At 69.6% G+C, this 42,376-nt stretch carries 28 protein-coding genes and 6 tRNA genes (1 of these 34 running past the window's edge); 10 read left to right on the top strand and 24 right to left on the bottom strand.

Annotated features, from left to right (window positions below; all coding sequences use genetic code 11):
* From gltB to VMR06_RS08945, 5 genes are all read left to right on the top strand, one after another.
* A protein-coding gene (gltB, locus tag VMR06_RS08925; RefSeq protein WP_325375334.1) for a glutamate synthase large subunit crosses the window boundary here: on the top strand, positions 1-4,020 show its 3' portion. It extends 447 nt beyond the left edge of the window; only the last 4,020 of its 4,467 coding nucleotides appear in the window; its start codon lies beyond the left edge, outside the window; its stop codon occupies positions 4,018-4,020.
* Complete coding sequence (locus VMR06_RS08930; protein ID WP_325375338.1) at positions 4,017-5,441, top strand: FAD-dependent oxidoreductase; 1,425 nt, start codon at positions 4,017-4,019, stop codon at positions 5,439-5,441. The genes gltB and VMR06_RS08930 overlap by 4 nt, the downstream gene beginning before the upstream one ends.
* 328 nt (positions 5,442-5,769) lie before the next feature.
* Positions 5,770-6,882 carry an S-(hydroxymethyl)glutathione dehydrogenase/class III alcohol dehydrogenase gene (locus VMR06_RS08935; protein ID WP_325375341.1) on the top strand — a complete coding sequence of 371 codons (1,113 nt, stop codon included), beginning with the start codon at positions 5,770-5,772 and terminating at the stop codon, positions 6,880-6,882.
* Between the two features lie 96 nt (positions 6,883-6,978).
* Entirely contained in the window at positions 6,979-7,377 is a 399-nt protein-coding gene (locus tag VMR06_RS08940) for a VOC family protein (protein ID WP_325375345.1), read from the top strand.
* 376 nt (positions 7,378-7,753) lie between these two features.
* Positions 7,754-8,407, top strand: coding sequence for a response regulator transcription factor (locus tag VMR06_RS08945; protein ID WP_325375349.1), 654 nt, complete (start codon positions 7,754-7,756; stop codon positions 8,405-8,407).
* A gap of 70 nt (positions 8,408-8,477) precedes the next feature.
* Here VMR06_RS08945 and VMR06_RS08950 read toward each other — a convergent pair whose 3' ends face one another.
* The gene (locus tag VMR06_RS08950) at positions 8,478-9,821 is read right to left on the bottom strand and encodes a sensor histidine kinase (RefSeq protein ID WP_325375353.1); all 1,344 of its coding nucleotides are present in this window, start codon (positions 9,819-9,821) and stop codon (positions 8,478-8,480) included.
* Between the two features lie 169 nt (positions 9,822-9,990).
* Here VMR06_RS08950 and VMR06_RS08955 point away from each other — a divergent pair, with 169 nt between their 5' ends.
* Positions 9,991-12,417: a TonB-dependent receptor gene (locus tag VMR06_RS08955; RefSeq protein WP_325375356.1), complete on the top strand. Its 2,427-nt coding sequence runs from the start codon at positions 9,991-9,993 to the stop codon at positions 12,415-12,417.
* A gap of 283 nt (positions 12,418-12,700) precedes the next feature.
* On the opposite strand, the gene dnaQ is transcribed toward VMR06_RS08955, so the two are convergent.
* From dnaQ to VMR06_RS08970, 3 genes are read right to left on the bottom strand one after another with little or no spacing between them, the layout of a single operon-like run.
* The gene (gene dnaQ / locus VMR06_RS08960; protein ID WP_325375358.1) at positions 12,701-13,405 is read right to left on the bottom strand and encodes a DNA polymerase III subunit epsilon; all 705 of its coding nucleotides are present in this window, start codon (positions 13,403-13,405) and stop codon (positions 12,701-12,703) included.
* Positions 13,402-13,872, bottom strand: a complete 471-nt coding sequence (gene rnhA / locus VMR06_RS08965; RefSeq protein WP_325375360.1) for a ribonuclease HI — start codon at positions 13,870-13,872, stop codon at positions 13,402-13,404. Before rnhA ends, dnaQ begins: the two co-directional genes overlap by 4 nt.
* The gene (locus VMR06_RS08970) at positions 13,869-14,561 is read right to left on the bottom strand and encodes a methyltransferase domain-containing protein (protein WP_325375362.1); all 693 of its coding nucleotides are present in this window, start codon (positions 14,559-14,561) and stop codon (positions 13,869-13,871) included. The genes rnhA and VMR06_RS08970 overlap by 4 nt, the downstream gene beginning before the upstream one ends.
* 127 nt (positions 14,562-14,688) lie before the next feature.
* On the opposite strand from VMR06_RS08970, the gene gloB reads away from it, so the two are divergent.
* Both gloB and VMR06_RS08980 read left to right on the top strand, forming a co-directional pair.
* On the top strand, positions 14,689-15,465 hold the full coding sequence (gene gloB / locus VMR06_RS08975) for a hydroxyacylglutathione hydrolase (protein WP_325375402.1): 777 nt from the start codon (positions 14,689-14,691) through the stop codon (positions 15,463-15,465).
* On the top strand, positions 15,462-16,805 hold the full coding sequence (locus VMR06_RS08980) for a LysM peptidoglycan-binding domain-containing protein (RefSeq protein WP_325375364.1): 1,344 nt from the start codon (positions 15,462-15,464) through the stop codon (positions 16,803-16,805). Before gloB ends, VMR06_RS08980 begins: the two co-directional genes overlap by 4 nt.
* A gap of 147 nt (positions 16,806-16,952) precedes the next feature.
* Here VMR06_RS08980 and VMR06_RS08985 read toward each other — a convergent pair whose 3' ends face one another.
* From VMR06_RS08985 to efp, 20 genes are all read right to left on the bottom strand, one after another.
* A complete protein-coding gene (locus VMR06_RS08985; RefSeq protein ID WP_325375366.1) occupies positions 16,953-19,865 on the bottom strand; it encodes a choice-of-anchor J domain-containing protein in 2,913 nt (970 codons plus the stop codon).
* Between the two features lie 373 nt (positions 19,866-20,238).
* Positions 20,239-22,629: a transcriptional regulator gene (locus VMR06_RS08990; protein WP_325375368.1), complete on the bottom strand. Its 2,391-nt coding sequence runs from the start codon at positions 22,627-22,629 to the stop codon at positions 20,239-20,241.
* A gap of 217 nt (positions 22,630-22,846) precedes the next feature.
* Complete coding sequence (locus VMR06_RS08995) at positions 22,847-24,760, bottom strand: SurA N-terminal domain-containing protein (protein WP_325375370.1); 1,914 nt, start codon at positions 24,758-24,760, stop codon at positions 22,847-22,849.
* 153 nt (positions 24,761-24,913) lie between these two features.
* Positions 24,914-24,988 (bottom strand) — tRNA-Val (locus tag VMR06_RS09000).
* Between the two features lie 12 nt (positions 24,989-25,000).
* Positions 25,001-25,273 carry an HU family DNA-binding protein gene (locus tag VMR06_RS09005; RefSeq protein WP_325375372.1) on the bottom strand — a complete coding sequence of 91 codons (273 nt, stop codon included), beginning with the start codon at positions 25,271-25,273 and terminating at the stop codon, positions 25,001-25,003.
* 446 nt (positions 25,274-25,719) lie between these two features.
* Complete coding sequence (lon, locus tag VMR06_RS09010) at positions 25,720-28,221, bottom strand: endopeptidase La (RefSeq protein ID WP_325375374.1); 2,502 nt, start codon at positions 28,219-28,221, stop codon at positions 25,720-25,722.
* Positions 28,222-28,340: 119 nt separating this feature from the next.
* Positions 28,341-29,618 (bottom strand): ATP-dependent Clp protease ATP-binding subunit ClpX, encoded by a 1,278-nt coding sequence (clpX, locus tag VMR06_RS09015; protein WP_325375376.1) that lies wholly within the window; start codon positions 29,616-29,618, stop codon positions 28,341-28,343.
* A 111-nt stretch (positions 29,619-29,729) separates the two neighbouring features.
* Complete coding sequence (clpP, locus tag VMR06_RS09020) at positions 29,730-30,359, bottom strand: ATP-dependent Clp endopeptidase proteolytic subunit ClpP (protein WP_325375378.1); 630 nt, start codon at positions 30,357-30,359, stop codon at positions 29,730-29,732.
* Between the two features lie 25 nt (positions 30,360-30,384).
* Complete coding sequence (gene tig / locus VMR06_RS09025; RefSeq protein ID WP_325375380.1) at positions 30,385-31,662, bottom strand: trigger factor; 1,278 nt, start codon at positions 31,660-31,662, stop codon at positions 30,385-30,387.
* 165 nt (positions 31,663-31,827) lie between these two features.
* A tRNA-Leu gene (locus VMR06_RS09030) sits at positions 31,828-31,912 on the bottom strand.
* Positions 31,913-31,940: 28 nt separating this feature from the next.
* Positions 31,941-32,016 (bottom strand) — tRNA-Lys (locus VMR06_RS09035).
* 71 nt (positions 32,017-32,087) lie between these two features.
* Positions 32,088-32,164 (bottom strand) — tRNA-His (locus VMR06_RS09040).
* A gap of 97 nt (positions 32,165-32,261) precedes the next feature.
* Positions 32,262-32,338 (bottom strand) — tRNA-Arg (locus VMR06_RS09045).
* A gap of 20 nt (positions 32,339-32,358) precedes the next feature.
* Positions 32,359-32,435: transfer RNA gene (locus VMR06_RS09050), tRNA-Pro, on the bottom strand.
* Between the two features lie 144 nt (positions 32,436-32,579).
* Positions 32,580-34,019 carry an FAD/NAD(P)-binding protein gene (locus VMR06_RS09055; protein ID WP_325375382.1) on the bottom strand — a complete coding sequence of 480 codons (1,440 nt, stop codon included), beginning with the start codon at positions 34,017-34,019 and terminating at the stop codon, positions 32,580-32,582.
* 203 nt (positions 34,020-34,222) lie between these two features.
* Entirely contained in the window at positions 34,223-35,041 is an 819-nt protein-coding gene (locus VMR06_RS09060) for a squalene/phytoene synthase family protein (RefSeq protein ID WP_325375384.1), read from the bottom strand.
* On the bottom strand, positions 35,041-35,700 hold the full coding sequence (gene gph / locus VMR06_RS09065; RefSeq protein WP_325375386.1) for a phosphoglycolate phosphatase: 660 nt from the start codon (positions 35,698-35,700) through the stop codon (positions 35,041-35,043). The genes VMR06_RS09060 and gph overlap by 1 nt, the downstream gene beginning before the upstream one ends.
* Positions 35,697-36,401, bottom strand: coding sequence for a bifunctional 2-polyprenyl-6-hydroxyphenol methylase/3-demethylubiquinol 3-O-methyltransferase UbiG (ubiG, locus tag VMR06_RS09070; protein ID WP_325375388.1), 705 nt, complete (start codon positions 36,399-36,401; stop codon positions 35,697-35,699). The genes gph and ubiG overlap by 4 nt, the downstream gene beginning before the upstream one ends.
* 64 nt (positions 36,402-36,465) lie before the next feature.
* Positions 36,466-37,785: a TRZ/ATZ family hydrolase gene (locus VMR06_RS09075; protein ID WP_325375390.1), complete on the bottom strand. Its 1,320-nt coding sequence runs from the start codon at positions 37,783-37,785 to the stop codon at positions 36,466-36,468.
* A 120-nt stretch (positions 37,786-37,905) separates the two neighbouring features.
* Positions 37,906-38,472 (bottom strand): elongation factor P, encoded by a 567-nt coding sequence (gene efp / locus VMR06_RS09080; RefSeq protein ID WP_325375392.1) that lies wholly within the window; start codon positions 38,470-38,472, stop codon positions 37,906-37,908.
* 102 nt (positions 38,473-38,574) lie between these two features.
* Here efp and epmB point away from each other — a divergent pair, with 102 nt between their 5' ends.
* Positions 38,575-39,579, top strand: a complete 1,005-nt coding sequence (gene epmB / locus VMR06_RS09085) for an EF-P beta-lysylation protein EpmB (RefSeq protein WP_325375395.1) — start codon at positions 38,575-38,577, stop codon at positions 39,577-39,579.
* 159 nt (positions 39,580-39,738) lie between these two features.
* Positions 39,739-41,811, top strand: a complete 2,073-nt coding sequence (locus VMR06_RS09090) for a bifunctional diguanylate cyclase/phosphodiesterase (RefSeq protein WP_325375398.1) — start codon at positions 39,739-39,741, stop codon at positions 41,809-41,811.
* Positions 41,812-42,376 lie beyond the last annotated feature (565 nt).

Consider the following 42,376-nt stretch of genomic DNA (forward strand, 5'->3'; position numbering starts at 1 on the left):
GACGCGCCGGACGATCTGGACGAGGCAGGTTTCGAACGCGCGCTGTTCCGCGCGCGGCGCCGCGCCGAGGTCGCGCTCGCCGGCCAGGGCACGTTCTACGTCGTCAGCCTGTCGGCCGCGACGATCGGCTACAAGGCGATGGCCGCGCCGGGCCGGCTCGATGCGGTGTTCCCGGATCTGCAGCGGCCCGACCTCGCGTCGACCTGCGTCGTGTTCCACCAGCGCTTCTCGACCAACACGATGCCGAACTGGACGCTCGCGCAGCCGTTCCGGCTGCTCGCCCACAACGGCGAGATCAACACGATCCGCGCCAACCGCAGCTGGGCCGCCGCACGCGAGGCGCGGCTGCGCTCGCCGCTGGTCGACTTCTCCGACCTGGGTCCGCTGGTCTCGACGAGCGGCTCGGACTCGCAGAGCCTGGACAACATGCTCGAGGTGCTGCTCGCCGGCGGCATCGACCTGCTCGCGGCGATGCGGATCCTGGTGCCGCCGGCGTGGAGCGCCAGCGACCGCATCGACGAGGATCTGGAAGCGTTCTACGAGTACTACGCGCTGCATTCCGAACCATGGGACGGCCCGGCCGGCCTGGTCATGTGCGACGGCCGCTACGCCGCCTGCACGCTCGACCGCAACGGCCTGCGGCCGGCGCGCTGGACGCTGGCCGACGACGGCCATCTGATCGTCGCCTCGGAAACCGGCCTGTGGGATCTGCCCGAATCGCGCGTCGTCGCCAAGGGCCGGATCGGGCCGGGCCAGATGCTTGCGGTCGACCTGGTCGAGCACCGCCTGCTCGACGATGCCGCGATCGACGCGATCAACCGCGCGCGCGCGCCGTTCAAGCAGTGGCTGCGCGACCGCGTGACGTACCTGGAGTCCTACCTGATCGATCCGGCACTGGCCGCCGAGCCGTTTGCGCCGGACATGCTGGCGCGCTTCCAGAAGCAGTTCGCGCTGACGCGCGAGGAGCGCGACGTGGTGCTGAGGACGCTGGCCGAGGACGAGGCCGAGGCGACCGGCTCGATGGGCGACGACACGCCGGCGGCGGTGCTGTCGCAGAAGTCGCGGCCGCTCTACGAGTACTTCCGCCAGGCATTCGCGCAGGTCACCAACCCGCCGATCGATCCGCTGCGCGAGCGGCTGGTGATGTCGCTGGTCACGCAGATCGGCCTGGAGCGCAACATCTTCGAGCCCTCGCCCGAGAATGCGCAGCAGGTGCTGCTGAACTCGCCGGTGCTGTCGCAGCGCAAGCTGCGCCAGATTCTGGCCCTGCCCCACATCGCCGAGCGCCAGGTCAGGCTGGACCTCTACTACGACGAGCAGACCGGCCTGAAGGCCGCGCTCGAACGGCTCTGCCGGGACGCCGAGGCGGCCGTGCGCGGCGGCGCGGTGCTGCTGTTGCTGTCGGACCGCTATCCGGCGCCGGGCCTGCTGCCGATCCATGCCCTGCTCGCGACCGGCGCGGTGCACGCGCATCTGATCCGCCTGCGCCTGCGCTGCGACTGCAACGTGCTGGTCGAGACCGGCACCGCGCGCGACGCGCATCATTTCGCGTGCCTGATCGGTTTCGGCGCGACCGCGGTCTATCCATACCTGGCCTACCAGACGCTGTTCGACATGAACCGGCGCGGCGAGCTCAAGGGCCTGGAAGGCGAAGCGCCGTCGGAGATCGGCCGCAGCTACCGGCGCGGCATTCGCAAGGGCCTGCTGAAGATCCTCTCGAAGATGGGCATCTCGACGATCGCCGGCTACCGCGGCGCGCAGCTGTTCGAGATCCTCGGCCTCGACCGCGAGGTCGTCGATCTGTGCTTTCCGGGCACGCCGGCACGGATCGGCGGCGCCGGCTTCGCCGAGATCGAGGCCGAGTACCGGATCCAGCTCGCGGCCGCGCGCGACCCCAACTACGCGCTGCCGCCGGGCGGCCTGCTCAAGGCGGTGCCGGACGGCGAGTACCACATGTACAACCCGGCCGTGATCGGCCATCTGCAGGCCGCCGTGCGCAGCGGCGACGCCGAGCTCTACCGGCGCTACGCCGATGCGGTCGATACGCGACCGCCGTCGGCGCTGCGCGACCTGCTCGCGTTCCGCGACGGCCTGACCGCGCTCGATTCGATCGACGAGGTCGAGCCGTCCGAACGCATCCTCAAGCGCTTCGATTCGGCCGGCATGTCGCTCGGCGCGCTGTCGCCGGAGGCGCACGAGGCGCTGGCGATCGCGATGAACCGGCTCGGCGCGCGCTCCAACTCCGGCGAGGGCGGCGAGGATCCGGCGCGCTACGGCACCGAGCGCATGTCCAGGATCAAGCAGGTCGCCTCGGGCCGCTTCGGCGTGACGCCGGCGTATCTGGTCAACGCCGAGGTGTTGCAGATCAAGATCGCGCAGGGCGCCAAGCCCGGCGAGGGCGGCCAGCTGCCCGGACACAAGGTCAATTCGCTGATCGCGCGCCTGCGCTACGCCAAGCCCGGCATCGGCCTGATCTCCCCACCGCCGCATCACGACATCTACTCGATCGAGGATCTGGCCGAGCTGATCCACGACCTGCGCGAGGTCAATCCGCGCGCGCTGGTGTCGGTCAAGCTGGTCTCGCACGCCGGCGTCGGCACGATCGCCGCCGGCGTCGTCAAGGCCGGTGCCGATCTGGTGACCGTGTCCGGCCACGACGGCGGCACCGGCGCCAGTCCGCTGACCTCGATCCGCTATGCCGGCGTGCCGTGGGAGCTCGGCCTGGCCGAGACGCACCAGACCCTGGTCGCCAACGGTCTGCGCGAACGGGTGATCGTGCAGACCGACGGCGGGCTCAAGACCGGCCTGGACGTGGTCAAGGCCGCGCTGCTCGGCGCCGACTCGTTCGGCTTCGGCACCGGTCCGATGGTCGCGCTCGGCTGCAAGTTCCTGCGCATCTGCCATCTCAACTCGTGCGCGACCGGCGTCGCGACGCAGAACGAGGTGCTGCGCCGCAAGCACTTCATCGGCCTGCCGGAAATGGTCGAACACTTCTTCCGCTTCGTCGCCGAGGACGTGCGCGCGATTCTCGCCTCGATCGGCGCGCGCTCGCTCGGCGAGATCGTCGGCCGCACCGATCTGCTGCGCCAGATCGAAGGCACCACCGCCAAGCAGCGCCGGCTCGATCTGTCGCCGCTGCTGGCGCGCTCGGCACTGGCCGAATCGATGCAGGGCGCCTGCGGCGCCGGCCCGCTGGTGCCGGGCCCCGGCGATCTGGTCGAGGCGATCGCGCGCGACAGCGCGGCGGCCGTCGCGGCGCGCTCGGGCGCGCGCCTGCGCTATGCCGTGCGCAATACCGACCGCGCGATCGGCGCGCGCCTGTCCGGCGAGGTCGCGCGCGCCTGGGGCGACAGCGGCATGGCCGATGCGCCGATCCTGATCGAACTGGACGGTGCGGCCGGCCAGAGCTTCGGCGCCTGGAACGCCGGCGGCGTGCATCTGCTGCTGCGCGGCGAGGCCAACGACGGCGTCGGCAAGGGCATGGCCGGCGGACGCATCGTGGTCCGGCCGCCGGCCGACGCGCGCTACGCGACCCAGGACACCAGCATCATCGGCAACACCTGCCTGTACGGCGCGACCGGCGGCGAGCTGTACGCGGCCGGCCGCGCCGGCGAGCGCTTCGCGGTGCGCAACTCCGGCGCGATCGCGGTCGTCGAGGGCATCGGCGACCACGGCTGCGAATACATGACCGGCGGCACCGTCGTCGTGCTCGGCCGCACCGGCCTCAACTTCGGCGCCGGCATGACCGGCGGCATCGCCTACGTGCTCGACCTGGAGCGCGATTTCGTCGACCGCTACAACCACGAGCTGGTCGACATCGTGCGCATCTCGCTGGAGGGCATGGAAAACCACATGCAGCACGTGCGCAATCTGATCGGTGTGCACGCCGAGGCCACCGGCAGCGCCTGGGCCGGGCGCCTGCGCGAGGATTTCCGCAACGTGCTGCACAAGGTCTGGCTGGTCAAGCCGAAGGCGGCCAGCCTCGACGCGCTGGCCGAAGAACTGAGGCGCGCGGCATGAGCGAGAAGACCTTTCCGTTCCTCAAGTTCCACCGCGAGCTGCCACGCGAGGTGCCGGTGCCGGTGCGCATCGTCGGCTTCGGCGAGATCAACGGCAGCTACGCCAACGGCGACGCGGCCGACCAGGCCTCGCGCTGCATCGACTGCGGCAACCCCTACTGCTCGTGGGCCTGTCCGCTCGGCAACCGCATTCCGCAGTGGCTCAAGCTGGTCAAGGAAGGCCGTGTCGAGGACGCCGCCGCGCTGATGCACGAGACCAATCCGCTGCCGGAGATCTGCGGGCGCGTCTGCCCGCAGGACCGTCTCTGCGAGGGCGACTGCACGCTCGAGGAAGGCTTCGGCGCGGTCACGATCGGCGCGATCGAGCGCGTGATCACCGACGAGGCGCTGCAGCGCGGCTGGCGTCCCGAGATCACCAATGCGCCGACCGGACGCCGCGTCGCGGTCGTCGGCGCCGGCCCGGCCGGCCTTTCCGCGGCGGACCGGCTGATCCGCGCCGGCGTCGCGGTCGACGTGTTCGACCGCTACGAGGAGATCGGCGGGCTGCTGACGTTCGGCATCCCGCCTTTCAAGCTCGAGAAGTCGGTGATCCGGCAGCGCCGCGACGTGCTCGAGGGACTCGGCGTGCAGTTCCATCTCGGCGTCGAGGTCGGGCGCGATCTCGGCTTCGAGACGCTGGTCGCCGATTACGACGCGGTGTTCCTCGGCACCGGCGCCTATCGCTACGTCGATGCCGGCCTGCCCGGCCAGGATCTGCCCGGCGTACACGCGGCGCTGGATTTTCTGATCGCCAATGCGCGCCGCCTGCTCGGCACCGACGGCGGCGCCACGACGCTGCCGGACCTGACCGGCAAGCGCGTCGTCGTGCTCGGCGGCGGCGACACTGCGATGGACTGCGTGCGTACCTCGGTCCGGCTCGGCGCCGCGCGCGTGGACTGCGTCTATCGCCGCGACGAGGCCAACATGCCCGGTTCGCGCAAGGAAGTGAAGAACGCGCGCGACGAAGGCGTGCAGTTCCGCTTCAACCGCCAGCCGCTGGCGATCCTCGGCGATGCCGACGGCGTCCGCGGCGTGCGCGTCGCCGAAACCCGCCTGCTGCCGGACCGCCACGGCCGGGCGCGCCCCGAGCGCGTGCCGGACAGCGAGGAAGACCTGTCCGCCGACGTCGTGATCCAGTCGTTCGGCTTCCTGCCGAGCCCGCCGGACTGGCTCGGCGACTTCGCGATCGCGACCGAGAGCGGCGGCCGGCTGATCGTCGGCGGCTCCGGCCTGCCGTACCAGACCAGCCACCCGAAGGTGTTCGCGGGCGGCGACAACGTGCGCGGCGCCGACCTGGTCGTACGTGCCGTGCTCGACGGCCGCGAGGCGGCGCGTTCGATCGTCGCCCTGCTCGGCATCAGCGTCCGCGACGCGCTGCTCTGACCGCCGCGGCCGGCCGCTGCCGGCCGTCCGTGCTCGTGCGGGAGCCCGCGCCGCTACGCCGCGACCGGCCTGCTGCACCGCAGCATCCGGCCCGGACAACCATGCCAGTGCTGGCGCAGTCGCGCCGCCGGAGTGTCGCGGATCGGAGACAACCTCCGCCCCGCGCGCGGAACGGGCCGCCGAAGATGCCGCTCAAGCCCTTGATCGATCGTATCTGCCGGCCGTCCGCGCCAGTTGGCACGGCCAGTGCTGTAGAGAAGGCCATAGCCGGATCGCCGGCTTGGTTGGGTGTGTTCACGCGTCAAGAATTTTCGGAGCCGAGAACGTAATGAAGACAAGAGCCGCGGTGGCCTGGGAAGCCGGTAAGGATCTCCAGATCGAGGAAATCGACCTGGCCGGCCCGCGCGCCGGCGAAGTGCTGGTGCAGATCGTCGCCACCGGCGTGTGTCATACCGACGCCTTCACGCTGTCCGGGGCCGACCCGGAAGGTCTGTTCCCGGTCGTCCTCGGCCACGAGGGCGGCGGCATCGTGCGCGAAGTCGGCGCCGGGGTGACCAGCGTCAAGCCGGGCGACCACGTGATTCCGCTGTACACGCCCGAATGCGGCGCCTGCAAGTTCTGCCTGTCCGGCAAGACCAACCTGTGCCAGGCGATCCGCGCCACCCAGGGCAAGGGTCTGATGCCCGACGGCACCTCGCGCTTCTCGTATCAGGGCAAGCCGATCCTGCACTACATGGGCACCAGCACGTTCTCCGAGTACACCGTGCTGCCGGAGATCGCGCTGGCCAAGATCAATCCGGCGGCGCCGCTCGACAAGGTCTGCCTGCTCGGCTGCGGCGTCACCACCGGCATCGGCGCCGTGCTCAACACCGCCAAGGTCAAGCCCGGCGACACCGTCGCGGTGTTCGGCCTCGGCGGCATCGGCCTGTCGTGCGTGCAGGGCGCGGTCATGGCCAAGGCCTCGCGGATCATCGCGGTCGACACCAATCCGTCGAAGTGGGAGATGGCCAAGGCGCTCGGCGCGACCGACTTCGTCAATCCGAAGGACTATCCCGACACGCCGATCCAGCAGGTCATCGTCGACCTGACCGACGGCGGCGTCGACTTCTCGTTCGAGTGCATCGGCAACGTCAACGTGATGCGCTCGGCGCTGGAGTGCTGCCACAAGGGCTGGGGCGAGTCGGTGATCATCGGCGTGGCCGGTGCCGGCCAGGAGATCTCGACGCGGCCGTTCCAGCTGGTGACCGGACGGGTCTGGCGCGGCTCGGCGTTCGGCGGCGTCAAGGGCCGCTCGCAGCTGCCCGGCTACGTCGACCGCTATCTCGCCGGCGAGATCAAGATCGACGAATTCGTCACCGAGGTTCTCCCGCTCGAGGAGATCAACGAAGCCTTCCACCTGATGCACGACGGCAAGGTCATCCGCTCGGTGATCAAGTACTGAGCTTTTCCCGGCGGTCTTCCGGCGAGGCGCGACGCGCGTGCCGCCGGAAACCGCGGTATCGCGATCACTTCACTCTACAACCCGAAGGAGTTCTCTATGGCAAACCCAGTCATCTCCGGCGACGGCGTCTTCTCTCACGTCTTCATCGGCGCCGCCGACATGAACAAGTCCACCGCGTTCTACGACGCGACCCTGGGTGCCCTGGGCATCAAGAATCTGGGTCCGTTCGGTAACGGCTGGATTCTCTACGGCCGCGACAAGCCGGCCTTCATCATCGCGCGTCCCGGCAACGGCGAGGCGGCCTCGAGCAACGGCGTGACGATCGGCTTCGCCGCGAAGAGCACGGCCGAGGTCGACGCATTCCATGCCGCCGGGATTGCCGCCGGCGGCAGCGACGAGGGCAAACCCGGTCCGCGCGGTCATCTGCCGGGCGCGTACGCGGCGTACCTGCGCGATCCGGCCGGCAACAAGGTCTGTTCGTACACGTTCGTCTGATGCACCCGATCGCAGCGCGCGGCGGCCGACGGCCGTACGCGCTTTGCGATCGTCCATGCGGCACCTGGCCCGCCCTGCATCGCAGGGCGGGTCTTTCACGCAGCGCTGCCGGGAAGTTTTCCCAAACGCGCGCGTAGCACTCAGGGAATCCATCCACCGGTTGTCAGGCCAGCCTTCGGAACGTGCACGAACCGCGACACATCGCCCGCGAAAACCGTAGCCCTTCCAGAGCCCGCCACCACGCCGCACCGATCCGGGAATTTTTCCCGACGCATCGCAGCACACGACATGCCTCGCCCGCAGCGGCGATCGGCTCGGTTGTCGCTGCGCGAACGCCTCCGGACAATCGCCTCTCCTCTTTCCTGACGGAGCGCGCATGTCCGCCCTGAGAATCGCCATCGCCGACGACCATGCCGTGGTCCGCACCGGCTATCGCCGCCTGCTCGAGCTCGAGGACGGCATCGAGGTCGTCGCCGAGTTCGGCGACGGCGACAGCGCCTGCGAATGGCTGACCGCGCATCCGGCCGACATCCTGATCCTCGATCTGTCGATGCCCGGCCGCGCCGGTATGGAGACGCTGCAGCGCCTGCGCGCGCGTGCGCCGCACCTGCAGGTACTGGTGTTCACGATGCACGAGAGCCCGGCGCTGGCCGCGCAGGCGATGCGGCTGGGCGCACGCGGCTACCTGACCAAGAGCAGCCCGCCCGAGGCGCTGGTCGGCGCCGTGCGCGACATCGCCGCCGGCGAGCGCAGCCTGGCCGAAGGCCTCGAGGAGGAAATGAAGCAGAAGACCCGGCGCGTGCCGCTTGCCCATCTCGCGCTCAGCGCGCGCGAGCTCGACATCTTCCTGCTGCTGGCACGCGGCCTCAGCGTGGAGGAGATCGCCGCGCAGGGACGCATGAGCTTCAAGACCGCCGCCAACTACCAGACCTCGATCCGCAAGAAGACCGGCCTGGGCAGTTCGCTGGACATGCATCGCTACGCGATCGCCCACGGCCTGCTGCCGGAGGGACCGGGTGCGCCGCTCTGACCGGACCCTGCCCGCGCCGCGCGTCCCGGCCCGGGCGCGCCGCCGCGCCGCGCGCGCGGCCGGCGCCGGGTCAGCTTCGCGCGCTGCCGTTCCGGCCGATCGGGAAGCGTGCCGACAGCCGCACGCCGGGCCGGTCGGAGCCGGCGTGCCGCGGCTGGATCTCGATCTCGCCGTGATGGGCCCAGACCCGTTCGCTGATGCCGGCCAGGCCGTTGCCGCGATGCAGGGCGCGTTCCAGCGCGTCGATGCCGACGCCGTCGTCCTCGACCTGCCAGAGCAGGCGCTGGTCGGGGTCCAGACTCAGCGCGACCGCGATACGCTGCGCGCCCGCGTAGCGCATCGCATTGGTCAGCGCCTCCTGGGTCATCCGGTACAGCGTCAATGCCAGATCGTCGGCGACCGGCTCGACGCGATCGTCGAATCTCAACGTCAGCTCGGCCTGCTGTCCCGGCCGCTCGCGCCAGCTCTGCATCAGCCGGTCGAGCAGCGCGCGCAGCGGCACCGGTCCGTCGCCGGCACCGGCGTCCTGCGGCCGCAGCCGGTCGAGCAGATCGCGGACGCCTTCCTGCAGCCGGCCGCACGAGGCCGCCAGGCCTTGCATGACCTCGCCGACGCCGGCGCTGCCGTCGACGCGGCGCTGCAGCCAGGCGACGTCGGCGCGCATCGCGGTCAGCACCTGGCCGAGCTCGTCGTGCAGCTCGCGCGCGATGTAGGTACGTTCCTCCTCTTGCACGCCGAGCAGCTTCAGGCTCAGCGTGCGGCGTGCCTCCTGGGCCTGATCGAGCGCGCCGGCCATGTGATTGAGCGCGCGGCCGACCGCGTCGAGCTCGCGCATCGGCAGCGGCGGCACGCGCCAGGCGTAGTCGGCGTCGCGGTAGTGGCCGATCGCGACGTGGATCGGCTGCAGCGGCGCCAAGGCGCGGCGCAGCGCCCAGAACACCGCGACCAGGGTCAGCACGCCGTAGCCGAACAGCGTGCCGAGCAGGCCGAGCGTGTCGTCGAGCGCCTCGTCCTGCTCGCTGGCCGGATTCAGCATGAAGGTCGCGACGAAGCGCACGCCCTCGTCGCGCCGGATCACCCAGGTCGCCGCGCTGGTCTGTGCCGACTCCGGCGGCAGCAGCGCGACGAAGCTGCGCGCGAGCCACGATGGCGCCGCCGGTTCGGGCGGCGCGATCAGTTCACGGCCGGTCGCATCGGCCAGACGCAGCTGCAGATGCCGCATCCGGTCCGATCCGACGATCTCGCGCAGCGCCTCGATGTGCGTGTCGATCCGTTCGGCCGGCGCGTCCTGCAGCGCGCTCAGGTGCTCGAAGGCGCGCGCCACGTCGGCCGCACCGCGTTCCTCCAGCGCCACGTCGAACTGGGCACGCCACAGCGCGAACACCAGCGCGGCGCAGAAGATCGCTGCGGACACCGCGGCGATCCGTCCCATTAGAAACCGCGACATGTCCATCAGAGGTCTCCGCACGTCCAGAAGCCAGGAAGTTTTCCCGAAACGAGCCACCGTCCATCACACGACAACGACGACAACCGGACGCGGCGCCGAGGCGCCGACGGCCGAACGACCGAGGGGAGAGAAGACCATGCTTGCAGGTTCCGTCAAGTCCATCCAGCGCGGCACTGCCGTCCTGACACCGGTGCAGCGGCGCGTTCCGGGCGCGCGCTCGGCGCTGTTCCTCGCACTCGCCGCGGCAGGGCTGCCCGCGCCTGCCCGCGCCCAGGCTCCGGCCGACGAGGAGCCTCTGCAGCGGCTGCCGACGGTCGAGGCGATCACGCCGAGCCCGCTGCCGGGCACGACGATCGATCGCGACACGCTGCCCTATTCGTCGCAGACGGCCGACGCCGACGCGATCAGGGCGTCGGGCGCCGACAATCTGATCCGCTTCATGACGCAGCGGCTGACCGGCGTCAACATCAACGAGGTGCAGGGCAGCCCGTTCCAGGGCGACCTGACGTTCCACGGCTACCGTGCCTCGGCCACGCTCGGCGCTGCGCAGGGCATCTCGGTCTATCTTGACGGCATCCGCGTCAACGAACCGTTCGGCGACATCATCAGCTGGGACATGATGCCCGAGGCGGCGATCCGCACCCTGACCGTGGTGCCGGGTTCCGACGCACTGTTCGGCCCGAACACGCTCGGCGGCGCTCTGGCGTTCACGACGCAGTCCGGCCTGACCGCGCCGGGTTTCAGTGCGGATCTGAGCTACGGCAGCGATGCGCGCAAGCGCGCCGACCTGGCCTGGGGCTGGAACAACGCCGACGGCTGGCATGCGTTCGCGGCCGTGACCGGCTTCGACGAGGACGGCTGGCGCGACCGCTCCGAAGGACATCTCGGCACGTTCTTCGGCAAGATCGGCCGCAGCACCGCGACCACCGACTGGGACCTGTCGCTGCTGAGCGGACGCAGCAAGCTGATCGGCAACGGCCTGCTGCCGAGCTGGCGCTTCGAGGACGACGGGCGCGAAGGCGGCCTCTACCAGGACAGCCGGCGCGCGATCTACACCGCGCCCGATCAGACCGAGAACCGCCAGACCCAGATCGCCTCGCATTTCGCGCACCGCTTCGACGAGGACACCCAGCTCTCGGCGCTGGCCTACCTGCGCCACGGCAAGCGCGACACCGTCAACGGCGACATCAACGGCGAGTACGAGGAATACGTCGAGGACTGCGAGGACGGCTTCGACGACGACGGCCAGCCGCTCGACGAGGACTGCGACTACACGCGCGAGGAAGGCGCGGCCCTGCACAACGGCGTGTTCAACGGCACGCATCTGGACCAGCGGGCACGCGGCCTCGCGCTCAACCTCGACCGCCAGTTCGGTACGCATCGCGTCGTCGTCGGCGCGACCTGGGATCACAGCAAGGTCGACTACAAGCAGTACGAGCAGCTCGGCTGGCTCGACGAGGAGACGCGCCAGATCTATGGCGACCCGGACGAGGAACGCGAGTTCTTCTCGGGCGTGCGCGGCAACGCGACCGCCTACAGCGTATTCGCCAGCGACCACTGGCAGATCGGCGAAAGCACCTACCTGACCGGCTCGCTGCGCTGGAACCGCAGCCGCGTCGCCAATACGCTGAGCACGGCCGACGACGGCGAGCGCCCGCGCGAGCAGTTCACCTACACCAAGGCCAATCCGTTCCTCGGCATCACCCATGCGATCGGCGACTGGACCGTCTACGCCAGCGCCTCGCAGAGCAACCGTGCGCCGACCGTGATGGAGCTCGGTTGCGCCGATCCGGAAGAGCCGTGCCGGCTGCCGACCGGCCTGCAGGGCGATCCGTACCTGGCCCAGGTGGTCTCGCGTTCGGTCGAGCTCGGCGCGCGCTGGTCGCCGAATCGCGACACCTTCGTCTCGGCCTCGGTCTACCGCACCCACAACCGCGACGACATCCTGTTCCTGCGCGCGCCGAACACGCAGCAGGGCTACTTCTCGAACTTCGACCGCACGCGCCACGAAGGTCTCGATCTGACCGTGCACCAGGACCTCGGTGCGCTCGAATGGCATCTGGGCTACAGCTGGCTCAAGGCCACCTACCAGGCGCACGGCGAGTTGCTGTCGGGCGAGCGCACGGTCCAGATCGAGCCGGGCATGCGCATGGCCGGCCTGCCCAAGCACACGTTCAAGCTCGGCGCCGACTGGAAGCCGACGCGGCGGCTCACGCTCGGCGCCGATCTCGTCGCGCAGTCGGACCTCGTCGCCAGCGGCAACGAGGACGGCGGCATGACCGAGGACGTCGAAGGCTCGAGCGCGCGCGACTGGAAGACCGCCGGCTTCACGATCGTCAACCTGCACGGCAGCTGGCGCAGCAGCGAGCGGCTGGAGTTCTATGCCGGCGTCGACAACGTGTTCGACCGCCGCTACGAGACCTTCGGCATGATCGGCGAGGACGTGCTGCCGAACGGCGAGCTGCTGCGGCCGCACGTCGACCCGGAGGACTCGGCCGATGCGCTGTTCGTCGCACCGGGCGCGCCGCGGCGCTACCGCGTCGGCCTGCGGCTGCGCTTCTGACGATCGTTCCGGCGCGCGAGGGCCGGCTGCCCTCGCGCGCCACGCGCGCCGGCTGCCGCCCTCCGGCGGCCGGCCGCTCGACATCCGCCCGCGCAGCGCAGCGAACGCAGTCGCAGGCTCAAGCCGCGGCCAGGTGCGCGCTGCACGCGCCGCGACGCGCAGATCCGCGAAGTCGACGACCGGACGCGCTCGACACGCGGCGTCGCCGTGTTTGCACGAGACCGTCGGGCGCAAGCGCGGCTGCGGCCGGACGCGATGCCGGCTGATTCGTATCCCAGCTCGCTCAGCTCCAGCCCAGCTGCACCCACAGGCTCGGCGCCTTGCCGGCCTGCTCGATCGCCTGCAGCCGTGCCGCGTGAGCGGCCGCCTCTTCGGGATCGGCGGCCTGCACGCGCAGCGGCACCACGATCAGGGTACGCTCGCGGCGCGCCTGGCCGGCCGGCGAGGCCTCGCTCGCGAAGCCGAGGTCGCCCTGACCGGACGTCATCGCCAGATAGACATCGGCCAGCAGCTGCGCGTCGAGCAGCGCGCCGTGCAGCTCGCGATGGCTGTTGTCGACGCCGAGCCGCTTGCACAGCGCGTCCAGGCCGTTGCGCTGGCCCGGCCACATCTCGCGCGCCAGCGCCAGCGTATCGATCACCGCGACGCGCCGTTCGAACGGACCACCGATACCGGCGCGTTCGAGTTCGGCATTGATGAAGCCGACGTCGAAGCTCGCGTTGTGCGCGATCACCTCGGCGCCGTCGACGAACGCGATGAACTCCTCGGCGATCTCGTGGAAGCGCGGCTTGTCGAGCAGGAACTCGTCGGCGATGCCGGTGACCGCCCTGGCACCCTCGTCGATCGCACGGTCGGGATTGAGATAGCGATGGAAGCTGCGTCCGGTCGGGCGGCGCTCGCTGAGCTCGATGCAGCCGATCTCGATCAGGCGATGGCCCTTGTGAACCTCGAGGCCCGTGGTTTCGGTGTCCAGGACGATCTGTCTCATGCCCCTGCCCCTCCGTCGCGGATCGCCTGCGCCGCCGCGCGTGCCAGCTGATCGACGCGCTCGTTCTCGACATGGCCGGCGTGGCCGCGCACCCAGTGCCAGCGCACCACATGCCGCGCGTGCGCGGCCGCCAGCCGCTCCCACAGATCGCGATTCTTGACCGGCTTGCCGTCGCTGGTCTTCCAGCCGCGTGCCTGCCAGCGCGGCAGCCATTCCTCGATGCCGCGCTGCACGTACTGCGAATCGGTGTACAGCGCGACACGGCACTGCCGCGTCAGCGCCTCCAGTCCCTGGATCGCCGCCATCAGTTCCATGCGGTTGTTGGTGGTCGCCGCCTCGCCGCCGGACAGCTCGCGCTCGCGCTCGCCGAAGCGCAGCAGCGCACCCCAGCCGCCGGGGCCGGGATTGCCGAGGCAGGCGCCGTCGGTATACAGCTCGACCTCGCCCCCGCTCTCGCCGCCGCTCATGCCGAGGCGCGCCGGCTGGCGGCCGCGGCCAGCCGGCGCGGCGGCACCGCACGCACGCGCGTCGCGCGATGCGGCAGCAGCGTCGCCGGGATGCGGCGCTTGTTCGCGGCGAGCACCCACGCGGCGCGGAACAGATCGACCGCGGCGCCACTCGGTACGCCGGCCACGGCATCGCGCGGCCAGAACGCGCCGATCCGATGCGCGGTCTCGACGTCCAGACCGCTGTGCGCGAGCAGGCGCCGCAGCCGCGCGGCGCTCAACCGGCCGAGCGAGACCTCGTGGCGCCAGCGGCACCACGGATGCCAGGCGCCGAGCGCGTTGAGTCCGGACCACAGCACGACGCCGCCGGGTGCGGTCACGCGCTCGATCTCGGCGACGAAGGCCTCGACCGGCGCCAGCACCTCGCCGACGTGCTGCACCTGGACCAGATCGAAACTGCCCTCCGCCCACGGCAGCCGGTGCGGCAAGCACGACTGATCGCCTTCCAGGCGTCCGCCCTGGACGTACAGCCGCGCCACTTCCGTTTCCGGCAGATCGAGCGGCAGCTGCAGAGCGCTGGCGTGCGGATGGACGATCAGGGCGCGCGCCGGCGCCAGGCGGCGCGCGTAGACACCGAGCAGGGCGAGCTCGTCGCGGGCCAGAGCCGACAGCTCGGGCCGCGCGAAGACGCTGACGAAACGAGGGATCATCGAGGCATCGGAGAATCGAAGGAACCGAAGTGTAACCAAAGCCGGCGGCGCTGCACGCCACGCCGATAACCTCCACTTAACCTCATCGCGCGCGTGCGTCCTTATAGTCCGGCGGCCCATGAACCGACTGCATCTGCTGGCCGTTCCGGCCTTCGCCGACAACTACATCTGGCTGCTGGCCGATGCGGCCGGCGACGCGATCGCGGTCGACCCGGGCCAGGCCGCGCCGCTGCGCGCCGCGCTCGAGCGCGAAGGCCTGCGCCTGCGCGCGATCCTGCTGACGCATCACCACGCCGATCACATCGGCGGCGTCGCCGAGCTGATCGCCGCGACGCCGGTGCCGGTCTACGCGCCCGCCGACGCGCGCATCGCCTGCGCCGACCATCGCGTCGCCGACGGCCAGATGCTGACGCTGTCCACACCGGCCGTACGCTTCACCGTGATCGCGGTGCCGGGCCATACACGCAGTCACGTCGCCTATGCCGGCGAAGGCCTGCTGTTCTGCGGCGACACGCTGTTCAGCCTCGGCTGCGGCCGCCTGTTCGAAGGCAGTCCGGAGCAGATGCTCGCCTCGCTCGACCGACTGGCCGCGCTGCCGGACGCGACCGGTGTGTGCTGCGGGCACGAGTACACGCTCGACAACGCCGCGTTCGCGCAGACGATCGAGCCCGGCAATCGCGCACTCGAGGCGCGTATCGCGACCGTGCGCCGACTGCGCGCCGAGGGACGACCCTCGCTGCCGGTCTCGCTGGGCGAAGAGCGCGCCAGCAATCCGTTCCTGCGCATCGACGCGCCGGCCGTGATCGCCGCGCTGTCCGCGGAGGCCGGGGCCGGGGCGACGCGCGCCGAGCGTTTCGGTGCCTTGCGCAGACGCAAGGACCTGTTCCGGGCCGCCACCGCATGAGGTGGGCGACGCGCGGCGGCGCCGGGCTGCTGATGCTCGGCCTGGCGGCCTGCGGCACGCTGCCGCGGCAGGCGCCGGCTCCGGCATCGGTGCCGCCGCCCGCGGCGCCGTCGGCGCTGCCCGCCCCACCGGCCGCGCCGAAGCCGGTCCCGCCGGTCGAGCCGGAACCGGCCGCCGAGCGGTCGCCGTGGCAGCGCATCCGCGACGGTCTGGCGATGCCGGGCTGCGACCACGGCGCCGACGCAATGCGCTGGGCGCATCGCTATGCGGCCTCGCCGCGGCGCTTCGAAGCGTCGTGGGTACCGGCGATGCCGCTCCTGCTGTGGGTGCTCGACGAGGTGGAGCGGCGCAAGCTGCCGACCGAGTTCGTGTTCCTGCCGTACGTCGAAAGCCACTACCGCCCGCTGCCGGGGCGCAGCGGCCAGCCGGCCGGCATGTGGCAGCTGACCGCGACGACCGCGCGCGGCCAGGGCCTGCATGTCGGTGCCGACTACGACGGCCGGCTCGATCTGGTCGAGTCCACGCGCGCCAGTCTCGATCTGATCGCGCTGTACGAGGAGAAATTCGCCGACTGGCGCCTCGCCAACATGGCGTTCAACGCCGGCGAGTTCCGCGTGCGCCGCCTGATCGAGCCGCTCGGCGACAAGCGATTGTCGCCGGGGGAACTGGCGCGTCTGGCGCTGAGCCGCACGACCCACGAGCATCTGGACAAGCTGATGGCGCTGGCCTGCATCGCCAGCGATCCGGCGCGCTTCGGCGTGCGGCTGCCCGAGCCCCGCGCGGCCGACCGGCTGCAGACCGTTACCCTGCCGCGCCCGATCGACCTGCGCGTCGCCGCGCATCTGGCCGGCATCGATGTCGACACGCTCCGACGGCTCAATGCCGGCCATCTGCGCACGCGCATCGCTGCGGACGCGCCGCTGCGCCTGGTCCTGCCTGCGCCACAGGCACAGCGGTTTACGGCAGCGAGCGCCGACCCGGCGGACACGCTCTGGTCGGACTGGCGCGAACTGCGTACACGCCACGCGACCGACGTCGCCGCGCTGGCGAGCGCCGCCGGCGTCGACGCGCACCTGGTCGGCCTCGCCAACGGGCTGGCGGCCGACGCGCGGATCGCCGACGGCGCGCGCGTGCTGCTGCCGGGACGCGAGCAGGCCGCACCGGCGGCCGACCAAGCGAAGGCGGCGATCCACGTCGTCAAGTCCGGCGACACACTCGGCGCGATCGCGCGCCGCTATCGCGTCAAGCTGGCCCAGCTGCTGCGCTGGAACGCGCTCTCGGCGAGCGCGACGCTGCGCCCCGGCGATCGTATCCGGGTCACGGCGCCACGCGATCGCTGACACCCGGCGTCCCCGCCGGATCGGCCGCGCCGCGGCGGCCTCTACGCGCGGGCCCTCTCATGCCGGCATCGAACCGGAACAGGAAGGGGTTCCTTCCCGGTTCGATGCCAACCCACCTGGCGCCGCGCGCCGCGCATGGACGCCCGCTCAGGATTCGAAATCGTCTGCGAACAGGCGATCGGCCTCCAATCCGACGCTGAACCGGACCGGCACCACGGCGCGGCGATGCAGCAGATCGTTGCTGTGGATGCACAGATCGGCCGCGTATACACCCTCCGGCAGGCTGCCGGCATCCAATTGCAGCCTCAGCTCGACCTCGGGCGCTCCAGGCTCCACGGTGCCGGCGGTCTGATCCAGCGACAACCAGGGAATCTCTTCGAGCGCCGTGCAACGAGCGCCGGGGGTCGCAAAGCTCATCGCACCGAACTGGGTCGAGCTACCGCTGATCGGCCCGATCAGCGACGCCTGCCCGGTCGCCCGGTCGACGCGATAGAACGAGCACGGCGTCGCCTGGCAGGTCGCCAGATAGAGACGTTCATCGTCGGCCGGATCGAACGCCAGAGCGGCGAACGAGCCCTGCGCCGAGAATCCGAGCGAGCCGACCGGCTCGGCGGCGCCGCTCGTCTTGTCGATCGCGACCAGCGCGTTGGCGATCACATCCACGCCGTAGAGCCGTCCATCGTTGTCGAAGTCGATGCTGATGATGCCGGGTGCATCGGTGATGGCTCCGACCGGCCACAGGACGGCCGTTTCGGGATCGACGCGCCACAGCGAGCTGGCCGTCCCGTCCGAACTGGCCAGGTAGACCGAACCGCTGGTCGGATCCTGCTTCAAGCCGCTGCCGACCTGCCCGACCGGAAGATCGACGCGTCCGATCACGGTCTCGGCCGCATAGACGTTCGGCTCGTGCGCGAGCGGCTCGTAACGGAGCAGCTGCCGGTCGGCCGCGTCGAAGGCGTAGAGACGGCTGAAGTCGTCATCCAGAAAATCGGTACCGGTGATGGTCCGGCCCGCCGCATAGCCGCGAATGGTGCCGTCTCCGCTCGCCCAGCCGGGCGTCTGCGCGTTCGTGCTCACCAGATAGCCGCCGTAGATGTCGAACGCCCAGAGCGACTCGTCGGTTCCGGCGGGCATCGCGACTTCGGCCTCGCGACCGGTCGGCTGCGTGAACCAGGGTTGGGGCTGACGCTCCACGGCGGCCGCGAACGAAGCCGAGCGGTCGGGCAGCGCCAGTCGCGGACCGCCGCCGAGGTGACCGTTCGGCGACGCCGCGCCGGCCTCCCAGACCAGACGGGCATCGCCGCCGTTGCCGATTCCGAACGTGACCGTAGCGGTCGCGCCCGGAGCCGCGCTGGCCTCGACGCGGTCGGCGGCCAGCTCCAGCTCGGCCGAGCGCGCGACGATCCGGACCTGGCGCGTGCGGGTGTGACTGGCCGGATCCGACGGTGTCCAGACGATGCGATCGACGCCGGCCAGACTCGGCGACAGATGCGAATACTGCTGGCCGATGTTCTTGTTCTGCAGGCCGATGCCGGCACAACCGCCGAAACCGCAGCCGAACTGATCGCCGAACTGGACGTTGGCGTACTGGAACTCGATGACGTCGGTTCCCTCGTTGAAAATCACCTGGGCGCTCAGCCCGTACTCGGGAAGCGGCGAACCGTAGGTCGTCGTGCGCTGCTGGTAGGCGATCACGTAGCGCCGATTCGGCGCCTGCCCGACGATCTTCTGATAGACGCCGGACGTCGCCGGCGGCGACATCGACAGGTTCGTGTAGTACAGCGAGGCCGCGGCGCCGTAGATCGTCAGCTCCGAATCCGGCAGGGGCCGCACGCCCCAATCCAGGAAGAACGGCGTACAGAAATCGAAACGCTTGGTGCTGACCACGCCGAAATGCGTCACGCACAGCGTGTCGACGCGCTCCCCGTAGAAGCGGAAGTCGAAGTCCGGCGGGAACGGCAGCTCGGCGCCCCACTGCGTGTCGAGGCTCTGGCCATCGGTCACGTCCAGATATTGCGCCGGCTGGGTATCGTCCACCGTATAGCCCGGAGGATCGGCCGACGCCGTCCACGTCGCCGAAGGCGACATCGAGCGGCTGACCGTCACGATACGGTTGTACTGGAAGCTGCCGCCGGGCGGCACGTCCTGTGCGTGATCGCTCAGCACCGGTCCGACGTGATCGTCGCGCAACCAATGATGCCGCAACGTCTGCGCGGTCCGGTTGAAGATGCGGTAACACAGGTTGACCTGATCGCCGGCGGTGACCTCGATGGCGGTGGCAGTGCCGCAGGCGTCCGGCTGAGCAGGGTCGACCGCCGACACGGTGATCTCCAGATCCAGATCGCTCGCCTCGCCTTCACCCTGCTCGACCACGACACGATCCAGGCCGGTCCAGTTGCCGCGCAGTACGCCGTCGTTCTGGTGCGCGTAGTGACGAAACGCGACGCGACCGGTGCCGCTGGTCGGCAGTCCATCGGCGGCCGTCAGTTCGTAGCGGGTCCATTCGCTCGGATAGGTCCAGGGCGTCTCGGCAGGATTGATGTCCAGCAGCATGTCCTGGAAGCCGCCGACGTCCTCGGGCCAGGCGCCCACGTCGGTACAGTCTCCGTCCGTGCACGCGCGTACCTGCAGACGCGAAGGCATCAGGACCGAGCCCGCATAGGCCAGCGCCCGTGTGTAGAACGAGAGCTTCGTGCCGGGCGAGAAGTTGATCGGCGGCGACAGCAGCCAGGAACTGATCGTGCCGGTGTTCGACAGCGTCGAGCGCGGATGCGAGCCGGCGTAGGCGCCCGCGTGTCCGTCGTAGGCCGTCATGAGCAAGTCGATGCCCTGCTCCCAGGCATTGCCGGGCGCATCGCTGTTGTTCTGCCGGATCCAGCCTTCGGAGAACACGCCGCCGGCCATCAGGAACCGGCCGTCGCCGGTCATGCGGATGACGTCGTCGAAACCCTCCGCCACCACTCGGGGTGGAGTGTCCGGACCGCTCGGGACGGCCGGGTTCGGCCGCTCGGCGGCGACGCTCTGCGCCGTGGCCATGTCCGGGAAAAAGGGACCGCGCACCGTGCCGGCGCCGTCCCGGGCGGACGCCGCAGCGCCGGCCGCCGACAACGACGACACGAAGGCGGCCGCGCAGATCAGCGGAGCTGCGGGAAAGTCTGGCTTGCGATGCTTCGGTTCTGAGTGACCACTGCTTTTCATTCGAACAGGCTCCGAGTTGGCCCACCGCATCCCGGCGAAGGAGATTGGACGAGAAACGAGGCCCGTGAAGATCGGCCTCTATCGACAGGCTATGTCGGTCCGTACGGTGCGGCATCAGAGCGGCGTCAAATCGAGCCGGGGACGATCACACAACTCTCAAATGGATCAGATGTGACGCTATCGAAGCCCCGCAGACGCGCCGGCCTTCGTCCACGCGGCGGCGCCCCGCGGAGCCTCAGAGCGGCAGTGCGGTGTCGCGCTCGCCGGCCAGGCGCTGCACCGCCACCCTCATCTGCTCGGCCATCGGCTGCTGGCCGGAAGCCAGGTAGTAGGCCTGCATCGCGCGCGCGGCCCGGTAGCTCCGGTCCGCCCAAATCCTGAGGCGTCCGGCGACCTGATCGGCCGCGTCGATCCGGCCCGCATCCAGCAGCGATTTCAGCCATGCCACCGATACGGCGACCGCCAACTCCTGATCGCTCATCCTCTCGGCCTCGGCGAGGGCCGCCGCATACCGGTCGAACGCACCGGACTCGCCGCGTGCGTGCGCCAGCTCGGCCGCGACGTAGTGATCGAAGTAGGGTCTGCCGATGTCGCGTTCGCTGCTCGGGCTCTGCGCGAGACGGTCGGCCAGGCGCTGCGCGAGCTCGAAGCGGGCGCTGCGCAGGGCCGCATCCACGCCGAGCACGCACGTCCATCCAAACAGCGCCTGGGCGGCATAATCACTGCCCGAGCCCAGGCGATTGATCGACTGCAGCGCTTGATCGGCGGCCTCGGCATAGCGTCCCCGCTGTATCAGCACGTCGATGCGCAACGCGGCGAATTCCGAGTCGCCCGGCTTTGGCGCCGATTCGCCGTCGAAGCGGTCGATCAGGCGCTCGGCTTCGGCCAACTGCCCGGAAGCCAGCATGACGCGGGCGCGGGCCGCGGCGATGCGTGCCTTGGCTACGGCATTGTCGACGTTCGAGACCAGTTCCATCGCGCGGGCACTGGTCTGCGATGCACCGGGCAGGTCGATCATCGCCAGTTGTATGTAGATCTTGTTGTTGAGCGCCGGCACCAGCTGATCGCTCAATCCGAAGGCAGTCAGCGTGTCGATCGCGCGATCCTGCGCCCGCAGAGCGGGTTCGAGCCGACCGCGCAACAGCTCGGTGAACGCGATGTTGCTGTCGAGCTTGGCGATGCCGATGCGGTCCCCGGCACGATCGAGTTCGATGCCGGCACGACCGAAATCGTCCATCGCCTGGTCGAAGCGACGACGCAAGGCGAAGGCCGCGCCCCGGCTGACGTAGGCATTGCCGCGCAGGCGCCGATCGCCGTCGGTCCCCAGCAGATCGAGAGCCTCGGAGAACGCACGCTCCCCAGCCGCGAAGTCGGTTCGCTGCAGCGCCAGCGCGCCGAGCCCCATCCAGGCCTCCGCGCGCAGCGCCGGGGCAACCGCACTGTCGGACTTGGCCAGTGGTTCCAGGCGCTCCCGGGCCACGTCGGGGAGGCCGCGACGCAATGCCACCTGCCCGCTGCGCAGCCGCAGCAGCGCATGGTCCTCGTTGCGGACGCTCGCCTCGTCGATCAGGGCTTGCGCCTGATCCAGCCGGCCGGCGAGCAGATCGGCGTCGATTCGCTGCACGACCTCGTCCAGAGACGAGGGTTCAAGAATACCGGCATCGGGTATGCGCATGTCGGCGGTCAGCTTGCGCACGGCCTGACCGACCGCCTGCAACGGCGCAGCGCCCTCACCCGCATAGCTGCGCTGGCCGCCGCCGTGGAACAGGTTCAACACGAAATGCCAGGTGCCGCCGGCCGTGTAGCCGTGCGGCTGGATGAGGTGAGTAGCGCCGGTTTTCGCCATCAGCCGTGCGATCTGCTCGGGCTTGGCCTGAAAGGCATCCGCCGGTGCGAGCGCGACGACCTGATCGCTCGGCAGCACGGACAGTTCCGAGCCGGCGCGCAACGATGCCGCGATGTAGTCCATGACGCCGAGCCGGATCCAGGCGCTCTCCTGATCGCCGTGATCGAGCGTCACCGGCACGACCAGGAATACGCTGGCGTCGCTCGGCGGCCCCGCTGCGGCATGCCGGGCCGCCACGCCACCCGCTGGCCCGTTCACGCCGCCCGATGCCCACCACAGCACCGACGCGCCGATGCCGGCGGCCACTAGCGCGACGATGAACAACCGGGCACGCCGGCGATCCCGCTCCACGGAAACGGCGGCGGCTGGAAAACTCGCCGCTCCGGTTTGGGAGACGCTCTGCGCGGACGGCGCTGCCGTCGGCTCCAGCGCGGCGCCCGCCATCGACGGATCGTCGACGTCGACGCGTTGCGTGGGCAACGTCCAGCTGTAGCCGAAACGCGGCACGGTGCGGATGGCGGCCGGATCGACGCCATGCTCGCGCAGGGCTTGGCGTACGCGCGACAGCGTTTGCGCCAGTGTGTGGTCGTTGATGTCGACACTGCCCCAGACCGCGGCGATCAGCTCGTCGCGACCGACCGCGCGATCGCGGTGTTCGACCAGATAGGCCAGACATTCGAACGATTTGAGCGGCAATGCGACCAATTGCCCGTCTCGGCGCAACTGGCGCTGACGAGGATCCAGCTCGAATCGGTCGAATCGATAGAGGAGCTTGCGCATCGACGATGAGGCTCGGTTCGGACGCGATACGAGAACCGAACCGACTCCGGCCGCTTACCGCCCGCCCAAGCTTATCGAGCCGCGGCCGCAAATGCGAAACGGCATGGGACAGCTCCGCATCGGCGGGCCGGCATCGCCGTTGCGCCTCGGGCAGCCGACACGCGCGGGCGCTGCCCGCGGATCGGCCGGCCGGAACGGCCGAAGCAATGGCATGCGATCAGTTGAGATTCTTCTCGTTGATGACCGGCTTGACCTCGCTGCGCAGTGCCGCGACGAAGTCCTGCGTCGTCAGATAGCCCAGGCCCTGCTGCAGCGTGGTGCGGGCGGCCTCGCGCGTCGCCGCATCGAGCGCGGACGGATCGCCGTCGACGACCTTGTCGAGGCGGACCAGCGCGTAGGCATCGTCGCCGAGTGCGACCGAGCGGAACGCCGGCTTGCCTTCCTCGACGCGCGGCATCGCGAACACCGCCTGGACCAGGGCCGCATCGAGATTCACGGCGTTGCGGCCGATCGCCTTCTGCTCGCTGACCTCGAGCCCGAGTTCGCCGGCCAGCGCCGACAGCGACTCGCCCTTCTCGACCCGCGCGAACAGCTCGTCGGCGCGCTGTCTGGCCGCGGCGGCGACGCGCTCGGCGACGATCCGCTCCTTGATCTGCGCGCTGACCTCGGCGAGCGGCTTGGCCTCGGCCGGCTTGCGCTCGGCCAGGCGCACGAATGCGATGTGGTTGGGTCCCAGATCGATCGCCTCGGAATTGTGGCCTTCCACCAGCACCGCATCGGAGAACGCGGCGCGCACCACGGCCGGATTGGCACCGATCCCCTCCGCCGCGCCCTCGCGCGAGAACAGGCCGGTCCGGCCGACCTCGAGCCCGACTTCCTGGGCCGCGTTCTGCAGCGAGGAGGTGTCCTGATAGACGAGGTCGACCAGACGGCCGGACTTCTCGTTGTAGACGCGCTCGCGCTCGGTCTCGGCGTATTCGGCGGCGAGATCGGCACGGACGTCCTCGAAGCTGCGCACGTCGCCCGGACGCGTGTCGCGCAGTTCGATGATGTGGTAGCCGTCGCTGCCGAGCACCGGATCGGAGACGGTCTTGGGTGCGAGCGCGAACAGCGCGGTCTCGAACGCCGGATCGGTCATGCCCTTCTCGAGCCAGCCGAGGTCGCCGCCCTGGTTGCGCGAACCGAGGTCGTCCGATTCCTGCTTGGCGATCTCGGCGAAGTCGCCGCCTTCGCGCAGCCGCTTGACGATGTCCTCGGCCTTGGTCAGGGCCTGCTTCTGGTCGTCCGGACTGCCGCTGCCGCCGACCTTGACCAGGATGTGCGAGGCGAGCCGCTGCTCTTCGGTCGTGAAGCGCGACTTCTCGTTCTCGTAGCGCTCGCGCAGCACCGACTCGCTCGGGTCGAGGTCGACCTGCAGCTGCGCCGCGTCGAGTTCCAGGTATTCCAGCGCGACCTGCTCGGGATTCATGTACTCGGACTGGTGGGCGTCGTAGAAGGTCTTGATCTCATCGTCGGACACCGCCGTATCGGCCGCGGCCGGCTTGTCGATGCGCACGAAGCTGAAATCGCGCTTCTGCTCGCGCAGCCGCAGATAGGTGTCGACCTCGGCTTCGGTCACGAAGCTGGTCGCGTACAGGCTCATCGGCAGCTCGCGCGTCGCGATCGAGGTGCGGATGTCCTGCTCGAGCGCGCGTGCGCTCATGCCCTGCATGCCGAGCAATGCGCGGTACTGCTCCGGATCGAACTTGCCGTCGCGCTGGAAAGCCGGAATCTCCATGATCGCCTCGCGCACGCGCGTGTCCGGCACGCGCACGCCGAGCTTCTCGTTGGCGTCGAGCACGACGCGCTCGTCGATCATCGAGTCGAGCACCTGGCGCCGCACCAGCGGCGAGTCGAGCAGCCGGCTGTCGAATCCTTCGCCCTGCTGGCGGATCATGTTCTGGCGATAGTCGTTGAAGCGGTCGCGGAACTGATCCTGGCTGATCTCCTGATCGCCGATCCGGGCGACGCTGGCGTCGCTCTGGGACACGAAGTACGACTCGATTCCGAAGAACGAGAAGCCGATCAGGATCAGGCCGAGGACGGCGATGCCGACCCAGCTCTTCAAAATGGTGCGCAGTCTCGACAGCATGGAAGTAGTCCGTTTCTTTTCTTGACTTGCTAAAAAGCAAGGGCGCCTCGCGGGCGCCCTGCTGGACGGTGGCGGCGAAAACGGGGACAGAACAGGCCCGCTCCCGTTCTGGAGGGCGGCTATTCTAACCGCCCGGACCGCCCTTCCACCGGATGGTGGGTGCTGAGGGGATCGAACCCCCGACCCTCGCCTTGTAAGGGCGACGCTCTACCGCTGAGCTAAGCACCCGGCGAAGCGTCTTTAGTTCAGCGCATCCTTGAGCGCCTTGCCGGCCTTGAACGACGGCACCTTCGACGCCTTGATCTTGATCGTGTCGCCGGTACGCGGGTTGCGGCCGCTGCGCGCGGCGCGCTTGCGGACCTGGAACGTACCGAAGCCGACGAGGGACACGCTGTCGCCAGCCTTCAGCGCCTTCTTGACGACCTTGAAAACCGCTTCGACAGCGCGCTCGCCGTCGGCCTTCGACAGGCCGGCAGCTTCAGCAACTGCGGAAACGAATTCAGCTTTGTTCATTGAGATGTCACTCCCTCGTGGAACAGCGGCCCGAACGCATAGGATTGGGAAGCGAATCACGCGCATCGCCGGAGGCGGGCATCTTCAGCACGCATGGAACGCTGACCCGCGAAACCGGCCGCCTCGAAGACGGCCCCGATCGCGGCGGCCCCTTTATACCAGCGGCCCTGAGGCCAGGCAATAAAAGGCTCTGCGGACTTTTTCGACCGTAAAGAACGGTCTCCGAGACTTGACAACGATGCGCACGGAGGCGCTGCGTGCGGCGCTTTTCGCGAGCGAGACGCGCTCGCGCAGCCGCATGCGCGGCGCATCGTCCGCGCCGGGGCGCCGTGTCCTCGCATCCGCACCTGCGAGCGCGGCGGCGCCGGTCGCGACCCATGGCCGAGCCCGGAAACGACTGCGCCGGCCATGTGGCCGGCGCAGATCCTCGCGTCGAAGCGCCCGGCTCAGTGCGGACGGGCCGGCGTCTCGCCGGCGGTGCCGCCGTGCGCACCTTCCTTCTGCTTGTCGGCGTCCTCGCCGCGCGCGGTCGGCGCCAGCGGCCGCTCCAGCGCGATGTCGAGCACTTCGTCGATCCACTTGACCGGCCGGATCTGGACCGAGTCGGTGACATTCTTCGGAATGTCGACGAGGTCCTTGCGGTTCTCGTCGGGGATGATCACCGTCGAGATGCCGCCGCGATGCGCCGCCAGCAGCTTTTCCTTGAGTCCGCCGATCGGCAGCACGCGGCCGCGCAGCGTGATCTCGCCGGTCATCGCGACGTCCGATCGCACCGGCACGCGCGTCAGCGCCGACACCAGCGCCGTGCACATCGCGATGCCGGCGCTCGGTCCGTCCTTCGGCGTCGCGCCTTCCGGCACGTGGATGTGGATGTCGAGCTTCTGGTGGAATTCCGGATCGATGCCGAGGCGATCGGCGCGCGCACGCACGACCGAGAGCGCCGCCTGGATCGACTCCTGCATGACGTCGCCGAGCTGGCCGGTGTGGATCAGCTTGCCCTTGCCCGAGACGATCGTCGCCTCGATGCTGAGCAGGTCGCCACCGACCTCGGTCCAGGCCAGGCCGGTCACCAGGCCGATCTCGTTCTGCTGTTCGGCGCGGCCGTAGCTGAACTTGCGCACGCCCAGATACGCATCGAGGTTGCGCGAACTCACGCTGATCCGGCCGGCCGGACGCTTGGCCTTGTCGCCGGCGTCCTTGGCCGTCCTGGTCTTGGCCTTGGCCTTGCCGCCGGACTTGGGCTTGGCGGCCAGACTGAGCTCCTTGACGACCTTGCGCGCGATCTTGGAAATCTCGCGGTCGAGGTTGCGCACGCCCGATTCGCGCGTGTAGTAGCGGATGATGTCGCGGATCGCCGACTCGGCGATCTGCAGCTCGTCCTCGTGCAGGCCGTTCGCCTTGAGCTGCTTGGGCACCAGATAGCGGCGCGCGATGTTGATCTTCTCCTCCTCGGTATAGCCGGGGATGCGGATGACCTCCATGCGGTCGAGCAGCGGGCCGGGAATGTTCAGCGAGTTCGCGGTCGCGATCCACATCACCTCGGACAGGTCGAAATCGACCTCCAGGTAGTGGTCGTTGAATGCGTGGTTCTGCTCCGGATCGAGCACCTCGAGCAGGGCCGCCGACGGATCGCCGCGGAAGTCCATCGACATCTTGTCGATCTCGTCGAGCACGAACAGCGGATTGCGCGTGCCGACCTTCGATAGGTTCTGGATGATGCGCCCCGGCATCGAGCCGATGTAGGTGCGCCGGTGACCGCGGATCTCGGCCTCGTCGCGGACGCCGCCGAGCGACATGCGCACGAACTTGCGATTGGTCGCCTTGGCGATCGACTGGCCGAGCGAGGTCTTGCCGACGCCGGGCGGCCCGACCAGGCACAGGATCGGTCCCTTCATCTTGTTGACGCGCTGCTGCACGGCCAGGTACTCGAGGATGCGCTCCTTGACCTTCTCCAGGCCGAAATGGTCGGCGTCGAGCACTTCCTGCGCGAGGTGCAGGTCCTTGCGGACCTTGCTGCGCTTCTTCCACGGCGAGTTGACCATCCAGTCGATGTAGTTGCGCACGACCGTGGCTTCGGCCGACATCGGCGACATCTGCTTGAGCTTGTTGAACTCCGCGCGCGCCTTGGCCTCGATCGCCTTGGGCATGCCGGCCTGGCTGATGCGCTTGCCGAGCTCGTCGAGCTCGTTGGGCGCCTCGTCCATGTCGCCGAGCTCCTTCTGGATCGCCTTCATCTGCTCGTTGAGGTAGTACTCGCGCTGGCTCTTCTCCATCTGCGATTTGACGCGGCCGCGGATGCGCTTCTCGATCTGCTGCAGATCGATCTCGCCGTCGACCAGCGTGACCAGCGTCTCCAGACGCTCGACCACGTCGGCCATCTCGAGCACGCGCTGCTTGTCTTCCAGGCGCACCGACAGGTGCGCGGCGATCGTGTCGGCCAGCCGCGACGGATTGTCGATGCCCGACAGCGTCGCCAGCAGCTCCGGCGGAATCTTGCGCGAGAGCTTGACCAGCTGCTCGAACTGCGCGACCAGCGAGCGCGAGATCACCTCGGCCTCGCGTTCGCTGCGGCCGTAGACCGGCTCGATCACGCGCACGCGGCTGAAGGTCAGGCCGTCGTTCTCGCTGTAGCCTTCGATCTGCGCGCGGTCGGTGCCCTCGACCAGCACCTTGATCGTGCCGTCGGGCAGCTTGAGCAGTTGCAGCACCGTCGCGATCGTGCCGATCGCATGCAGATCGTCGGGCTGCGGATCGTCGGTATCGGGACTGCGCTGTGCCACCAGCAGGATCTGCTTGCCGCTCTCCATCGCCGCATCGAGCGCGCGCACCGACTTCTCGCGCCCGACGAACAGCGGAATGACCATGTGCGGGAATACCACGACATCGCGCAGCGGCAGAGCCGGCAGCTCGAGTACGGGGGCGGTGGAGGAACTGCCGGACTTGTCCATCTTCGATCCTGAGCGATGAATTTCGTTGCCGCGGAAACGGCAACGGCAGCGTGAACTCACGCTGCCGTTGGGTCAAGTGAGGGCGTCGGCGCGTATTGCAACGGCGCCGCGCCGGCGGATCATTCAGCCGCTGCGCGCGTCTGCATGTTGCCGCGATAGATCAGGTAAGGCTCGGCCTGGCCGTTGATGACGGCCTCGTCGACGACGACCTTGCTGACGTGCTCGAGCGAGGGCAGATCGAACATCGTGTCGAGCAGCACCTGCTCGATGATCGTGCGCAGGCCGCGCGCGCCGGTCTTGCGCTTGAGCGCCTTGCGGGCGACCGCGGTCAGCGCGTCCGGACGGAACTCCAGCTCGGCGCCCTCCATCTCGAACATCCGCTTGAACTGCTTGGTGATCGCGTTCTTCGGTTCGGTCAGGATCTGCACCAGCGCGCGCTCGTCGAGCTCCTCGAGCGTCGCGACGATCGGCAGACGGCCGACGAATTCCGGAATCAGGCCGAAACGGATCAGATCCTCCGGCTGCACCTCGCTGAGCAGGCGGCCGGTGTCGAGCTGGCGGTTCTTGCTGCGCACCTCGGCATTGAAGCCGATGCTGGTCGTCTCCGACCGTTGCTGGATGATGCGGTCGAGCCCGGCGAACGCGCCGCCGCAGATGAACAGCACGTTCTTGGTGTCGACCTGCAGGAACTCCTGCTGCGGATGCTTGCGGCCGCCCTGCGGCGGCACCGAGGCGATCGTGCCCTCGATCAGCTTCAGCAGCGCCTGCTGCACGCCCTCGCCGGAGACGTCGCGGGTGATCGACGGGTTCTCGCTCTTGCGCGAGATCTTGTCGATCTCATCGATGTAGACGATGCCGGCCTGCGCCTTCTCGACGTCGTAGTCGCACTTCTGCAGCAGCTTCTGGATGATGTTCTCGACGTCCTCGCCGACGTAGCCGGCTTCGGTCAGCGTCGTTGCATCGGCGATCGTGAACGGCACGTTCAGCAGGCGCGCCAGCGTCTCGGCCAGCAGCGTCTTGCCCGAGCCGGTCGGCCCGACCAGCAGGATGTTGGACTTGGTCAGCTCGACCTCGTCGTTGCGGCTGCGCGATTCCATGCGCTTGTAATGGTTGTAGACCGCGACCGCGAGCACCTTCTTCGCGCGCGACTGCCCGATGACGTACTGGTCGAGCACGTCGAGGATTTCCTTCGGCTTGGGCAGATGGCTGCGCGTGCTGGCGGCCTTCTCTTCGAGCTCTTCGCGGATGATGTCGTTGCACAGCTCGACGCATTCATCGCAGATGAACACCGACGGGCCCGCGATCAGCTTGCGGACTTCGTGCTGACTCTTGCCGCAGAACGAACAGTAGAGAATCTTGCCGCTGTCACCCGATCGGCTTTGCCGGTCGTCCGTCATGTTCCGCCTCTGCAAGGTGGGGTGTTGCGCCCCGAGAATAACACAGCGCGCACGCGCCGCTCAGCGCAGCTGAACGGGCGTGCGTGGACCGCTTAGGAGTCGCCGCGGCGCTCAGCCCGGCGTCGCTTCGACCGGCCGCTTCTGCAGCACCGCGTCGATCAGGCCGTAGCCCTTGGCGTCTTCGGCATTGAAGAACAGATCGCGCTCGACGTCGCGCTCGATCCGCTCCAGCGGCTGGCCGGTATTGGCCGCCAGCTCCTCGTTCAGGCGCTTGCGCAGGTACAGGATCTCGCGCGCCTGGATCTCGATGTCGGTGGCCTGGCCCTGCGCGCCGCCATGCGGCTGATGGATCATCACGCGCGAGTTCGGCAGCGCGTAGCGCTTGCCCTTGGTGCCGGCGGCGAGCAGGAAAGCGCCCATGCTCGCGGCCTGGCCGATCACCATCGTGGAGACGTCGGGCTTGAGGAAGCGCATCGTGTCGTAGATCGCCAGCCCGGCCGTCACCGAACCGCCGGGGCTGTTGATGTACAGGTTGATGTCCTTGTCCGGGTTCTCCGACTCCAGGAACAGCAACTGTGCGACGACGACATTGGCGACGTAGTCGTCGACCGGGCCGACCAGGAAGATCAGCCGCTCCTTGAGCAGGCGCGAGTAGATATCGTACGCGCGCTCGCCACGCGAGGTCTGCTCGACCACCATCGGGACCAGGTTGAGGCCCTGGGCGGGTGAATGCTGCGACATGTGCGACCTCCAGTGACGCCCGGGTTCAGACGCCCGGACGCATGACTTCGTTGAAGCTCAGCGGCTGCTCGGTGACCTTGGCGCGGTCGGCGATCCACTCCACGACCTGATCCTCGAGCACGCGGCTTTGCAGACCGCCCATCAACTGGGGGTCGCGGCTGTATAGTTCAATGACCTGCTGCGGCTCCTCGTAGGTCGAGGCGATCGTCGCCAGCGCCTCGCGGACGCGGCGCGGTTCGACGCTGATCTGGTTCTGGCGCGCGATCTCGGCCAGCAGCAGACCGGCCGCGACGCGGCGCCGGGCCGCCGGCGCGAACGCCTCGGCCGACTGGTCGGCCGGCACGCGGGCCTGGTTGGCGAGCAGGCGCGCCTCGCCGTCGATCAGCGATTGCGGCAGCTCCAGGTCGGCGTGGGCGGCGAGCAGCTTGTCGATCGTCGCGGCCTTGAGCCGGTTCATCAGCACGCCGTCGAGCTCGCGCTGCAGATTGGCGCGGACGTCGTCGCGGAACCGCGCCAGGCCGCCTTCGCGCACGCCGAACGCGGCGATGAACGCGTCGTCGACCTCGGGTACCTGCGGCGCCTGTACGCGCACGACGCGGACGTGGACCTTGGCCGACTTGCCGGCCAGCGCGGCCTCGCGGAAATCGGCCGGGAAGTCGACATCGACGTCGAACTCCGCCTCGGCCGACTGGCCGATCAACGCCGACTCGAGCGCCGCCGGCAGCGCGTTGGAGCCGATGATCGTGCCCATGCGGTCGCTGCCGCTGGCCGGATGACGCAGGCCCTCGCCCTCGGCCGAGAACTCGAACAGCGCCATGTCGCCGCTCTCGGCGGCGCGCTCGACCGGCGTCCAGCTGCGGCGCTGCTGGCGCAGCGTCTCGATCATCTGGTCGATGTCCTCGTCGGACACGCCCGCCGTGGTGCGCGTGATCTCCAGCGCGGCCACGTCGATCGGGCCGATCTCCGGCACCACCTCGAATTCGGCGGTGTACTCGATCTGGCCGTCGGCCGGATGGCCGGTGGTCGAGATCGACGGCTGCACGGCCGGACGCAGGTTCTCCTGGGTCACGGCTTCCTGGAAGCTCGAGCCGATCAGATCGGACAGCACCTCGCTGCGCAGTTGCGCGCCGAAACGCTGCTCGATGACCTTCTGCGGCACCTTGCCGGGGCGGAAACCCTTGATGCGCGCCGAGCGCGTCATCTCCTGGATCCGGTTGCGGACGGTGTCTTCCAGGCGATCGGCCGGCAGTCTCACGACGAGCTTGCGGCCCAGCTTGCCTACGTTCTCAACCGAAACTTGCATGTATGCTCCTTACGCGAACGCTCGTTCTGACAGCTGCGGCACGGCCACGACGGCCGCGCATGCGGAATGCGAAACCCGGCCTCGATCCGGCCAGCGAAAGGAGCGTTACGAAAGGAATACGCGAAGAGGCGTCGCGTGAGCGGTGGGAGCCTGCCCGACACCAGCTGGTGCGAAAGGAGAGACTCGAACTCTCACGGGTTGCCCCACTGGAACCTAAATCCAGCGCGTCTACCAGTTCCGCCACATTCGCATGTTGCCTGGGTCAACCCGGGGCTGTTTGGTGGGTCGTGTAGGATTCGAACCTACGACCTATTGATTAAGAGTCAACTGCTCTACCAACTGAGCTAACGACCCAAACAGATCGGAAAGTCTAGCAAATTGTGTCGCCGGGAAAAACCCGCATCGCGCGGTTTCCTCCAGAAATATGGGGTGAGCGAGGGGATTCGAACCCCCGACAACCGGAATCACAATCCGGTACTCTAACCAGCTGAGCTACGCCCACCATTGCACCGCACCACGCCGTCCTGACGGTCCCGCTCCTTCGCCCCTCCCTGCCCGTCCGGGCCGGACGTTCGCGCGTCGCCGATCCGGCGATGCGCTGGCGCGCCCGACAGGAATCGAACCTGCAACCGTCGGCTTAGAAGGCCGATGCTCTATCCGGTTGAGCTACGGGCGCAGCGTACGGCCTTCCCGGGATGGTCGGGGTAGAGGGATTCGAACCCCCGACATCCTGCTCCCAAAGCAGGCGCGCTACCAGACTGCGCTATACCCCGCCGGTTCCGGCCCTTCGGCCAACGGACAGGCGCCGCGAAGCCGCGAGATGGTAAGGGGGCCGCACCGTGGCGTCAATGACCCGGATGCGATCGATTGCGCCCGATGCCGCGCGCCGGATCGGTCCGCCGCGGACGCCGGTGCGGTCAGTGCAGGCAGGCGTCGCCGCTGCCGGCCGGCGTGCCGGTCGCAGCCACGGCGATGCGCCGCGCGCCCGGTACCGCCAGTTCGCGCACGAGGTCCTCGGCGATCACGCGCGCCATCGCCCGGATCTCCGGCAGTCCGCTGCATTCCCAGAGTGCGCCGCGCAGCAAGCTGCCGATCACGCGCAAGGTCGGCGCGACGGTGCCTTCGGCACCGCGCAGCCGCCCCTGCGCGTCCGCGCACAGACCCAGTCCGAGACGATCGGGCCGGACCAGATCCTCGGCGATCATCTGGCCGATCAGCGGGTGCGAGGTGCCGTCCGCCAGCGTCGTCAGGCCGGTCGCCTGGATCACCAGATCGGCCGCCAGCGAGCGCTGGATCTCGCCGCCGCGCGGGCGTATCCGCACGTCGAGAGGGCCTTCCCCGGACACCGCGAGCACGCGACCGGCGACGATCCTCAGGCGCCCTTGCGTGCGCAGCCGCGCGATCGCGGTCGCCGTCTGCGGCGGCATGCGATGGCGCATCGGCTCCCACAGCCAGCGCAGATGCCGGACGAAGCGGGCACGCTCGGCGTCGCCCAGGCGCCGCCACAGCCCCGGCGTCGCGCCGCGCAGGCCATCGACGACGGCGCGCCAGTCGACGTCCTCGTCGGCGAGCGTCGCGCGCGCCGTACGCAGCCAGGCGCCGATCCGCGGCTCGGCCTCGAATGCGTCGATCAGTTCCTGCTGATGCGGATACGGCTCGCCGGGGTGGCTGGCATGGGTACGCGGCAGCTGGCCGTGGCGCGAGATCGCGGTCAGCTGAGCGTGCGGCCACAGCGTCGAGGCGCTCAGCAGCACGTCCACCGCGGTCAGGCCGGTGCCGACGACGACGACCCGCTCGGGCGCCTGCGCCAGCGTCGGCCACTGCCACGGATCGGTGACGTAGGCGCCGCCGTGCAGCGCCTCGGGCGTGACCGCGGCGAGCGGTGCGGGCGGCAGCGCGCCGACCGCCAGCACGACCGCATCGGCGCGCCAGCTCTCGCCGTCGGCGGCGGTCACGGTGTAGCCGAGCGCCGCGTCACCGCGCACCGCGACGGCTTCGCGCGACTGCACGCTGAGCCGGCCCGGCCGGCCCGACTCGGCGACCAGCCGCGCCAGCGAGGACTCGACGAAATCGCCGAACCACGAGCGCGGCACGAAGTCCGCGCCCTTGACCGGCAGGCCGCGCGCGGCGGTGTACTTGAGAAACGCGCCGACGTCGTCGACGAACAATCCCATGCCGGCGGCGCGTACGTTCAGCAGATGGTGGTCGGCGCTGGTCGAGTAGGCGATGCCGCGTCCCGGCGCGCGCTGGCCGACCAGCCAGACGATGTCCGCTCCAGCCGGGCGGCCCGGCCGCAGCAGCTCGCCGACCAGCGCGGAGCCGGCGGCCCCGCCTCCAATGACGACGATACGTGGCATGTTCACCCCCGGAAGAACGGGCACAGGCCGCTCGATGACGGCGCTGTGCGGACGCTGCTGCGATGCAGCGCAAACCAGCCGGATGCAATGGCAGCACGAGCGGCGTTAGCGTTTCGCTAAACCGCATCGCGCCGCGCCATGAGGATCGGCCCTATGCATATGGGCGCACCGTGCCGGCGCGCCACGGCCTCGGATCGCGTACCTCAGATCGCGCCGCGCCGCGCGAGACGCCAGGCGCGCCAGGCCGCCGAGGGCCCGAGCCGTCCGCGTGCCGCGACGAGCGCTGCGGCCGGATCGGCCGCGCCTGCGGCGCGCTCGGCGCGACCAAGATCGGCGATCTGGCGAATCCCGGCGAGCAGCGGAAGCGCCTGCCACGGCAGCGCATGCAGCCGCGCGGCGATCTGTCGCGACAGCTCGCGCAATCCCTCGTCGCGTGCCGGCGAGCGCGCCGTCAGCTCGCCGCGGTCGATCTGGTGGCGCGCCAGCAGATCGAGCGGCAACGGCAACCGGCCGCGACCGAGCGCGCCGCGCAGATCGGCCAGATCCTGCAGTGCGCGCCCCAGGACGGCCGCCTCCGCCGCCGCCTCGACCGAGACGCCCGGCGACGCGGCAGCGGCGGCGCGCGCGAACGGACCGTAGTAGCGGCGATGGTCCTCGATCAGATCGGCCAGCGTTCCGGCCGGCCGCGCCTCGCGGATCGCCAGCGCGCCGGCGATCACCGCGTCCCAGACGCCCGGCGGCACGGCGGGGCCGGCCGCGCAGTTCAATGCCTGGGTCGCCGGATGACGCGGCTTGCCGTCGAGCAGGCGCGCCAGTTCCTCGGCCCACCAGTGCAGCTTGGCCTCGGCGACGTGATCCTCGGCGATGCGGAACGCGGCATCCTCGATCTCGAGTCCGACCACGGCCAGACCCAGCGCATGGTCGCGGGCCCGGCCCGGCACGAAACGCAGCGCCAGCGCGAGTTCCGGATGGACGCCGGACCACTTCGCCTCGAAGCTGCCGAGGCCCTCCTCGCCGGCCATCAACAGTGTCCGATCAGACGGGTCAGCTCGGGCGGCGTCGCGACGACGACATCGGCCTGCCAGGCGGCCGGATCGCCGCCGTCGAGATAGCCCCAGGCCGCGGCGAACGTGCGCGCGCCGGCCGCGCGACCGGCCTGGATGTCGCGCAGGTCGTCGCCGACGAACCAGGTCCGCGCCGCCTCGACGCCGGCCCGCGCGCAGGCGTGTAGCACCGGTTCGGGATCGGGCTTCTTGGTCGGCAGGCAGTCGCCGCTGACCAGGGCCGCGCAGCGGCTCGCCCATCCGAGCTGTTCGACCAGCGGCCGGGCCAGCCAGCCGGGCTTGTTGGTGACGATGCCCCAGGCGATGCCGCCCCGCTCGAGCCGGTCGAGCAGTTCGACGACGCCGGCATAGGGCCGGGTCTCCTGCGCGATGCGGCCGGCGTACAGCCCCAGGAAGCGCGGCAGATGATGCTCGATCGCCACCTCGTCGAAATCCGGCAGGCCGCGACGCAACATGGCGCGGCCGCCGGCCGAGACCACGGTACGCACCGCATCGGCGTCCGGCGGCGGCTCGCCGAGCTCGCCGCACAGGGCCTGCAGGGCGCCGATCAGGTCCGGCGCCGAATCGACCAGGGTGCCGTCGAGGTCGAACAGCACGGCCTGCGGCGGCAACGTCATGCCGGCTTGACCGCGCAGGCGACGTAGTTGACCGAAACGCTCGCGGTCAGGCGCGCGCCGCGCGTGAACGGGTTGTAGGCGATGCCGGCCAGGTGCTCCAGTTCGAGACCGGCGGCGCGCAGATGCGCGGCGATCTCGCTCGGCCGGATGAACTGCGCGTAGTGGTGCGTGCCGCGCGGCAGCAGGCGCAGCACGTGTTCGGCACCGAGGATCGCCGCCGCGAAGGCGGCCGGGGTCCGGTTCAAGGTCGAGACGAACAGGCGCCCGCCCGGCCGCAGCAGACGCGCGCAGGCGTCGACGACGCTGCGCGGATCGGGCACGTGTTCGAGCATCTCCATGCAGGTGACGAGGTCGAACGCCGCCGGCGACTGGTCCGCCAGCGCCTCGACGCCGAGCAGCCGGTAGTCGACGGTCAGCGCGCTCTCGAGCAGATGCAGGCGCGCCACCTCGATGACCTCGGCCGACAGGTCGATCGCGGTGACCTCGGCGCCGGCGCGGGCCAGGCTCTCGCTGAGGATGCCGCCGCCGCAGCCGACGTCGAGCGCGCGCGCGCCGCGCAGCGCCACGCGCTCGGCGATGTAGGCCAGGCGCACCGGGTTCAGATCGTGCAGCGGGCGGGATTCTCCGTCCGGATCCCACCAGCGGCCGGCCAGACGGCCGAACTTGGCGATCTCGGCGGGATCGACGTTGATCGTGTTCATCGGCGCATTCTAACCGGCCGCGGCGCCGGCCGAACGCCGCGCCGGACGATCAGCGCAGCGCGCCTCAGGCCGCCGCGATGCGCTCGCGCCAGCGCCGCGCCTTGGCGATGATCTCGGCGGTATCCAGATCGACCAGCTCGCGCCGCGCCAGCTTGCGCCGCCCGGCGATCCACACGTCGCTGACCTGATGGCGCCCGGCCGCGTAGATCAGCTGCGAGACGACGTGGTAGACCGGCTGCATCTCGATCTCGTCGAGTCGCACCGCGACCAGGTCGGCCTGCTTGCCGCGCTCGATCGAGCCGATCCGGTCGCCCCAGCCGAGCGCGCTCGCGCCGCCGAGCGTCGCCGCGCGCAGCACGGCCGACGCGCCGAAGGCGGTCGCGTCGTCGGCGACCGCCTTGGCCAGCAGCGCGGCGCTGCGCATCTCGCCGAACATGTCCAGATCGTTGTTGCTGGCGCAGCCGTCGGTGCCGATGACCACGTTGACGCCGGCACGCCGCATCGCCTCGACCGGCGAGAAGCCGCTGGCGAGCTTGAGATTGGACTCGGCGCAGTGCACGACGCTGACGCCGGCCGCCGCGCAGTCGGCGATCTCCTGCTCGGTCAGCTGGGTCATGTGCACCGCGAGCAGGCGCTCGTTGACGAGGCCGAGCGCCTTGACGCGCGCGAACGGCCGCACGCCGTGCTCGCGCTTGCCCTCGGCCACCTCCTGCGCGGTCTCGTGCAGATGCAGATGCACCGGGATGTCGAGCTGGTCGGCCAGTACCCGAATGCGCTCGAAGCTGGCATCGGACACCGTGTACGGCGCGTGCGGTGCGAATGCCGTGCCGAGCAGCGGCATCGAGCGGATCGCGTCGTGCACGGCCAGCGCCTTGTCGAAGTACTCGTCGCGCGTGCGCGCCCAGGCGCTCGGGAACTCGATCACCGGCAGACCGACCAGCGCCCGGAAGCCGTAGCGCGCGTAGGTCGCGGCCTGGACGTCGGGGAAGAAGTAGTTCTCGTTGCAGCAAGTGGTGCCGCCGCGCAGCATCTCGGCGATCGCCAGCTCGATGCCGTCGCGCACGAACTCCGGCCCGAGCACCCTGGCCTCGGCCGGCCAGATGTGCTCCTGCAGCCAGCGCATCAGCGGCAGGTCGTCGGCCAGGCCGCGCATCAGCGTCATCGGGTTGTGCGTATGCGCATTGACCAGGCCCGGGATCAGCGCGTGATCGGGCAGCGCGACGCGCTCGGCCGGTTCCCAGGCCGCGCGCGCACGCTCGATCGGCGCCAGATCGACGATGCAGCCGTCGCGGACCGCCACGGCGTGCTCGTCTAGCACGACGCCGTCGGGCTCCACCGGCACGACCCAGCGCGCCTCGATCAGGACATCACACGGTTCTGACATGAACGGACCACCATCCGGGCAACGGAAAGCGCGGCGAAGCGACGTCCGACCGGCCGCGGATGCGCACCGACCGGCGTCGCGGCGGCAGCCGCGCGGGCCGCCGCCGGGACCGGACCGGAGCTACTTGACGCGTCCGACGTACTCGCCCGAGCGCGTATCGACCTTGATGATCTCGTTCTGGTTGACGAACAGCGGCACGCGCACGACCGCGCCGGTCTCGAGCTTGGCCGGCTTGCCGCCGCCGCCGGAGGTGTCGCCGCGCACGCCCGGATCGGTCTCGACGATCTCCAGCTCGACGAAGTTCGGCGGGGTGACCGTCAGCGGTGCGCCGTTCCACAGCGTGACGATCACCGCCTCGTTGCCCTTCAGCCACTTGGACGCGTCGGCCATCGCATTGGCGTCGGCCGCGATCTGCTCGTGGGTGTCCGGATGCATGAAATGCCAGAACTCGCCGTCCGAATACAGAAACTCCATGTCGGTGTCGACGACGTCGGCGGCCTCGACCGAGTCGGTCGACTTCATCGTCAGCTCGACCGTGCGGCCGGTCTTCAGATTGCGGTACTTGACGCGCGTGAAGGCCTGCCCCTTGCCCGGCTTGATGTATTCGGTATCGATGATCGTGCACGGATAGCCGTCCACAATGATCTTCATACCGTTCTTCACATCGTTCATGCCATACGAGGCCATCGACTGCTCCTGCCGCTTCTGAATAAACAAAGCCGCTCGGGAAAGCGGCTGACGGATAGAATTGCGCTTTCGCCTGAGGGAAAGCCGTGATTCGTGCCGCCCATGATAACCGCTAACCGCGCGCCCGCGCAGCCGCGCCGCTGGCAGCAGCTCTGGCGCGAGGCGGTCACCGACCCGCTCGAACTGCTCGGCCTGCTCGACCTCGCCGACCGCGCCGGCGAGCTGCTGCCGGCGGCCGATACCGGCTTCCCGCTGCGTGTCCCGCGCGGCTTCGTCGCGCGGATGCGCCGCGGCGACGCGCGCGATCCGCTGCTGCTGCAGGTGCTGCCGCTGGCCGCCGAGCTCGGCGAGGTGCCCGGCTTCACGCATGACGCGGTCGGCGACCTCGCCGCCCGTGCCGCGCACGGCGTGCTGCACAAATACCAGGGCCGCGCCCTGCTGCTGGCGACCGGCTCGTGCGCGGTGCATTGCCGCTATTGCTTCCGGCGCCATTTTCCGTATGCCGAGGAGACCGCGGCGGCCAACGGCTGGCGCGATGCGGTCGCCCACCTCGCCGGCGATGCGTCGATCGGCGAGGTGATCCTGTCCGGCGGCGACCCGCTGTCGCTGGCCACCCACAAGCTCGCCGAGCTCGGCGCGGCGATCGGCGCGATCGGCCATCTCAAGCGCCTGCGTCTGCATACGCGCCTCCCGGTCGTGCTGCCCGAGCGCATCGACGCCGAGTTCCTGGACTGGTTCGGCGCCCTGCCGCAGCAGCGCGCCGTCGTGATCCACGCCAACCATCCGCGCGAGATCGACGCCGCGGTCGCCGCGGCCTGCCGCGCCCTGCAGGCCGCCGGCGCCACCGTGCTGAACCAGGCGGTGCTGCTGCACGGGGTCAACGACGACGCCGACGTGCTCGCCGAGCTGTCCGAGGCGCTGTTCGCGGCCGGCGTGCTGCCGTACTACCTGCACCAGCTCGATCGTGTCGCCGGCGCCGCCCATTTCGAGGTCGACGACGGCCGCGCGCTGGCCCTGGTCGATGCGCTGCGCGACCGCCTGCCCGGCTACCTCGTGCCGCGGCTGGTGCGCGAGATACCCGGCGCGCCGTCGAAGCGGCCCGTGTGACGATCGCCGGATGGAAAAGGCCACACGAATCCGGTAAACAGTTCAGCGGCGATTCTCCCGAGCCGCCGCACACGTCCGGTGGCGCCGGTGCCTCTCGCAGCACTCGGGCCGACGCCGGACGCGCGCCCGCATTTCCGCCGAGAGTCCCCTAGAACTCCGATGAATCGACAAGACACCGTGCTGCGCCTGATCCTGGTCGAGGAGTCCACGGACGCGGCCGAACAACTGGTCAGCCAGCTGCGCAACGGCGGCATCGCGGCACGCCCGTCCCGCGCGGAGAACGAGGCCCAGCTCGAAGAGGCCATCGCCGACCAGCCCGACCTGATCCTGTTCAATCTCGCCACCACCTCGATCTCGCTGCCGGCCACCGCCGCCGCGGCGGGCCGCTCCGGTCGCGACATCGCCCTGGTCGCCTACGCGCTCAGTCCGAGCGCCGACCAGATCGCCGACGCGTTCCGCGACGGTGCGCGCGCGCTGGCGGTCTGCGACCGCCCCGACCACATGCAGACGATCATCGCGCGCGAGTTCGAGGCGCTGAAGATGCGGCGCAGCGTGCGCCGGCTCGAGGCGGCGCTGCGCGAGTCCGAGCGCCGCTGCGACTCGCTGCTCGACTCCTCGCGCGATCCGATCGCCTACGTCCACGAGGGCATGCACGTACGCGCCAACAAGGCCTACCTGGACATCTTCGGCTTCGAGGAATTCGAGGACATCGAGGGCATGTCGATCCTCGACCTGATCGCCGCCGACGACGCCGGCGACTTCAAGGCCCTGCTGCGCCGCCTGTCCAAGGGCGAGAAGCCGCCGCAGCGGCTGAACCTCAAGGCGCAGCGCAGCGACGGCTCGATCTTCGACGCGGTCATGGAGTTCTCCGAGGCTACCTACGAAGGCGAGCCCTGCCAGCAGATCGTGTTCCGCCAGCAGGCGCTGGACCCGAATCTCGCGCAGCAGATCGACGAGCTGCGCTCCAAGGACCTGGTCACCGACCTGTACAACCGCCAGCACACGCTGACCGAGATCGAACGCGCCGCCGCGGCCGCCGCCGGCGGCCAGAGCGATCAGGCGCTGCTGCTGTTCGAGCCGGACAACTTCAAGAAGACGCTCGACACGATCGGCCTCGGCCTGACCGACCTGCTGCTCGGCGACATGGCCAGCCTGCTGCGCCGCCACCTCGGCGAATCCGACGTCGCCGGCCGCCTGTCCGACCAGAACTTCGGCGTGCTGCTGACCGGCCGCGCCGCCGACCAGGTCCGCCAGCTCGCCGAGACGCTGCGCCACGCGTTCGAGGACCGCATCTTCGAGGTCGGCAAGCAGTCGGTCACGCTGACGATGAGCATCGGCGGCGCGCTGATCACCGAGAAGAACGCGCATGCCGACCAGATCCTCAACCAGGCCCAGGCGATGCTGCGCATGGCGCAGGGCGAAGGCGGCAACCGCGTCTCGCTGCTCGATCCGGGCGCGCAGGACAAGGCCGAGGTCGAGAAGCACCAGCGCTGGCTGCGCCTGATCAAGGACGCGCTCGCCAACGACGGCTTTCTGTTCCATTACCAGCCGGTGGTCAGCCTGCACGGCAGCGGCAAGGCGTTCTACGAGGTGCTGCTGCGCATGAAGGGCCCCAAGGGCGACATCACGCCCGAGCACTTCCTGCCGATCGCCGAACAGAACGGTCTGCTGCCGGCGATCGACCGCTGGGTCATCGCCAACGCGTTGCGCCTCGGCGCCGAACGCGAACGCCAGGGCCAGCCGACTTCGTTCTTCATCAAGCTCTCGGCGCAGTCGCTCGACGACCAGACCCTGCTGCCGTGGATCGCCCAGCAGCTCAAGAACGCGCGCCAGCCCGGCGACAGCCTGATCTTCGAGATGCCCGAGAGCCTGGTCGTGACCCACCTCAAGCAGGCCCGCAGTTTCCTGAAGGGCCTCGAGCAGCTGCACTGCCGATTCGCGCTGGAGCAGTTCGGTCGCGGCCTCAACTCGTTCCAGCTGCTCAAGCACGTCCCGGCGCACTACCTCAAGATCGACCGCAGCTTCATGGTCGACTTGGTACGCAGCAAGGAAACCCAGGACAAGGTGCGCGAGATCTGCGAGCAGGCCCACCATGCCGGCAAGCTGACGGTGGCGGAGTTCGTCGAGGATGCGGCGACGATGTCGATCCTGTTCTCATGCGGCGCGAATTTCGTGCAGGGGAATTTCCTGCAGGAGCCGCAGGCGCAGATGAATTACGAGTTCGGCAGCTGAGCTCGGCTTTCTGACGACGGATTTTGCTTCGCAGGTGAACGGCATCTCTGCTCGCTTTCCGCTCCATCCGGCGAGCGGCACATCTTGTAGCGACCAATCCTCCGGATTCTGGTCATCTGTGAAGCAGCACCGGGTTGCGAATGACCGGCTGTGTTTGCTTCCTAGGTGAGCGACATCCCTGCCTGTTTTTCCGCTCGCTCCCGCGAGCAGGTCACTTTCTCTTGCGTACCCACAGTGCCGCTGGAGCGGCGAAGCCGGTTCGATGTTGGGGTGGTTGTTGCTTCGTAGGCAGTCGGCATCCCTGCCTGTTTCCGCTCGCTCCCGCGAGCGGGTCACTTTCTCTTGCGTGCCCACTGCGCCGCAGGAGCGGCGCGAACGGCGAAGCCGGCCCGGAGGGCGGAGCGCAGGATGCGCGGAGTCAGAGAAGTAACCAAAGAGAAGGGCACCCCACAGACGTGCCCTCCGGGCCTCCTGCCCTGCGGGTCCGTGGGCCGGGACCGAGGTTCGTCGACAGCACCTCCTGTGCTGACGACGAACGCGCGGGCCTCCCTGCCCGCGCCCCTGC

It is taken from the genome of Dokdonella sp., assembly GCF_035511235.1.
In the GTDB taxonomy this organism is placed as follows: Bacteria; Pseudomonadota; Gammaproteobacteria; order Xanthomonadales; family Rhodanobacteraceae; genus Dokdonella.

Coding starts and splice junctions, on each gene's coding strand:
- VMR06_RS08930 (WP_325375338.1), top strand. CDS start 4,017: ATGAGCGAGAAGACCTTTCCGTTCCTCAAGTTCCACCGCGAGCTGCCA.
- VMR06_RS08940 (WP_325375345.1), top strand. CDS start 6,979: ATGGCAAACCCAGTCATCTCCGGCGACGGCGTCTTCTCTCACGTCTTC.
- epmB (WP_325375395.1), top strand. CDS start 38,575: ATGATAACCGCTAACCGCGCGCCCGCGCAGCCGCGCCGCTGGCAGCAG.
- VMR06_RS09090 (WP_325375398.1), top strand. CDS start 39,739: ATGAATCGACAAGACACCGTGCTGCGCCTGATCCTGGTCGAGGAGTCC.
- dnaQ (WP_325375358.1), bottom strand. CDS start 13,405: ATGAGACAGATCGTCCTGGACACCGAAACCACGGGCCTCGAGGTTCAC.
- efp (WP_325375392.1), bottom strand. CDS start 38,472: ATGGCCTCGTATGGCATGAACGATGTGAAGAACGGTATGAAGATCATT.
- VMR06_RS08980 (WP_325375364.1), top strand. CDS start 15,462: ATGAGGTGGGCGACGCGCGGCGGCGCCGGGCTGCTGATGCTCGGCCTG.
- VMR06_RS08955 (WP_325375356.1), top strand. CDS start 9,991: ATGCTTGCAGGTTCCGTCAAGTCCATCCAGCGCGGCACTGCCGTCCTG.
- VMR06_RS08935 (WP_325375341.1), top strand. CDS start 5,770: ATGAAGACAAGAGCCGCGGTGGCCTGGGAAGCCGGTAAGGATCTCCAG.
- ubiG (WP_325375388.1), bottom strand. CDS start 36,401: ATGAACACGATCAACGTCGATCCCGCCGAGATCGCCAAGTTCGGCCGT.
- clpX (WP_325375376.1), bottom strand. CDS start 29,618: ATGACGGACGACCGGCAAAGCCGATCGGGTGACAGCGGCAAGATTCTC.
- rnhA (WP_325375360.1), bottom strand. CDS start 13,872: ATGAGCGGCGGCGAGAGCGGGGGCGAGGTCGAGCTGTATACCGACGGC.
- VMR06_RS09075 (WP_325375390.1), bottom strand. CDS start 37,785: ATGTCAGAACCGTGTGATGTCCTGATCGAGGCGCGCTGGGTCGTGCCG.
- gph (WP_325375386.1), bottom strand. CDS start 35,700: ATGACGTTGCCGCCGCAGGCCGTGCTGTTCGACCTCGACGGCACCCTG.
- clpP (WP_325375378.1), bottom strand. CDS start 30,359: ATGTCGCAGCATTCACCCGCCCAGGGCCTCAACCTGGTCCCGATGGTG.
- VMR06_RS09060 (WP_325375384.1), bottom strand. CDS start 35,041: ATGGCCGGCGAGGAGGGCCTCGGCAGCTTCGAGGCGAAGTGGTCCGGC.
- VMR06_RS08945 (WP_325375349.1), top strand. CDS start 7,754: ATGTCCGCCCTGAGAATCGCCATCGCCGACGACCATGCCGTGGTCCGC.
- tig (WP_325375380.1), bottom strand. CDS start 31,662: ATGCAAGTTTCGGTTGAGAACGTAGGCAAGCTGGGCCGCAAGCTCGTC.
- VMR06_RS09055 (WP_325375382.1), bottom strand. CDS start 34,019: ATGCCACGTATCGTCGTCATTGGAGGCGGGGCCGCCGGCTCCGCGCTG.
- VMR06_RS08990 (WP_325375368.1), bottom strand. CDS start 22,629: ATGCGCAAGCTCCTCTATCGATTCGACCGATTCGAGCTGGATCCTCGT.
- VMR06_RS08995 (WP_325375370.1), bottom strand. CDS start 24,760: ATGCTGTCGAGACTGCGCACCATTTTGAAGAGCTGGGTCGGCATCGCC.
- VMR06_RS09005 (WP_325375372.1), bottom strand. CDS start 25,273: ATGAACAAAGCTGAATTCGTTTCCGCAGTTGCTGAAGCTGCCGGCCTG.
- VMR06_RS08970 (WP_325375362.1), bottom strand. CDS start 14,561: ATGATCCCTCGTTTCGTCAGCGTCTTCGCGCGGCCCGAGCTGTCGGCT.
- lon (WP_325375374.1), bottom strand. CDS start 28,221: ATGGACAAGTCCGGCAGTTCCTCCACCGCCCCCGTACTCGAGCTGCCG.